The sequence below is a fragment of the Paraliobacillus sp. PM-2 genome (genome assembly GCF_001368815.1).
GTDB lineage: Bacteria > Bacillota > Bacilli > Bacillales > Amphibacillaceae > Paraliobacillus.
Window position 1 is genome coordinate 865,069 of sequence record NZ_CTEI01000001.1, and the last position, 57,671, is coordinate 922,739.

At 33.9% G+C, this 57,671-nt stretch carries 58 protein-coding genes (1 of these 58 running past the window's edge); 22 read left to right on the top strand and 36 right to left on the bottom strand.

Going from position 1 to position 57,671, the window contains the following annotated elements; genetic code table 11:
- The 10 genes from BN1058_RS03910 to moaD all read left to right on the top strand — a co-directional run.
- On the top strand, positions 1–2,419 hold the 3' portion of the coding sequence (locus BN1058_RS03910; protein ID WP_090853147.1) for a nitrate reductase subunit alpha. Its footprint begins 1,265 nt before the window's first position; only the last 2,419 of its 3,684 coding nucleotides appear in the window; its start codon lies beyond the left edge, outside the window; it ends in the stop codon at positions 2,417–2,419.
- On the top strand, positions 2,409–3,884 hold the full coding sequence (gene narH, locus BN1058_RS03915) for a nitrate reductase subunit beta (protein ID WP_090853150.1): 1,476 nt from the start codon (positions 2,409–2,411) through the stop codon (positions 3,882–3,884). Before BN1058_RS03910 ends, narH begins: the two co-directional genes overlap by 11 nt.
- A 109-nt stretch (positions 3,885–3,993) precedes the next feature.
- A complete protein-coding gene (gene narJ, locus BN1058_RS03920; RefSeq protein ID WP_176694438.1) occupies positions 3,994–4,611 on the top strand; it encodes a nitrate reductase molybdenum cofactor assembly chaperone in 618 nt (205 codons plus the stop codon).
- 27 nt (positions 4,612–4,638) lie between these two features.
- The gene (narI, locus tag BN1058_RS03925) at positions 4,639–5,331 is read left to right on the top strand and encodes a respiratory nitrate reductase subunit gamma (protein WP_090853156.1); all 693 of its coding nucleotides are present in this window, start codon (positions 4,639–4,641) and stop codon (positions 5,329–5,331) included.
- A gap of 33 nt (positions 5,332–5,364) precedes the next feature.
- Complete coding sequence (locus BN1058_RS03930) at positions 5,365–6,858, top strand: tetratricopeptide repeat protein (RefSeq protein ID WP_090853159.1); 1,494 nt, start codon at positions 5,365–5,367, stop codon at positions 6,856–6,858.
- 37 nt (positions 6,859–6,895) lie between these two features.
- On the top strand, positions 6,896–7,900 hold the full coding sequence (gene moaA, locus BN1058_RS03935) for a GTP 3',8-cyclase MoaA (protein WP_090853161.1): 1,005 nt from the start codon (positions 6,896–6,898) through the stop codon (positions 7,898–7,900).
- Positions 7,901–7,929: 29 nt separating this feature from the next.
- Positions 7,930–8,940 (top strand): MoeB/ThiF family adenylyltransferase, encoded by a 1,011-nt coding sequence (locus BN1058_RS03940; protein WP_090853164.1) that lies wholly within the window; start codon positions 7,930–7,932, stop codon positions 8,938–8,940.
- Between the two features lie 11 nt (positions 8,941–8,951).
- Positions 8,952–10,241, top strand: a complete 1,290-nt coding sequence (gene glp / locus BN1058_RS03945) for a molybdopterin molybdotransferase MoeA (protein WP_090853167.1) — start codon at positions 8,952–8,954, stop codon at positions 10,239–10,241.
- Entirely contained in the window at positions 10,234–10,677 is a 444-nt protein-coding gene (locus tag BN1058_RS03950) for a molybdenum cofactor biosynthesis protein MoaE (protein WP_090853170.1), read from the top strand. Before glp ends, BN1058_RS03950 begins: the two co-directional genes overlap by 8 nt.
- Before the next feature lie 28 nt (positions 10,678–10,705).
- Entirely contained in the window at positions 10,706–10,936 is a 231-nt protein-coding gene (gene moaD, locus BN1058_RS03955) for a molybdopterin converting factor subunit 1 (RefSeq protein WP_090853173.1), read from the top strand.
- A gap of 82 nt (positions 10,937–11,018) precedes the next feature.
- Here moaD and BN1058_RS03960 read toward each other — a convergent pair whose 3' ends face one another.
- On the bottom strand, positions 11,019–12,260 hold the full coding sequence (locus BN1058_RS03960) for a DUF438 domain-containing protein (RefSeq protein ID WP_090853176.1): 1,242 nt from the start codon (positions 12,258–12,260) through the stop codon (positions 11,019–11,021).
- Between the two features lie 156 nt (positions 12,261–12,416).
- Between BN1058_RS03960 and mobB the strand changes: the two genes are divergently transcribed.
- Complete coding sequence (mobB, locus tag BN1058_RS03965) at positions 12,417–12,965, top strand: molybdopterin-guanine dinucleotide biosynthesis protein B (RefSeq protein WP_176694439.1); 549 nt, start codon at positions 12,417–12,419, stop codon at positions 12,963–12,965.
- A gap of 24 nt (positions 12,966–12,989) precedes the next feature.
- Here the strand turns inward: mobB and BN1058_RS03970 are convergent, their stop codons facing one another.
- Positions 12,990–13,706, bottom strand: coding sequence for a Crp/Fnr family transcriptional regulator (locus tag BN1058_RS03970; RefSeq protein WP_090853182.1), 717 nt, complete (start codon positions 13,704–13,706; stop codon positions 12,990–12,992).
- A 126-nt stretch (positions 13,707–13,832) separates the two neighbouring features.
- On the opposite strand from BN1058_RS03970, the gene BN1058_RS03975 reads away from it, so the two are divergent.
- On the top strand, positions 13,833–14,429 hold the full coding sequence (locus tag BN1058_RS03975; protein WP_176694440.1) for a molybdenum cofactor guanylyltransferase: 597 nt from the start codon (positions 13,833–13,835) through the stop codon (positions 14,427–14,429).
- 96 nt (positions 14,430–14,525) lie between these two features.
- Here BN1058_RS03975 and BN1058_RS03980 read toward each other — a convergent pair whose 3' ends face one another.
- Together BN1058_RS03980 and BN1058_RS03985 are read right to left on the bottom strand one after the other, a co-directional pair.
- Positions 14,526–16,037, bottom strand: coding sequence for a nitrate/nitrite transporter (locus BN1058_RS03980; RefSeq protein WP_090853188.1), 1,512 nt, complete (start codon positions 16,035–16,037; stop codon positions 14,526–14,528).
- 155 nt (positions 16,038–16,192) lie between these two features.
- Entirely contained in the window at positions 16,193–16,534 is a 342-nt protein-coding gene (locus BN1058_RS03985) for a cupin domain-containing protein (protein WP_090853191.1), read from the bottom strand.
- A gap of 184 nt (positions 16,535–16,718) precedes the next feature.
- Between BN1058_RS03985 and BN1058_RS03990 the strand changes: the two genes are divergently transcribed.
- The 5 genes from BN1058_RS03990 (at position 16,719) to ltrA (ending at position 20,903) form a co-directional block, all read left to right on the top strand.
- Positions 16,719–17,471, top strand: coding sequence for a class I SAM-dependent methyltransferase (locus BN1058_RS03990; protein WP_090853194.1), 753 nt, complete (start codon positions 16,719–16,721; stop codon positions 17,469–17,471).
- Positions 17,472–17,504: 33 nt separating this feature from the next.
- Positions 17,505–17,957 carry a flavodoxin gene (locus tag BN1058_RS03995; RefSeq protein WP_090853197.1) on the top strand — a complete coding sequence of 151 codons (453 nt, stop codon included), beginning with the start codon at positions 17,505–17,507 and terminating at the stop codon, positions 17,955–17,957.
- A gap of 115 nt (positions 17,958–18,072) precedes the next feature.
- A complete protein-coding gene (locus tag BN1058_RS04000) occupies positions 18,073–18,678 on the top strand; it encodes a hypothetical protein (RefSeq protein WP_090853201.1) in 606 nt (201 codons plus the stop codon).
- A 20-nt stretch (positions 18,679–18,698) separates the two neighbouring features.
- Complete coding sequence (locus BN1058_RS14275; protein ID WP_090853204.1) at positions 18,699–19,043, top strand: hypothetical protein; 345 nt, start codon at positions 18,699–18,701, stop codon at positions 19,041–19,043.
- Between the two features lie 471 nt (positions 19,044–19,514).
- Entirely contained in the window at positions 19,515–20,903 is a 1,389-nt protein-coding gene (ltrA, locus tag BN1058_RS04010; protein ID WP_090853030.1) for a group II intron reverse transcriptase/maturase, read from the top strand.
- A 99-nt stretch (positions 20,904–21,002) separates the two neighbouring features.
- Here ltrA and BN1058_RS04015 read toward each other — a convergent pair whose 3' ends face one another.
- From BN1058_RS04015 to BN1058_RS04065, 11 genes are all read right to left on the bottom strand, one after another.
- Positions 21,003–23,927 (bottom strand): DEAD/DEAH box helicase family protein, encoded by a 2,925-nt coding sequence (locus tag BN1058_RS04015; RefSeq protein ID WP_090853207.1) that lies wholly within the window; start codon positions 23,925–23,927, stop codon positions 21,003–21,005.
- On the bottom strand, positions 23,914–26,601 hold the full coding sequence (locus BN1058_RS04020) for a site-specific DNA-methyltransferase (protein WP_090853210.1): 2,688 nt from the start codon (positions 26,599–26,601) through the stop codon (positions 23,914–23,916). Before BN1058_RS04020 ends, BN1058_RS04015 begins: the two co-directional genes overlap by 14 nt.
- 331 nt (positions 26,602–26,932) lie before the next feature.
- Entirely contained in the window at positions 26,933–28,213 is a 1,281-nt protein-coding gene (locus tag BN1058_RS04025; protein ID WP_090853213.1) for a hypothetical protein, read from the bottom strand.
- Entirely contained in the window at positions 28,210–30,045 is a 1,836-nt protein-coding gene (locus tag BN1058_RS04030) for an AAA family ATPase (protein ID WP_090853215.1), read from the bottom strand. Before BN1058_RS04030 ends, BN1058_RS04025 begins: the two co-directional genes overlap by 4 nt.
- Before the next feature lie 238 nt (positions 30,046–30,283).
- Complete coding sequence (locus tag BN1058_RS04035; protein WP_090853218.1) at positions 30,284–30,601, bottom strand: hypothetical protein; 318 nt, start codon at positions 30,599–30,601, stop codon at positions 30,284–30,286.
- A gap of 104 nt (positions 30,602–30,705) precedes the next feature.
- A complete protein-coding gene (locus tag BN1058_RS04040; protein ID WP_090853221.1) occupies positions 30,706–30,852 on the bottom strand; it encodes a thermonuclease family protein in 147 nt (48 codons plus the stop codon).
- 23 nt (positions 30,853–30,875) lie between these two features.
- Positions 30,876–31,139 (bottom strand): thermonuclease family protein, encoded by a 264-nt coding sequence (locus tag BN1058_RS04045; RefSeq protein WP_090853224.1) that lies wholly within the window; start codon positions 31,137–31,139, stop codon positions 30,876–30,878.
- A gap of 94 nt (positions 31,140–31,233) precedes the next feature.
- Positions 31,234–32,529, bottom strand: a complete 1,296-nt coding sequence (dnaB, locus tag BN1058_RS04050; RefSeq protein ID WP_090853228.1) for a replicative DNA helicase — start codon at positions 32,527–32,529, stop codon at positions 31,234–31,236.
- Positions 32,526–32,849, bottom strand: coding sequence for a hypothetical protein (locus tag BN1058_RS04055; RefSeq protein WP_090853231.1), 324 nt, complete (start codon positions 32,847–32,849; stop codon positions 32,526–32,528). The genes dnaB and BN1058_RS04055 overlap by 4 nt, the downstream gene beginning before the upstream one ends.
- On the bottom strand, positions 32,846–33,595 hold the full coding sequence (locus BN1058_RS04060) for a DnaD domain-containing protein (RefSeq protein ID WP_090853234.1): 750 nt from the start codon (positions 33,593–33,595) through the stop codon (positions 32,846–32,848). Before BN1058_RS04060 ends, BN1058_RS04055 begins: the two co-directional genes overlap by 4 nt.
- 2 nt (positions 33,596–33,597) lie before the next feature.
- On the bottom strand, positions 33,598–33,795 hold the full coding sequence (locus BN1058_RS04065) for a helix-turn-helix domain-containing protein (protein WP_090853237.1): 198 nt from the start codon (positions 33,793–33,795) through the stop codon (positions 33,598–33,600).
- A gap of 273 nt (positions 33,796–34,068) precedes the next feature.
- On the opposite strand from BN1058_RS04065, the gene BN1058_RS04070 reads away from it, so the two are divergent.
- On the top strand, positions 34,069–34,683 hold the full coding sequence (locus BN1058_RS04070) for a restriction endonuclease (protein ID WP_090853240.1): 615 nt from the start codon (positions 34,069–34,071) through the stop codon (positions 34,681–34,683).
- 128 nt (positions 34,684–34,811) lie between these two features.
- Here BN1058_RS04070 and BN1058_RS04075 read toward each other — a convergent pair whose 3' ends face one another.
- The 3 genes from BN1058_RS04075 to BN1058_RS04085 all read right to left on the bottom strand — a co-directional run bounded on the left by BN1058_RS04075 (position 34,812) and on the right by BN1058_RS04085 (position 36,483).
- The gene (locus BN1058_RS04075) at positions 34,812–34,988 is read right to left on the bottom strand and encodes a superinfection immunity protein (RefSeq protein WP_090853243.1); all 177 of its coding nucleotides are present in this window, start codon (positions 34,986–34,988) and stop codon (positions 34,812–34,814) included.
- 226 nt (positions 34,989–35,214) lie between these two features.
- Positions 35,215–35,661: a GIY-YIG nuclease family protein gene (locus BN1058_RS04080; protein ID WP_090853246.1), complete on the bottom strand. Its 447-nt coding sequence runs from the start codon at positions 35,659–35,661 to the stop codon at positions 35,215–35,217.
- 3 nt (positions 35,662–35,664) lie between these two features.
- Positions 35,665–36,483, bottom strand: a complete 819-nt coding sequence (locus BN1058_RS04085) for a hypothetical protein (protein WP_090853249.1) — start codon at positions 36,481–36,483, stop codon at positions 35,665–35,667.
- A 126-nt stretch (positions 36,484–36,609) separates the two neighbouring features.
- Between BN1058_RS04085 and BN1058_RS04090 the strand changes: the two genes are divergently transcribed.
- Complete coding sequence (locus BN1058_RS04090; protein WP_090853252.1) at positions 36,610–37,623, top strand: ParB/RepB/Spo0J family partition protein; 1,014 nt, start codon at positions 36,610–36,612, stop codon at positions 37,621–37,623.
- 478 nt (positions 37,624–38,101) lie between these two features.
- Here the strand turns inward: BN1058_RS04090 and BN1058_RS04095 are convergent, their stop codons facing one another.
- The 5 genes from BN1058_RS04095 to BN1058_RS04105 form a co-directional block, all read right to left on the bottom strand.
- The gene (locus BN1058_RS04095; RefSeq protein WP_090853254.1) at positions 38,102–38,881 is read right to left on the bottom strand and encodes a phospholipase D-like domain-containing protein; all 780 of its coding nucleotides are present in this window, start codon (positions 38,879–38,881) and stop codon (positions 38,102–38,104) included.
- A gap of 241 nt (positions 38,882–39,122) precedes the next feature.
- Entirely contained in the window at positions 39,123–39,455 is a 333-nt protein-coding gene (locus tag BN1058_RS04100) for a hypothetical protein (RefSeq protein ID WP_141652116.1), read from the bottom strand.
- Entirely contained in the window at positions 39,439–39,567 is a 129-nt protein-coding gene (locus tag BN1058_RS14475; protein WP_255306982.1) for a hypothetical protein, read from the bottom strand. Before BN1058_RS14475 ends, BN1058_RS04100 begins: the two co-directional genes overlap by 17 nt.
- A 133-nt stretch (positions 39,568–39,700) precedes the next feature.
- Entirely contained in the window at positions 39,701–39,859 is a 159-nt protein-coding gene (locus BN1058_RS14280) for a hypothetical protein (RefSeq protein ID WP_176694441.1), read from the bottom strand.
- A 201-nt stretch (positions 39,860–40,060) separates the two neighbouring features.
- Positions 40,061–40,309 (bottom strand): hypothetical protein, encoded by a 249-nt coding sequence (locus tag BN1058_RS04105; RefSeq protein WP_090853260.1) that lies wholly within the window; start codon positions 40,307–40,309, stop codon positions 40,061–40,063.
- Between the two features lie 67 nt (positions 40,310–40,376).
- On the opposite strand from BN1058_RS04105, the gene istA reads away from it, so the two are divergent.
- The 3 genes from istA to istB are packed head-to-tail and all read left to right on the top strand — an operon-like array spanning position 40,377 to position 42,687.
- Positions 40,377–41,918 carry an IS21 family transposase gene (gene istA / locus BN1058_RS04110; RefSeq protein WP_141652117.1) on the top strand — a complete coding sequence of 514 codons (1,542 nt, stop codon included), beginning with the start codon at positions 40,377–40,379 and terminating at the stop codon, positions 41,916–41,918.
- A 1-nt stretch (position 41,919) separates the two neighbouring features.
- On the top strand, positions 41,920–42,162 hold the full coding sequence (locus tag BN1058_RS14590; protein WP_369688243.1) for a P-loop NTPase family protein: 243 nt from the start codon (positions 41,920–41,922) through the stop codon (positions 42,160–42,162).
- Between the two features lie 12 nt (positions 42,163–42,174).
- Positions 42,175–42,687 carry an IS21-like element helper ATPase IstB gene (istB, locus tag BN1058_RS04115; RefSeq protein ID WP_369688244.1) on the top strand — a complete coding sequence of 171 codons (513 nt, stop codon included), beginning with the start codon at positions 42,175–42,177 and terminating at the stop codon, positions 42,685–42,687.
- A 178-nt stretch (positions 42,688–42,865) separates the two neighbouring features.
- Here the strand turns inward: istB and BN1058_RS04120 are convergent, their stop codons facing one another.
- From BN1058_RS04120 to BN1058_RS04175, 13 genes are all read right to left on the bottom strand, one after another.
- Complete coding sequence (locus BN1058_RS04120) at positions 42,866–44,116, bottom strand: McrC family protein (protein ID WP_176694442.1); 1,251 nt, start codon at positions 44,114–44,116, stop codon at positions 42,866–42,868.
- 13 nt (positions 44,117–44,129) lie between these two features.
- The gene (locus BN1058_RS04125) at positions 44,130–46,343 is read right to left on the bottom strand and encodes an AAA family ATPase (protein WP_090853266.1); all 2,214 of its coding nucleotides are present in this window, start codon (positions 46,341–46,343) and stop codon (positions 44,130–44,132) included.
- Positions 46,344–46,457: 114 nt separating this feature from the next.
- Positions 46,458–46,589 (bottom strand): DUF4357 domain-containing protein, encoded by a 132-nt coding sequence (locus tag BN1058_RS14480; RefSeq protein WP_255306983.1) that lies wholly within the window; start codon positions 46,587–46,589, stop codon positions 46,458–46,460.
- Between the two features lie 18 nt (positions 46,590–46,607).
- Entirely contained in the window at positions 46,608–47,132 is a 525-nt protein-coding gene (locus tag BN1058_RS14485; RefSeq protein WP_255306984.1) for a GIY-YIG nuclease family protein, read from the bottom strand.
- 252 nt (positions 47,133–47,384) lie between these two features.
- Positions 47,385–47,597 (bottom strand): hypothetical protein, encoded by a 213-nt coding sequence (locus BN1058_RS04135; protein ID WP_090853269.1) that lies wholly within the window; start codon positions 47,595–47,597, stop codon positions 47,385–47,387.
- Positions 47,598–47,679: 82 nt separating this feature from the next.
- A complete protein-coding gene (locus BN1058_RS04140; RefSeq protein WP_090853271.1) occupies positions 47,680–48,291 on the bottom strand; it encodes an HNH endonuclease in 612 nt (203 codons plus the stop codon).
- Positions 48,292–49,093: 802 nt separating this feature from the next.
- The gene (locus BN1058_RS04145) at positions 49,094–49,294 is read right to left on the bottom strand and encodes a hypothetical protein (protein WP_090853274.1); all 201 of its coding nucleotides are present in this window, start codon (positions 49,292–49,294) and stop codon (positions 49,094–49,096) included.
- 88 nt (positions 49,295–49,382) lie between these two features.
- Complete coding sequence (locus tag BN1058_RS04150; RefSeq protein WP_090853277.1) at positions 49,383–52,079, bottom strand: DEAD/DEAH box helicase; 2,697 nt, start codon at positions 52,077–52,079, stop codon at positions 49,383–49,385.
- 46 nt (positions 52,080–52,125) lie between these two features.
- Entirely contained in the window at positions 52,126–53,307 is a 1,182-nt protein-coding gene (locus BN1058_RS04155) for a hypothetical protein (RefSeq protein WP_090853280.1), read from the bottom strand.
- Complete coding sequence (locus tag BN1058_RS04160) at positions 53,300–54,010, bottom strand: OmpA family protein (RefSeq protein ID WP_255306985.1); 711 nt, start codon at positions 54,008–54,010, stop codon at positions 53,300–53,302. Before BN1058_RS04160 ends, BN1058_RS04155 begins: the two co-directional genes overlap by 8 nt.
- Positions 54,011–54,017: 7 nt before the next feature.
- On the bottom strand, positions 54,018–55,907 hold the full coding sequence (gene zorA / locus BN1058_RS04165) for an anti-phage ZorAB system protein ZorA (protein WP_090853284.1): 1,890 nt from the start codon (positions 55,905–55,907) through the stop codon (positions 54,018–54,020).
- Between the two features lie 84 nt (positions 55,908–55,991).
- Positions 55,992–57,110, bottom strand: a complete 1,119-nt coding sequence (locus BN1058_RS04170; protein ID WP_255306986.1) for a DUF4145 domain-containing protein — start codon at positions 57,108–57,110, stop codon at positions 55,992–55,994.
- Between the two features lie 329 nt (positions 57,111–57,439).
- Complete coding sequence (locus BN1058_RS04175) at positions 57,440–57,670, bottom strand: hypothetical protein (protein WP_090853290.1); 231 nt, start codon at positions 57,668–57,670, stop codon at positions 57,440–57,442.
- Between the last annotated feature and the right edge of the window lies 1 nt (position 57,671).

Below are 57,671 nucleotides of genomic sequence, written 5' to 3' on the forward strand. Positions count from 1 at the left end.
TGGTGTTGAAGATGATGTATTAGAAATACAATTACCATATTTTGATGCGGAAAAACGCACAATAATGAATAGAGCTGTGCCTGTAAAAGAAGTTGAATTAAATGGAAGAACAGAGTATGTAACTTCTGTTTATGATTTAATGCTTGCTAATTATGGCATTGATCGAGGTATTGGTGGAGAAGTAGCACATTCTTATGATGATATTGCACCTTTTACGCCAGCATGGCAAGAAAGTATCAGTAATGTAGATCGTCATTTGATTATTAAAATAGCAAAAGAATTTGCTCAAAATGCAATTGATACAAAAGGCCGCTCTATGATTATTATGGGGGCGGGTATTAATCACTGGTTCCATTCCGATACGATCTATCGTGCAGTTATTAACTTAATTTTAATGGTAGGAGCTCAAGGTGTAAACGGTGGTGGTTGGGCCCATTATGTTGGTCAAGAAAAACTCCGGCCAGCAGAAGGATGGAATACAATAGCCACGGCAAAAGATTGGCAAGGACCACCAAAATTACAAAATGGTACATCCTTTTTCTATTTTGCTACGGATCAATGGCGTTATGAAGAAACTTCTGTTAACGAAATAACCGCTGCAACAGTAGATAAAGCAAGATATGATCATCATGGAGATTATAACATCTTGGCTGCTCGATTAGGTTGGTTACCATCTTATCCAACATTTAATGAAAATGGCATCTCTATTTATGAAGAAGCAAAGACAAATGGAAATGAAAGTACAGATGACATTGCCAAATATGTAGCAAAACAGTTGAAAGATAAGAAATTACAATTTTCCATAGAAGATCCAGATAACCCGGTTAACTATCCACGTAATTTATTCGTATGGCGTGCTAACTTAATTTCAAGTTCAGGAAAAGGACATGAATATTTCCTTAAACATTTATTAGGTGCAGACCATGGACTTTTAAATGATGATAAAAATAGTATACGACCAGAAGAGATTAAATGGCGCGAAGAAGCACCAGAAGGGAAATTAGACTTGTTAATTGACCTTGACTTCCGAATGGCAGGAACAGGATTGTATTCTGATATTATTTTACCTGCATCCACTTGGTATGAAAAATATGATTTATCAAGTACAGATATGCATCCATTCGTACATCCATTTAACCCAGCTGTCGCATCACCATGGGAATCTAAATCAGATTGGGATATATTTAAGAAATTAGCAAAGAGTGTTTCTGATTTAGCAGATGAACTTGACATGGATCCAATTAAAGAGGTGGTAGCTACACCGTTACAACATGATACACCACAGGAGATGTCGCAACCATTTGGAGAAATTAAAGATTGGTCGAAGGGTGAATGTGAACCGATACCTGGAAAAACCATGCCAAACATTCATGTTGTTGAAAGGGATTATAAGCAAATTTATAAAAAGATGACTTCTATTGGTCCAAATGTTGCTACAAACCCTTATGGCGGTAAAGGAATTAGTTGGTCAATGGAAAAAGAATATGAACAAGTGAAACACGCTATAGGTACTGTGGAAGAAGAAGGGGTTTCCAAAGGATTACCTAATATTGAACATGCGAAAGATGCTTGTGAAGCAATATTAATCATGTCCTCTACAACAAATGGAAAGATTGCAGTAAAAGCTTGGGAAGCATTAGAACAACAAACCAGCTTGGAATTAAAGGATTTAGCTCAAGAACGTGAAGAAGATTTATTCAATTTAGAACAAATTAATGCACAACCTAAAACAGTGATTACTTCACCAGCCTTTAGTGGTTCAGAAAAAGGTGGTAGAAGATATTCACCATTTACAACAAATATTGAGCGTATGATTCCTTTCCATACCATCACGGGAAGACAGTCCTATTATTTAGACCATGAGATGATGAAAGAGTTTGGCGAGGAAATGGCAACGTATAAACCAATGTTACATCATACGCCATTCCAAAAGGATCGTCCAAAGGTGGAAGGAAAAGAAATCACCTTGAATTACTTAACACCACATAATAAATGGTCGATCCACAGTATGTATTATGATGCCCAACCGATGCTGACATTGTTTAGAGGTGGGCCTACGATTTGGATGAATCATGAAGATGCTAAAGAAGTGGATATTGAAGATAATGATTGGATTGAATGTTTCAACCGAAATGGTGTTGTTGTTGCTCGAGCTGTTGTTTCCCACCGAATACCAAGAAGTGTTGCATTTATGTATCACGCACAAGACAGACATATTCACGTACCAGGAACTAATCTTACAAAAAACCGAGGTGGGACACATAACAGTCCAACAAGAATACATGTGAAGCCTACGCATATGATTGGTGGCTATAGTCAATTGAGCTATGGGTTTAACTATTATGGCCCTACCGGAAATCAAAGAGATTTACATGTTGTAATCAGAAAGATGAAGGAGGTTGAATGGCTTGAAGATTAAAGCACAAATTGGCATGGTAATGAACTTAGATAAGTGTATTGGTTGTCATACATGTAGTGTGACATGTAAAAACACTTGGACAAATCGTCCAGGGGCAGAATATATGTATTTTAATAATGTAGAAACAAAACCCGGAATTGGTTACCCAAAACAATGGGAAGATCAAGAAAAATATAAAGGCGGATGGGAATTAGATAAAAAAGGCGAACTAAAGCTTAAATCTGGTTCAAAAGTAAATCGGTTATTCAATTTATTTTATAATCCAAACCAACCCGAGATAGATGATTATTATGAGCCTTGGGACTACGATTATGAAACATTAACGAATAGCCCTGAAAGAAAACATCAACCTGTAGCAAGAGCAAAGTCAACCATAACTGGAGAATTTATGGACTTGGATTGGGGACCAAACTGGGAAGATGACCTTGCTGGTGGTCATATTACAGGTTTACGTGATCCAAATGTTGTGCAAATGGAAGAATCAATAAAAACTGAATTTGAAGATGTATTTATGATGTATTTACCACGTATTTGTGAACACTGTATTAATGCACCTTGTGTTTCATCTTGTCCATCAGGTGCAATGTATAAACGTGATGAAGATGGTATTGTGCTTGTTGATCAGAATGCTTGTCGTGCGTGGAGACACTGCGTTACTTCTTGTCCGTATAAAAAAGTATATTTCAATTGGAAAACGAATAAAGCAGAAAAGTGTACGATGTGTTACCCAAGAATCGAGAATGGTCAACCAACAATCTGCTCAGAAACGTGTGTTGGTAGGATTCGATACATTGGTGTGATGCTTTATGATGCAGATAGAGTATTGGAAGCTTGTTCTGTTGAAGATGAAAAAGACTTGTATCATGAACAATTAGGTATCTTTTTAGATCCAAATGATCCAGAGGTGATTAAGGAAGCGAAAAAAGAAGGGATTCCTATGGACTGGATTGAAGCGGCGCAACAATCTCCATTGTATAAAATGATTATTGATTGGAAAATTGCATTGCCATTGCATCCAGAGTATCGTACGATGCCAATGGTTTGGTATATTCCACCACTTAGTCCGATTATGAATATGATTGAAGGAAAAGGAAGTCAAGCGGATACAGATGATATCTTCCCAGCTATTGATGAAATGCGCATACCGATTGAGTATCTTGCCAATCTGTTAACAGCAGGTGATACCAATCATATTCGGACTGTATTGAAAAAGATGGCAGTAATGCGCAGTTATATGCGTGCAGAACAAACAGGAAAAGACTTTGATGTTTCGGTTATTGAGGAATTAGGGCTTAAAGAAACGGATATTAAAAAAATGTATCGATTATTAGCTATCGCAAAATATAATGATCGTTTTGTTATTCCAAAAAGCCATAAAGAAGATGCTGAAGACTTGTATTATGATCAAGGCGCTTGTGGATTGGATTTTGCCGGCGGACCAGGAAGTTGCGGCGTGTTATCTTAATTACTATCTTTTGTTAATTTATTTTAAAAATTAGAGATACAGAGCAAGCAAATATTTGTTAATTGCTCTGTATCTTAACTGGATGAACCTAATAAAGAGGATGAAGAAAATGAAACAAACAGATATCTATCAACTGCTTGCTTTTTTATTAAACTATCCGAATGAAGACATGAAACATACCCTACCAGAAATAAAGGAATTGTTACAGTCCGTTGAAGATGAGGAAATACGACAAAAGCTAGATACGTTTGTCAGTGAAATAGATAAATTAAGCCTAGATGAATGGATTCATAGTTATGTAGAACAGTTTGATTTTGGCAAAAAAACGAATTTGTATGTAACCTATTTAAAAATGGGAGAACAAAAAGAACGTGGTTTAGAGCTATTAAAATTAAAGAAATTTTATCAAGCTGCTGGGTTTAGTGTTACGGATAAAGAACTACCAGATTATGTTCCATTAATGCTAGAGTTTTCTGCCAATGTATCTACTGAAATAAGAAAAGAACTATGGAAAGTACATGAGCGGGCAATATGGGAAATTAGAGATAAGTTGCTATCTATAAACAGTTTCTATATTCCAGTTTTTGATGTGATTATTCAATTGCTTAAAAAAGATGGAGTGGAACATCAGGCATTAGCAGAAAAACAACCTCCTACACCAAATCTGGAAGATCAGGCAATTCTTGCATCGATGCGAGATCAATTAATTAAGAACCAATTAGGTTAATGATTTTAAGAAAAGGGGCGAAAGCTTATGGGCTCTCTGGCATTATTACTTTGGGGTGTTTTCCCTTATATCGTCTTAACAATTTTTATTGGCGGTTTGATTTATCGTTATCAAAAGGACCAATTTGGTTGGACAACAAAATCTAGTGAATTACTAGAAAAGAAACGTTTACGTATTGGATCGCTAATGTTTCACTGGGGATTAATCTTTGTTTTAGGCGGTCATTTTGCCGGGTTAATTGTTCCGGTTCAATTTTACAATGCATTAGGCGTTTCGGAACATTTCTATCATAATATTGCACTTATTTTTGGTTTACCTGCTGGGATAGTAGCATTTATTGGAATTGTTTTGTTGGCTTATCGAAGAATTAGCGTGAAACGTATAAAAGCAACCACATCAATGGGTGATTGGATATCACTGTTCTTAGTTATTCTTGTAATAGCTACAGGGTTATTGGCGACAAGTATGAATATTGACTCTCATGGATTTGATTATCGTACAACCATTGCTCCTTGGTTAAGAGGATTATTTGTCTTTCATATTCAGCCTGAGTTAATGGCTGATGTACCAATTTGGTTTAAAATTCATATTTACTCAACTTTCGCATTATATGTTGCTTGGCCATTTACTCGATTGGTGCACGCGTTTAGTTTCCCGATACGCTATTTAAGTAGAAATTATGTTATCTATAAAAGAAGAATACGTCACCGAGCTTCATAAAAATTGTAAACTCTAAATAAGGTTGGGATTGTAATGAATCAAAAAGAAATCCATTCATTGCGAAAAGAATTAAAAAAAGCACTATACGAAAATAATATGCAACAAGCAAAGCCCATCGCAGAACAGTTGGAAGCACAATACGATGGTAAGGCAACAGGAGATAACGAATCAACTCAAGTGATTATTGCCGCTACGTTAGCAAAATATTATCAAAAAATGAAAAACTATGATAAATCAGCACATTATAGTCGTCAGGCGATTCATATAGCAAATATAGAAAAGATGGCATTAACTAGTACACTAATAGAAGTTCACTTAAATTATGCCAAATTAGAAAAAGAATATAAACAATATACGAATGCTAGAAAATTATTAGCAACACTTTTACAAAAACTAGAGAAAAGCAAGTGGGAAGATAACTTTGCTTATGGTCTTACCTACCGTCTATTGGCAAAGGTTGGGTTCGAAGATATGACATTTGATGCAGTAGTCAACCAGCTTAATCAGGCGCTAGGTTATTTTAGGAAGGATGTAGACGAAGATCATCCAATTATCTATCAGACAATTGACGATTTAACAGAGACGCATATTCGGATGGAAAGCTACCAAGAGGCATTAGAAATGCAAGAGTATTTATTACAGGTTTACCAAGAAACAGATGATCTACTGCTACCGGCAACTATTTTATTACGAATTGGGGAAATTTATTTTTATATTGATTTAAAAAAGGCAAGGAAAACAGTTACGCAAGCACTAGATTTACTACAATCACTTGAAAAAACTGCATTACTCTATGAATCAAAGGGAAATTTGTTATTAGCAGAATTGGATGAAAACCTTGCTAATTATCCACGAGCAATCACTTACTATAAGCGTAGTCTTGATCAATTAAGGCAAGTACATGAAACAGAACATTTTATGATCGTTTATGCCTATTCAAAAATCGGTACGTTGCACATGAAAGTAAATCAACTAAAAGAAGCAAAACAATATTTAGAAGAAGGTATAAAGTTAACAGAAAATCATCCAAGAATTAGAATGCAATTTTTATATGCATTAGGGAAAATTTATTCAAATGAAAAATCGTACGATCACGCGTTGGCGATGTATCATGCATTTTTAGATCAATTAGAACAAGAGGATAAAAAACTTTCTAAAGCTTATGCAGATACGCTACAATCGATTGCATTTAACTTTATCCAACAAGATAATGTAGATCAAGCATTTGAATACTATCAAGCAGCAATTTCTATTTATCAAAAAGTAAAACCAATTAGTAATGAAGAATTGGGGTTCGCAAGTATTCGTCTAGCTTACTGTTATGAAAATAAAGCTATAAAAGAAATCGAAAAAGCGAACGAATGGTATGAATATGGTGTTGGAAAAGTTGAAAAGGTTAGAGATAAATCACTTACAGAGGAAGCACTTGCATCAATTATTGACTTTTATCAACGACATGATTTTCCAAAAAAGCAACCGCTGTATGAAAATAAGTTAGTTAAATTGCAATTGGCTAAGAGCAAATGATTAAATAATTTACTACCAATATAGAGGGGAATGTGTCATGCTACAGGATAAACTCGGTCGTCCACTACAAGATTTGCGTATTTCGGTTATTGATCGTTGTAACTTTCGTTGCACATACTGTATGCCGAAGGAAATTTTCGGCAAGGATTTTTCCTTTCTCCCAAAAGATCAATTGTTAAGTTTTGAAGAGATCGAGAGACTTGCAAAGCTTTTTGTTCAATTAGGTGTTAAGAAAATTCGTTTAACAGGCGGAGAACCATTATTGAGAAAAGACGTAACTACACTCATTGATAGATTAACGAATATTGAGGGGTTAGAAGATATAGGTCTTACAACCAATGGTGTTTTGTTAGGGAAAAAGGCACAGGCATTAAAAGATGCAGGGTTACACCGAGTAAATGTTAGCTTAGATGCATTAGATGATGACGTCTTTCAATCTATTAATGATAGTGGTGTGTCGACAAAAAAAGTCTTGGATTCAATTGAACAAGCGCAGCAAGCAGGCTTAGTTGTAAAAGTAAACATGGTTGTGAAAAAAGGAATGAATGATGATCAAGTGATCCCTATGGCTACGTATTTTAAAGAAAAAGGAATCACTTTAAGATATATTGAATTTATGGATGTTGGACAATCAAATGGATGGAATTTTGATCAAGTTGTAACTAAAAAAGAGCTATTTGAACAATTGACTAACCATTTCGAGCTAGAACCAGTTGATCCGGCATATATAGGAGAAGTCGCTCAACGTTATCGTTATATTGACATGGACACAGAAGTTGGCTTTATCACCTCTGTATCAGAATCTTTCTGTTCTACTTGTACCCGTGCAAGATTAGCAGCAGACGGAAGATTTTATACGTGTTTATTTGCTAGTGAAGGATTAGATCTAAGAAACTTGTTGCGTTCTAACTTAGATGATCAAGCGATACTGGAGTCGATTGTCCCCACTTGGAAAAATAGAAAAGACCGTTACTCTGATGAAAGAACAGAAGAAACAGCGAAGAATAGAAAGAAAATTGAAATGTCCTATATCGGTGGATAAACAGGAGAAAAAGAAGAGGAGCTTAAATGATGGATGATCGTTATTCTAGACAAATACGTTTTCAACCAATCGGTGAAGTCGGTCAAGAAAAGATTAACAGTAAGCATGTTCTAATTGTTGGGTGTGGTGCTTTAGGATCTGCAAATGCTGAATCACTGGTAAGAGCGGGAATTGGAAAGTTAACGATTGTTGATCGAGACTATGTCGAAGAAAGTAATCTACAAAGACAACAGCTATTCACGGAAAAAGATGTGGAAGAAAAAATTCCAAAGGCGATTGCTGCAAAAAAACATTTAATGAAAATAAATCACCACGTTACTATCCATGCACATGTGATGGATGTAACAAGTTTAACGCTTTCTGAATTGTTACATGATGTTGATCTTGTAATTGATGCTACGGATAATTTCGATACACGTTTTATTTTAAATGATACCTTGCAGCAACAACGAATTCCTTGGATTTTTGGCTCCTGTGCAGGTAGTACGGGAATGAGTTTTACAATTATACCAAATGAAACACCATGTTTAAGGTGCTTGCTTCAATCGATGCCAATTAATGGATCCACTTGTGATGCAGCTGGTATTATTGGACCAGCAGTTCAAATGGTCGTTGCTCATCAAACAACAGAAGCTTTGAAGTTATTGACACATGCAACAAATAAGCTAAGAGCAAATTATTTAACCTTTGATCTTTGGAACAATCTTTTTCAAACGATTGATATGGGCAGAGCAAAAAATCATGACTGTCCTACTTGCGGTGTCAATCCAACCTATCCGGCATTAGATTATCAAAATCAATTGAAAACAGAAGTACTATGCGGAAGAGATACAGTACAATTACGTAGAGGAACGAATCTGTCCTTATTAGATTTAGCTAAACGGTTTGAATCATTTACTTCGGTAAAACAAAATGATTTCTTACTATCTATTGAATATCTTAACTATCGAATTGTTTTCTTTCATGATGGCAGAACCTTTATTCATGGTACCAATTCAATCACAGCAGCTAAAAAGATCTATTATCAGTTAGTTGGTTAGGAGGAAAAAAGATGGTTGAACGGAGAAAGCCAATTAAAGTAGTAGAAGCAATAAACCAAGTGATGCAATATCAAAAAATGGGTAGCTTAGAGCATATCTCACTTGAATCAAGCCTAGATCGAACATTAGCTGAAGATATAAAAGCAGACCATGATGTTCCTCCATTTGATCGGTCACCTTATGATGGCTATGCTATTCGTTCGATAGATACGCTTGAGGCATCTAGACAACATCCAATTACTCTCTCTGTTGTTGGCCATATCGGTGCAGGAGAAGTTTTTAAGGATAAAGTAAAAGAAAATCAAGTTGTCCGGATTATGACAGGAGCACCAATTCCTCCAGGATGTGACGCAGTGATCATGCTTGAACTAGTAGAACAACTTGATACTGCTGCTATTAAAATTAAGCGTCAAATAAAACCAAATGACAATATCTCTTTTCAAGGAGAAGATACAGCTAAAGACACAGTAATAGTAAAAAAAGGAACAAAAATTAATCCCGGCATTGTAGCCTTGCTTGCTACGTTTGGTTATAAAAAAGTTCCGGTAGTAAAAAAACCAACGGTAGGGATAATTGCTACTGGTAGTGAATTACTTGAGGTCGATCAACCTTTAGAACCCGGAAAAATCAGAAATAGTAATGCCTATATGATACAAGCACAACTAGAGCGAGTAGGAGCAAAAGCTGTCTACTTTGGTCAGTTTACCGATGACTTAGAAGTTTGTTATAACCAAGTGAAAAATGCTTTGGATCAAGTGGACTTCTTCATTACTACAGGTGGTGTATCAGTAGGGGATTTTGATTATTTACCTGAAATTTATCGTAAGTTAGGAGCTCATGTTTTATTTAATAAAGTGGGAATGCGACCAGGAAGTGTAACAACTGTTGCTGTATTAGATGGGAAACTTTTATTTGGTTTGTCAGGTAATCCATCTGCATGTTATGTAGGTTTTGAATTATTTGCAAGACCAACCATACAGTCTTACTTACTTAATGAAAAACCATACTGTAAAGCAATAAAAGCGATGATGGGAACTGACTTTCCAAAACCGAATCCATTTGATCGATTTGTTCGTGGCAAGCTCTCTTATGATAAGGATAAACTAGTGGTTTCACCAGTTGGTTTAGATAAATCAAATGTTGTTACATCATTAGGGCAAGCTAACGTGTTGATTGTGTTACCAGGAGGAACGAGAGGATACCAAAAGGGAAGTTATGTGACCGCATTAATGTTAGAACAACTAGAAGGCGATGCAGTATTCTTAAATAACTATCAGTTAAAGGAGAAACGTCATGAGTAATGATTTGTTTACCATTGTTGAGCAGCCGATTGCAATTAATGAGTTAATTGATAAAGTAACAAGACCTGAAGCGGGTGCGATTACGACATTTATTGGTACAGTGAGAGAGTGGACAAAAGGAAAACGAACAGTATTTTTACAGTATCAAGCGTATGTGCCGATGGCAATTAAAATGTTTGAACAAATTGGCAAAGAAATAGATGAAATATGGCCGAATACAAAAGTGGCGATTTCTCATCGAATTGGTCGACTGGAAATCTCAGATGTTGCTGTAGCCATAGCGGTTTCATCGCCACATCGAGAAGCAGCATATCAAGCGAATCAATATGCAATTGAACGAATTAAACAAATGGTTCCGATCTGGAAGAAAGAACATTGGGAAAATGGTGAAACATGGATTGGTGATCAATTGGAGCAAATATCTTATCAGAAATAAAAATAAGAAAAATAGGGAGGCAATAAATATGAAAGTGCTTTTGTTTGCCCATCTGCAGGAACAATTGGGTGTGTCTGAATTAGAGCTCAATTGGGAATCACAAACTGTTGAATCATTTAAGAAATCTTTTCAACATACGTATCCTATTGCTCAACTAGACAATGTGATGGTAGCGATAAACGAAGCTTTTGCATTAGAGCAAGACTTGATTCAAAAGGATGATACAGTTGCTTTCATACCCCCCGTGAGTGGAGGATAAAGCGTAAAGAAGATCTTTTAAATAATAATGCTTATAGCTGACAGAGATAGGACTGTCAGCTATAAGCATTATTTTTTAACCGTTATAAATCAGAAAGTAATCTTTTCTCTCCATCAATTGCTTGTATCGGTGCAATATTTTGTGTGAACTCTAGTGTTCCTAAATAATTATTATCTTTATCTCGAATAGCAAAATAACGAATAAGTACATATTTATCTTTTAATTGTATCCAAAAATCTTCTACATCTTTTGCTCCTGATTTAAAATCTTCCAATAGTTTCTCTACTACGTGCATACTTTTTGGAGGATGACAATTTTGAACGGTACGACCAATTACTGACTTTGTTCTAGTAAAAATACGTTCTTTTCCGTGTGAAAAGTATCGTACGATATCATTATGATCAATAAATGTTAAATCCACAGGAAGATGATTGAAAATATGTTCAATCTGTTGGATGGATAGTGTACCTGTTGGTAAGGAAACATATCCTTCTTCTTCTTTTAGAGCATCAGTTATTTTATGTCGTTCTGGCTTCCAAATGGACGCTGGTTTTGTTAAACAATATCCAATTTCATTACTTTGTTTTGCAATATGAAGCCATTCATCCTCTGTCAAATTTCGAAGTGCCATTGGCAACAGAATATTCTCTTCTTTATAAATCATTTCAGAACCTTCTTTGATCACAAAGCGAATATTTTCTATTATTTTATCACTACCATTTTCACTTTGTAGCCCATTTAAAGCATCTTTGATTGCTTGGCGAATAAAATCATCTACTGCCCACATCACATTAGTAGGTCCATTGATTCCGTATTTTTCTAAATAAGGAAATAGGAGATTTTCTTTACGACTATAATGTTTGTCAATCTCCCATAACTTAGTTAAATCATCTATTAACAATTGTCGGCTTTCTTCATTAGCCTCTTTTTCAAAACGATCAACATGCAAAGAAAGCGTAAAGTTTAACAAATAATCAATTTCTTTATTTTCTATTATAAAAGTGTGGACAGGGTGACCGCTTTGTTGCGCGGGCTCTTTTTGTTGTCCATGTATTTCTTCAATGGAACCTTTAAAGACGGCAGTATGCACTGAACATAATCGTTGCACCTCTTCTGGTTGAATTCCCTCATCTTCCATTAGATTTTGTTCAAGTGCAGATATTTCTTCCACTGAAATAGTACCAACTGCATCTTGAAAATCTTGTTTGACTGCTTCTACACTTTTTCCTTCATGTAATGCAATAATAATTTGCTTTAATTGCTCTTGACGCTGTTTATTTTGTTCGGAAGAATTATTTTCACGATTATTAATTATTTCACTCATCGTACGAAAACTCCTTTATTGAAAAATATTCTCAATACAAGCATAATCTTTTAACTAATATGTTGTAGTGATATGTATCACTACTCTGTGATAAAAGTCATAACAAACAAAAAAATCGTTCTATATACTAAAACTAATAAGAAAAGGATGAGACAAATGCTACATTGTATGCAAGTTGTGGGTTATAAAAATCGAGGAAAAACAACTTTAATAGAATATCTAGTTGCTTATTTTTGTGAAAGAAATCAGAAAGTAGCGTGTCTTAAGCACCATGGACATGGCGGGGTTCCACTTGGGTGGGAGGCCACAGATAATGCTAGGCACTTAAAAGCTGGGGCAAGCTTTGCAGGTGTTGAAGGTGAATCTATGTTGCAGATTACTACAAACCAGGAGTGGAACTTAGAAACATTAATGAAGATATATGCTTTATTAGATATAGAGATTTTGTTTGTTGAAGGGTTTAAGAAAGCAAATCAAGAGAAAATTGTAATGATTACACAGGAAGAAGATCTTGTATTATTAGAACAAGTATCTAATATCAAAGCCGTTGTAACAACGTTGGAACTGAATGAAAATATGTCTATTCCAGCATTTTATCCCAAGCAATGGAAACTATTAGCTCAATGGCTTGAGAAACAATGGTGTCTTTCACCTGATCAGAAGGAAACTTCTACAAAAGATGATAAAAAAAGAAACAATAGTTGATTGTTTCTTTTGATCACATGTATTTTAATCAATGTTGCACATTTCAATAGGACAATATTCACAGCCAATTGCTTGCCGTAAATATTCCATTTGATGAATGGTGATTTTTCCTTGTTGATCGATAGAAATAATATGTTTTTTTCGGAGTTCTCCTAGCATGCGATTAACACTTTCTCTTGTAGTTGCACAAAAGCTCCCTAATTCTTGATTGGTTAATGTCATATCTATCAAAATACCATCTTCTTTTGTAACACCGTAACTATTGGATAATCGAATTAATGTAGAATATAGTGCACCTTTTTTTCCATTTAATAATAAGTCTCGTAGTTTTGATTGGAATTTTCGCATATGGTCACTTACCCAACGCATGAATTCAAAGGTAAGTGCACTGTTAGACATCAATTCTTTTTCGAGTAAACTTTTTTTGATGACATAAACTTCGCCATCTTCAAGTACTTTACAGCTTAATAAAAATTTGGGATCATCCGCAAATAAAGTTAACTCTCCAACAATGTCATCTTGTTTACATAATCGCAATAATAACTCTTTACCTTCTGTAGTAAGTTTGCTTATTTGTACTAATCCTGATTGAAGTAAGTATATCTCGTGTGCTTCTTCTCCCTCGTGAAAAAGATATTGATCTTTAAATATGTTTTTTTTCGTGCCGATTGACATAAGTAAGTTACGTAATTCAGGTGAAATCATTTCTTCCTTAGGTTTTACTCTTGTCGGAATCTGCATAGAAAGAAGCCTCCTTATGAGGATGTTTCTTCTATGATAGCATATAATTAGCTTACTTTGATCATAAAAACATTACAATATAATGAATTTTTTAATATAAAAAGTATATAAAAAGGAGGGGCACTGTTGCGACAGTCTATTGTCGGTGTACTATTAGCAGGAGGGGAATCGCGTCGGTTTGGTAGGCCAAAAATGTTTGAAATGCATAAAGGAAAGCAATTTTATCGTTGTAGTTTAGATGCGATCAAGCCTTATGTTAATCATGTTTATATCGTTACCCAACCGCATTATGTTGATCGATTTGCAAATTTAGGTAATAATGTTGCTGTTATCACTGATTTACCATCTGTAAAAGGAAAAGGTCCACTTGCAGGGGTATTGACAGTGATGAACGCGGAACAAGCCACATGGTATCTAGTCATACCAACAGACGTCCCATTTGTGGAACAACCCACCATACAAACAATTCTTAAACAATTACATGTAGGGTATCAAGCAGTTATTCCTACTTCGAACGGGAAAACACAACCATTGTTTGGGATTTATCATTATACTGTAAAATCTATTATTCACAAGATGCTAAAGGAAGGAAGCAATGCAGCATATCAGTTATTAAATCAACTAAAGGTAAAAACAGTTAATATGGTTGATGAACAGTCCTTTATAAATATTAACGCACAACAAGACTATCATTATTTTATTAATAATAACTCGAAAGAATAAATACGCACGTGACTTGTTTAGGCATCGATAAAAGCACTACTTAATCATTAAGTAGTGCTTTTACTAGTATATTTTTATTTTAAATGCAAATAATAATTAAATTTTTGCGTGCTCTTTTGCTACGGATAAATCATTAAATATACCAACGTAATATTTTACTTCACCTACATTGTTTTTTATTGCACTAATGGTCAACCATTGTAAATAAACATTTCCGTCTTTTCTTTTATTCCATATTTCGCCTTCCCAGAAATCATATTTATCTATCGATTCCCACATTGCATGATAAAAAGTGTTATCATGCTTGCCAGATTGTAAAATAACTGGGGTACTTCCAATCGCTTCATCTGGTTCAAAACCAGTAATCCTTGAAAATGCTGGATTCACACGTTGAATCACACGTTTTTTGTCTGTTAACATAATTGCCTCTGCTGTATTTTCTATAATTTGTTTTTCAATATTTTTTTCATCTTGATAATACATCCAAACAACAATGACAAAACTAACTAATGCAAATTGTGATAATGCCATGAACCCAATAGAGTAATGACCAGTTATTTGTTCCACTGCGGTTAAGAGTAATGGTGGGAAAAATCCCCCCAATCCACCTATAGCCGATACAATACCATTAACAATGCCTGCTTGTTTAGAAAAATGTAACGGAACAAGTTTAAATACCGTACCATTTCCAATCCCTGCTGTTACAGCAACAGATAATGTACCTATTGTGTATAACGTTAATGTTGGTGAAAAAGATAAAATCACACCCGAAATGGTAATCCCGATAAACGTAAACATCAGAATAATATAAGGATTAAACTTATCTGCAAGCCAGCCACCTAATGGTCGTAAGAAAGTCGCTATTGCAATGAACCCAGCTGTTCTAATTCCTGCATCAACTGCACTTAGTTCAAAATGAACAGATAAAAAATTTGGTAAATACACTGTGAAAGCAACGAAGGAACCAAATGTAATGAAATAGAATAAACTTAAACACCATAGTGTAGCATTTTTATATACAGATTTGATTTGATCAGATAAAGAAACATGTACTCGCTTCTCGGTTTTATCGCCAAAAGCAATATTTAATCCAATGAATAAAAGTAGCAATAGTAAATAAGCTTGCACTGTACTAGACCAACCAATCATTGCTGCGATGACTGGTGCCCCGAACGAGGTAATGGCAGTCCCGATATTACCTACTCCATAAATACCATTAACAAAACCATGTTTCTCCTTAGGGTAATACTTTGGTAAGGAAGTAACACCTACAGAGAAAACAGCCCCACCAACTCCAAGGAACAATCCGCCAATAACTAAATCTAGAAAGGAGTTAGCCACACTAATAAAGTAAACAGGAAATAAAAGAATGAAGAAGCTAATAATAAATAGTATCCTTGAACCATATCGATTCGTATAAAATCCAATTGGAACACGCAGAATTGAGCCCAGGATTACTGGTAGTGCAGTAATTAATGATACCTGTGCAGCGGTTAACTGAATAGAATCTCGAATACTGGGCATTAAAGAGGATAGTAAAACCCATACCATGAACCCGATAATAAGACTAAATGTTTGTAAATTTAATTGTATTGTTTGTTTTTGCATATGCCGATATCCTTTCTAAAACGTTCCTTATTCATTTCTTATTTATAACAATAAAAAAAAAGATGCTGCTACAGTGTGACTTACTTCACACCATAACAGCAAATAATTATCTTTTTTCTTTTATGCATCGAAATAGATAGGAACAGATAGGAACCTTAAATATCTTTAGCATAAGCCTCGTTAGGAATTTTAGTTAAGACGACATATAGGCTCGTTAATTGTTCACCAGTATTAGCAAAAGCTAGTTCTTCATCCTCTTCAACAGCAAGAAGATCGTTTTCTTCTACTTTTACTGTTTGATTATCTATAGTGAATTCGCCTGAACCTGTAAGGACTTGCAAATAAACCGTACTACCAGGGTGTTTATGAGCAGGTAAGGTTTGACCGGGTTGAAAGTTTAATACAAAAGCTGTGCTTGATTGATCTTTAAATACGATTCTTTTTGTGAATTGATTGGAATCGTAGGTGATGTATGATTTAAGATTTGCTTTTTCCATGATGGATGCCTCCTGTATTGAATTATTTTTATTATACTATTAGTATAACACTTTTTAAGTTTTACATGATTGATCTCACATTAAATAAGGTAGTAATCATATTATAATTGACATTGAGAATCATTGTCAATTATAATATTTATTATTAGCGAAATAAAATGTAGATGTTCAGGGGGAGTAAGAGATGAGAAAAAGAGAGGTAGGACATACTTTTTTGGCTCGTATAGGTAAAAAAAGACTTCGGCCAGGAGGAAAAAAGGCTACAGAGTGGCTGATATCTCAAGGGAATTTTTCATCGGATACAAACGTACTTGAAGTTGCCTGCAATATGGGGACGACAATGATTGATTTAGTTAAAAGATACGACTGTCGAGTAACTGGTGTTGACGTGGATAAGCATGCGTTAGCTAAGGCTAAAAAGAATATAGAAAAACATCATTTAGAGGAAAAAGTAACCGTTGTTCAAGCGAATGCAATGAAACTTCCCTTTCCTGATCATTCCTTCGATGTAGTTATAAATGAAGCGATGCTTACGATGCTACCAAATGAAGCCAAAGAAAAGGCAATGAAAGAGTATTATCGTGTACTGAAAAAAGGTGGCAAATTGTTAACACATGATGTTATGCTAACAAAGTCAGATGAAGTAGTCGTTGATCAATTACGTCAAGCAATTAATGTGCGTGTTCAACCACTTACACAACAAGATTGGCAACAAAGATTAGAAGCATCTTTTCAACATACATCGGTAATTTCTGGACCAATGACACTTTTATCACCAATTGGTATGATAAGGGATGAAGGAATCATTGGTGCTGTACGTATTATAAAAAATGCGTTAAAAAAAGAAAATAGACCAATGTTTTTACAAATGTTTCGGTTGTTTCGTTCAAAAAAAGATGTGTTGCATTTCATAGCAATTTGTAGTGAGAAAAAGTAACTAAATAGTAATATTACAAGGAGGTGACTCAATATGGAAAGCATAACAATTCTATACGCAAGCATGACTGGAAACACAGAAGAAATAGCTGAAATCATTGAGTCATATATTGAAAAGCAAGGAATAAAGGTAGAACGGTTTCAAATTGGATTTGATGGATTTGAGGTAGAACAGTTATTTGAAACGGACGGTGTCTTAATCGGTACATATACAGATGGGGATGGAGATCTTCCGTTTGAAGCTGAAGATTTATATGATGAATTAGAAGAACTTGATCTAACTGGAATACCATTCGGTCTATTTGGTTCATGTGACTCGATGTATACATTTTACGGCGGTGCAATTGACTCATTTGAAACATTAGTGAAAGAATGTGGTGCTAACATAGTGGTTCCAACGTTAAAAATCGAACTTTCTCCAGAAATAGAAGATATAAAAACGTGTGAATCGTTTGCTGCAACATTTATTGAAAAAAGTCAGAAATAAAAAAGAAACAGGCCCTTTAAACAGCCTGTTTCTTTAATACATTCGTTAATTTTTCCCAAATTGGCTTGAATTACCTCGTCGTTTTTGTTAATTTAAGGTAAAAGGAGGAGGGAATATGATGAAAAGAAGAGTGCGTTCGATTTTAGTTATCTTAGGTTTGTTTTCTTTAGGACTTACATTACCTTTAGTGGTTCATGCAGCTACAGCAGACGATGTAGTAAATATGAGTTATGACAGTAGTGTTGATCGTTACTATGCATATGGTTATGGAAACGATATGGATTCAAGATTCTTGCTTAATCCTACAACGGATTTAGGATATGACCGAAACATGTATCTTAATTTACGAAGTACGATGAAAGATAGTGTTTATCCATATTTTCAGATTGCATATGATCCAAGCTATGTTAGATATAATTGGTTTGCAGTAAACATGGGACAAACATATCAAGATAACACTCCAGTTATAACTATTGCTCAAAAAGACTCGTCAACAGAACTTCTAACAGTTGATTACGGCTCCACATATAAAATCTATGACTCTGGTGATATAGCAAGTGTCACTGTAGCTATGGAAAGTCTAAAATCCTCATCTGAAGTTTATTATTGGAATGAAGAAAACTACAATGGTTATACTCTTGAGGCGGGATGGGATGATAACAATGTTACTGTTTATAAATCTGCCCAAGTAGCTACTGATGATTATATGAGAATAAATTAAATTCTAAGGAGGGATTAGTTATGAAGAAGGGGTTAGTGTCGAAATTCACAGCATTAATTTTAGGTCTTTCTATTAGCATCACAGGTATTAGTGTAACTGCCGAACAAGACTCTAATAAATTAGAAAATGAAAAAATTAATGCAGAATTCAAAGAAATGAAAGAAATGAATAAAAAAATTAAGAGTGGAAATTTAGAGCCGATTCCAGATGCTACCGTTATTTTGAAAGATAGTAAGGGAAATGAATTGTGGAAAGGTACAGCTAAAGAATACAAAAAGAATACAAAAGAAATAAGAGAAAAAGCGTTTGGTAAACAAAATAAAGAAAAAATAAAAAAAGAACAAAAAACTGATCTTCCCAAATAAAAAGTAGGAAGCAATTTTAAAATTGCTTCCTACTTTTTTAATGTGCGCCCGGCATGGGTTATAACTTGGTGGTGAAAGTCCACTACAGGCTTGGCAGTAGGAACTGTTAGCCAATGGCAAGGGTGTCTATCGTGAGATAGAATCTGAAGGAAGTCGGAGGCAAAATCCCGAACTGACGAACAGAAATTGCATATAAGGCTGGCTTGGAACGGACGAGTTTGCATTACATAACGAAGTCCAATACTGCACGAATTCCATACAGTAAATGCAGCAGTTACATGGGAGGAAGGTTATAGCCCTTACCCGGGGAGGTCTTACAAGGGTCCCCGACAAGAGGAAAGGAACTTTCCACAGGGACAATCATGGCAGTGATGTTGTGATGAATTGTAAGAAGTCAGCAGAAGCCATAGTAGTCCTAAATGGATGAAGGGCTGAACAATAGTAATCTTGGAAACAGTGGAGGTGTGAGAAATGCAAAAACCACAGACAACGTTTAAAGACGGCTGCCCACAAGAGAATAGGATGGAATCCAAAGGTATAGTGGAAGTGTGCAGTATTTCTTGCGGTGAAACTGATAGAAGAGATGGTGTGTACAATCTTATTCATAAAATCGTTGGTCAAAATAATCTAAATAGAGCTTACAAGAAAGTAAAAGCCAACAAAGGTTCAGCAGGTGTTGATGGAATGGAAGTTGAAGAATTATACTCTTACTTAGTCCTAAATAAGGAGTTACTCATTTCCCGAATTACTAATGGCTCATACGAGCCACAACCTGTTAAACGTGTGGAGATAGACAAAGATGATGGTTCTAAAAGGAAATTAGGTATACCAACGGTTATTGACCGTTTTGTCCAACAAGCAATCCTCCAAGTTATAGAAGTAGATATTGACCCATCGTTCTCAGAATCTAGCTTCGGTTTTAGACCAAATCGTAGTGCACACGATGCAATGAAACAGGCAAAGCAACTCTACGAAAATGGCTACCGCACTGTAGTGGATATTGATATGAAACAATACTTCGACACCGTCAATCACGATAAACTTATGTATCACGTTGAAGAACATATCAAGGACTCAAAAGTCCTCCGGCTCATCAGAAAATTCTTGATGAGTGGAGTCTCCATCAATGGAGAAGTTTACCCAACGGAAGTGGGATGCCCTCAAGGTGGAAACCTTTCACCAATTTTGAGTAACATCTACCTTGACCAGCTGGATAAAGAACTAGAGAAGCGAGGGCACAGATTCATTCGTTATGCGGATGATTGTAATATCTATGTAAAAACGAGGAAGGCAGGAAATCGAGTGATGAATAGTATCACAAATTTCCTTGAAAATAGCCTAAAGCTGGTAGTGAACCGACAGAAGAGTGAAGTGGGAAGTCCAACGAAACGGAAGTTCCTGGGGTTTTGCATACATTCAACAAAAGCAGGTGTAGGCTTCCGACCACATCATAAATCTAAGAATAAATTTAAGAAGAAACTTAAACAATTAACCAAACGAAACCGTAGTGGTAGTATTCGTCAAATCATTAAAGAAATTAATGAAGTAACCACTGGATGGATTAACTACTATGGTATCAGCTATATGAAAGGCTATATCCAAAGCATCAATAAATGGATTAAGCGAAGAATTAGACAAATCATATGGAAGCGATGGAAGAAAGTTAGGACACGATACAAAAGTCTTATCAAATTAAAAATTCCCAAACAGAAAGCTTGGGAATGGGCTAACACACGAAAGGGATACTGGCACATAGCTTGTAGCCATATCCTACACAGAGCTATCAAGAATGAAATTCTCGAGAAAGTTGGCTTGAAAGACCTTAACCAACTCCTCGAGAAAACACACTCAAACTATTGAACCGCCGTGTACGGAACCGTACGCACGGTGGTGTGAGAGGTCGGATAATCAACTAATGATTATCCTCCTACTCGATTAATACAAAACTTGTTGTATTCCTTAAGAGAATATCCTTTCTATATCATAAAAACAATGATCATCAATTAATTTATCTCCACTATCTGTTTGATTATAATAAAGTAACTCAACAAATTTATCATTATCGTTATGCTTAAATACATCATTGAACCCTTTTATTTTATCCCTAGGATTTCTCTCGTGTGTGAGACCTTTCGGATCAATAAACATAATTTTGTATTTACCCTTCTTCTTAATCCAAAAGATAAAATCCGGAAAAAAATCCCTAAAAAGTTGTTGTTGTGAGTCATAATAGGGTATTGATAGGCCATCTAATCCCTCATCAAGTTTAGAGAAATACCACCAATCAATATCATAATTTAATAAAATTTCATTTCTCTTTATAAATTCCTCAAGCTTTTCTAAAAAATGGACCTCACTTCTCTCTTTAATTGCATTTTTAAGGTGACGCTTTTTTGAAATAATGATTGGCGAGTAATAATGGTTTTGAATCCTTTTAAGTTCGATACCTACCCGTTCTTTTGTATTTTCTAATTTTGAATCTAATTTCACTTTTTTAATATCTATGCCACTATTAACAGCAAATTTTTCCATAGTTTCATTAACTTGTCCATTTAAAGATTTAATTGTATCTACTATTTCTTGTTGTTCTTTTGTATAATTAACTCCTGTCTTATTAATTTTCCCCGATATATACTGTTCAAGTATTTCCAAATCTTCTGATTCGGCATCTGTCTGTATCTGACGATAATGGCTTATGTCTACATATTCAGTTTCCTCTCTAAATCCAATTAACTTCTTACTTTTCAAATTCATATGCGATTCAATTTTTCTTATTATTTCAAGTTCAGTTAAATTGAGTGATTTAATATCTTTAGTATTAATTTTTTCTTTTGAGATAATATTCTTGATCGTTTCGTAACTGATATTATCTCTTACTATCAATAATTTATAAGAGTTATTATCTATATAAGTTTTCACTTTTTCGTAATCGTCTTTACTTAAAACGTAACTATGAGGATTATCAGAAACTTTCTCGTAAACTGGAACAAATAATTCTTCTTTTATTTTCGCCTTTTTTATTCCTCTTAATTTACTCCACTTTTCAGTTTCTTTTTCAATTCCTTCGATTATATTTTTGATTGCTTGTTTATTAGTAGCAAAGACAAAAAGAGTCTCTAACAACTCTGTATATTCTCTTATATTTTCTCTTTTAATTTTGTCAAATAAAGTAAAGCTTTCTTTAGTATGATTGAACCTTTTCCGAATTCCATTTAAAGGCTCTATCCTGATGCCTCTTCCTATAGTTTGAAGAATCATTTTAACATTTTCATCACTAATCCCCATGTTAATAAAGTTTATTATATTGGGTCTATTACTGTCCCAACCTTCAACAAATTGCCTAGATCCCATCAGAATGTTTATATCATTTCTTTTATTTTTAACATCCTTAAATCTACTATCTTCTGTAACAACGTCATTAAAAAAAGAATAGTCTTCTAATATATCTTTCTTCCAACTTTTAACATCAGATGCTTTGATTAAAGCAAATGGTTCATTTGTTGATTGCTTTAACCTAAATGATAATTCATCATTATTAGACCCAATTTCATATACTTCAATCTCTCCAGGGGAATTTGACTTAAAAACATGTTTAAGTATCTTTTCATAACTTACATTATAAATTGCATCTTTGAATCTATCAGATAATACTTCTTCTCCTATTAAATACGTTAGGTTATCTCCAAGATTATTTATGATTTCTTCCTTAACTTGTTCTATTTCTTCAGCGTTAATTTGCTTTGAAGCAATATGAGCTAAATACTTAAAATAAAGCTTCATATCAGCATCTTTTGTTTTAATCTCATTCGTTATTGTAAGCATAAGGGGATTATGATAGAGTTCGTTATCAATTAGTCTTAATCTACTTGCCCCTTCTTTAATGGCAGTAAATACTATTAAAGACTTTAGTATAATCTTCTTCTTTTCACTCTCATCCAAGTTTTCATTTTTATCAGCTTTATTTCTTGCTTTAAAATTCTTATATTCCTCATCTAGAACTTTGATATTTTTCCCATAACCCTTTGTTATAAATTTTCTGAGATCAAAATTATAAATAGTAGAAATAACATCAATGTCATCAGTGAAAGTTGCTGAAAAATTAAATAGAAATCCATTTTTTGCAAGTATGTTTATATAATGTTTTCTAATACTTGTTTCAGCCTCACCTTTGTGCGCTTCATCTAGAATAATATACCAACCATCTTCTTCTTGAACTGAACGGTAGTCAAAAATATTTTCACTGTTTTCATCTGAGAAGTGCGTGGTTTTTGTATAATAAACTGTTAATGAATTTGGCTGTAATGGATTAATACCTGCAAACTCAAGACGCTCATATTCTTTTATTGATTTAAGGGTGATTTTTTTGTCAGTATAACTAGCTTTATTGAAATAATTAATATGCTTCACAAACTGATCAAATATGTCATTATTAGGCATTACAACTAATATCTTTTTTGTTGGCACTAGTTTTGACAAAATAAGTTGATATAACAATTCGATAAGCTTAACTATTATAAATGTTTTCCCTGCACCCGTAGCCATCCAAAATGAAGCTCTATTTATGAAATTTTTATAATCTATTACTCCATTAGTCTCAGTGAAATGTTCTTTAATTAAATTAAAGTGTCTATTTGAAGGCTTAATATTAATATTTTCCCTATCAAGTTCACTTAATTCTTCATTATAAAAATCAATTAGATCATGCTTTCCATCATTAAAGTAATTCAATAATAGTCGAGCAATACTTCCTAAGGCTTGTGACTGGTAATCAAAAAGATCAAAATCATCATTAAATTTTTCAAAATTATAATCAAATGAATCTAGTTCAAGATTCTCAAGGTAATTTTCAACATAAAGGTTGAGTAGGTTTTTATTTTTCTTCATTTTTGTCACCCCACCAGATTAGAGGTTTAAGGTATTTATGCTTTACCCACATAATGTTATCAAGATTAATTCTACTATCATTTTCAAATGTTACAAAACTGTTATCAAATTTCTTAATCTTATGGCCTGTTAAATTTGAAATAGTTTCAGCAACGTCAACATCATTATAAATTTCTTCAAAATTAATTTTGACATTTTCATTTTCTATCTGTATTGATTCTAAGAGTTTTTCACTATCATAAAATACGGTAAATAAGTCTTCATTATCTTTTATATATTTAGCTTTTCTTAGAGTATCTTCATATTGTTCCAACTCATAATATTTAAAGAAACCTCCTCCAGACCACTTAACATCTTCAGAAATGCCCGCTTTATCGCCTGCCAAGACTTTTTTCATTCTTGGAATATTAATAGTATTAAAATGTTCTCCCATTTCAACTCCTATCCACTTTCTACCGAGTTTATGAGCAGTAGCAATTGTTGTACCTGAACCGCTAAAGAAATCCATTACCCAGGAATTTGGATTAGAAGCATTTTGGATAATACGCATCATAAGCTCTTCAGGCTTTTGTGTTTCGAAGTTTAACCCTTCTAGTGCCATAGGATTAACATGAAAAATATCGTTCCAAAGGTTGTTCATAGGAATACCTTTTAGCTCATCCATATATTGTTTAACATCTGGATACCTTGCATTTTCTCCCCACCTTATCATTCCTTGTTTTTCTAACTCATCGTACTTCTTTGAAGAATAGGTTTTCATGGGTGACCATCTGTACTTTCTGCCATCATTATCTGAATATTTAAACCGATCTAAATAATCCTCACCATATTCTCTGTACAATCTATTGAAAATAAAGTCATTTGTATTTTTATAAAAATAAATTGTATCAGTATCATTACTAAACTTTTTTGCAAGCGCCTTACTGCTACCTGTATTATTTGTTCTTTGCCATATAATCTCATTAACTAATTTATTTTTGTCAAAGATCTTATTTAATAATAGTCTTCCTAAATAATTAGAATTGGTGTCCAGATGCACAAAGATACTTGCATTTTTTGATAGAAAATTTTTAATTAATTCAAGCCTATTTTCCATTATAGTTAACCATGTGCTGTCCTGGAACTTATCCTTATAATCAAAAGAGTTACCTGTATTAAAAGGTGGATCAATATAAATTAAATCTACCTTTTCTTTATACTTTTGATTTATTGTATTTAATGCTTGGAAGTTATCACTTTTAATTAGAATTCCATTGATATTTTCATCAATATTATCAAAGCTACTTAAGATTTCGCTCTTTAAATTTGGAAAAAATTTAGTGTCAATAGGTAAATGTAGATAATCTTGATTTATTTTTTTATTGCCATCAATATCAATTAGTAATTCTGATTGATCTAGATTGCTTACAAAACTAAATTCTTTCCATTCCTTTTTGATTACATTTCCCTCATCATCATACTGAGTCGAGTGCAATGTATTCCAATCATCAATTTGATCATTAAAACCTTCAGAAGATAAAATTTTCTCTACCAATTCTATATCTTCACTAAGTTTATCGAGTGTAAAAACATAGTTTGAATTTTTTACAAACTTAGGCTTCAACCAAATATCTCTTAATTCATTCTCAAACTTACTAATTAATGAGATTATAAAAAATCCAATCTTCTTTATTTTTTGTATGTCTTGCAATCTTTCCGTTTCCCAAATATTGTCTACACTTGTTTCATTAAATAAGTAATTATAGATATAAATATTAAATTGCTCTTTGAGAAATTTTTCAGCATTCTTGTGAATAAAATAATCTACTTCATTTTGTTTTTGATATGAAAAGATTGCTTTCTTTATAGTTTCCACACTTATATCAAGATTTTCCTTCGCTATATACTTCTCAACCTCTTCAATCTTAGTCAACGATAAATCAACAATCACCGTTCCAACAACGTCATTTGTATTAATAATATTTACAAGTGGTCTAAAACTAGTTTTAGATGAAAAACTCTCCAAATTTAGTTTGTTTTTATTTATTACAATTTTGGGGTGATCAATCTGATTCAGGTTATTGTAAATATCATCTCTAACAGAGTCAGGGTTCTTTTTATTAAGGTATTTTTTTATTAAATCAAATTTACTAGTAGAATTATCCTTATACCTGATATCAAAACGTACAAGAGAATCACTAATCTCTACTAAGTGATATGCAATTTCTTTCTTTTCATTATTCTTCTGATGTTCTAAATTCTTTGCATTAAACTCAATATTCACACCATCTATGTTCATTTCCACAGTCGTATATGTTGCTTCACTTTTCACATAAAATAGCTTCTCGGTTTTCCAAAATAAATTTACATCCTCCTTATCACTGTACACCTTTTCGTATAAATTTTTATGTAACTGTGTTTTATAATAAAAGGGGGTTCCAGTTTCATTTAAATAACTTTCAAAAAATGTAAATAACTTATTATATAAATCATCTTGAGCACTAAAAGAATCACCAAATTCTTCATCTATTTTAGTTGATATGATTGGCTTTATTTGTTTAAAGTAATGATTCCTAAATTTCATTAAATTTATATACCCTGAATCACCTTCTAGTTTTTCACCAACTTCTCCGACAAAAATATTTGATAAAGCACTAAAAAAGCGAAGTTTCGCTTTACTTTCTCCCTTATTCATTATTAAACCTCCAACTCATAGATCATATTTAACTTATAAAAGTTATTATAATGGCTTCATACATTATAATACTAACAAATATAATTAATTTGTGGAAATTCAAATTAAACCGTTTGGTTATGAAAAGAAAAAAAACACCCAGTTAATGAGTGTTTACTTTTCAAGTTCTATTATTTTTACAACTGATTTAATAATTTCATAAATATGCTCTTGTTCATTAGAACAGAAGGAATCACCTCATGAAATATAACATTTAAAACCTTCACATAAAATCCCCAATAACACTGAAAGAGTTCTAATGCATTTAGAGAGCGGGGTACGTTAAATGAATCTAAACACCTACCAAACAGTTACGTCGACTCAAAACTCGCACTAACTCCGATTCATTTACTTGATTAAATTTCACATCATCTAAACATAATATACCTTGAACGGTAATAGGGCCATCTAATAAATAATCTGCTTTACGATCTTTCACTAAATAAATATAATCAAGTAATTCTTCTAGTCCAGTAATCGCATACTTTAAATCTGAGGTGTTTTTGACTTCTCCAATAATCATTTTAACCAACTTATTGGTTTCTTTTTCACGGACTTCTAAAAGGAAATCTGGGCGTCCTCGCCAAAATAAATTAGCCTGACTTCTATCAAAAAAGTCCTTTACTAAATTGTTAGCAACAGTAAATGATTGATATTTCCTTTTCAAATATGGATTATTACTTTCTGATACTTCACTAGCAGATACACTAAATGAAACATCATTTGATCCTGTTGAATCATGGTAGAGTTTATACAGATAAGACTCTTTCTCCCAAGAAGCCACCATATTTTGTGTACTATCCATTAAATATAGTTTGCTATTATTTGTATTCTGTTTAATAATTTGCACAATCCAGTATAGCTCGAACAATACATCTTCATTTTCAGGTGCAATAAATGTCTCTTGTAGCAGCTTTTTGATATCCTCTACACTATAATTACCTTTAATTAACATGCGATAAGATACTAGTAATTTAGCTGCATCACGATACAGCTTATTTCTATGATTTAGCGTTTTTTGAATGACACGATCAGAAACACTTACTTGATCAACACGTTGTATGTAAATATTTCTTTTGTAAGCATGCCCGATATTTTGCTTTAATTGTTGCCATTCAGCAAACCACGCTGCTTTTTCAAAACCTTTTGTATAAGGGTCTTCATAAAGAATAGAATATAAAACTCCAAGTAGTTCCTTAAGGACTTGATTTTCAGTAATATTGTAGGAACGCACACTCTCATTTATAGAGAATATAGTATTATCTTTGTGGTTCCTTGCTAAGCGTTCTTTTGTTGTTTTTCCCCAATCAATTTGACCTCTTACTTCTCCAATATGCATTTCATTTTTAGCAATTGTTGTTGTTTTGATTCGCTTCAACAGCTTAGGTAATATTCTAGCAAATTCCATTGTTTCTTCTTTTAATAAGAAACGAATGGTTAGTAACTGCTCTATATTAGATATATTAACGTTCATTTTTGAGAAGAAAGATTGCATCTTTACTGTTCCTGACTTTAAATAACCGTGAAGATACCCTGAAATTTCATCGAGTACCTCTTCTGTCTTTACACTCATTCTAATCCACCTGCATCAAAGAAATCTATTGCAAAATCATTCAAATAATTTACGTCTATAATAACATCTGTTTGATCTGCAACCTGTTTAATAAATTCTAGTATACGATTAATTGGTAAACCTTCAAATTGTGGTAGTACATACAAGATAATTGCTGAAGTAAAATCTTCGTTTTCTTGTGTGTGTTTTGCAATATCTTCTATAATTGCTGGACCAATTTTTCTGTAATTATTAATTAGTTTCCAGATAATCGTTAGCATTTCCACGCTAGGATAGGTGCTCATATTCCATACATCTAAATATTGTTGAGTTAGCTCATTGTTAATATCCTTTGGTATACCCACGGGAATAAAAGCAAAACGACGCATAAATGCATAGCTCATTTCATACAAAGAGGCCTTATCAATTGTATTCATCGTTGCAATGATTCTCCAATCATTTGGAATGACATAGGTATAATCATTTGGTTCATAATTAGTCGTTAGTCCTTGAGGTTTCATTATAATTGATTTTCCGCTTTTTGATTGAAAAGGAAGTGTTACTTCATCTCCAGTCAAAACAGAAAACAATGAACCAAAAGCCTTGTCAATATCTGCACGGTTAATTTCGTCGATAATTAGCCATTTATTTTCAGGTTTGTTTGTAACCTTGTTTTTAAGACAGCTTAAAAAGATTCCCTCATCAAAATACAAATTACTTTCACTATCTGGACGGTATCCACCTATTGTTTCATATGTTGACCAGTTAGAAGAAGCAGTTACTAATTTTGCTTGCACATTGTACATATCACAAATCATACTAGCTAATTTTGATTTACCTGTGCCTGGGGGTCCTGTTAAAATAATGTGCTTTCCATTGCTAATCGCTGTCATCACTTGATTTAATAGTAATTCCAAGCTTTCAAATACTAAACCATCTTGGAATGGTTTAACATTATTAAAGTTAACAGCAGGTATACTGTTATTAACAGGAGAAGGTCCATCTGCCTTTGCAAGTTTCTTAGCGTTAGAATGAGTAGATTGTTCAGATTTTCGCCATCTTTTAGCAACACTAGGTGTCTCGTAAAAATCAATTGGGTTATCCGCATTATCTTCTTCTAGCTTTTCTCGTATTATAAGAAGCTTCTCATCAAGATCTGAAACTGAGGGATCTGTAATTAATTCTGAGAATGCTTTCGTTATCTTTTCTTTATTGCCACTACTTGCAATACGTTCAAATTTTTGAGGCAATATTAAATGAAGAAAAATATGCTGTGACTGTACCCTTTTACCAACTTTTTTTCTTACATCTTCAGTTAAATTTTTTAGTTTAATTCGATCGTTTAAGATTTCTTTACGTTCTTCTAATGGTTTCTTTTTTAGATAGTCAACAATTAAGAACAAAAATGAAATTTCATAATATTTGCTCGTATTAAAGAATGTTCCGGTAGCTCCTAACCCTTGATTGATACCTTGAAATATAGGTAGTGAAGTGTCTAATTTAATACCCTTCCATGAAGCAATTAATTCTAGCTTTTTAATCTTCGTATCAAAGCTAGTGGACCCCTTATAAGGAAAGATATAATAAATAAACATTAACTCAATTGCAAATTTATATACACCCTCCGATTCATTTTCCAACTGCTTTTGAAACTTACTATCAAAACTATTACCAGACTCATCAGGATTTTCAACAAAAATAGCTCTGAATCTATCCATATTTGTCCGATTCCAAAAAGACTCTCCGTCCCAAATTAGAGATCTATCGTTAAGTAAACATTCATTTTTCCATTTTTCTGCTGCATCATATATTGCCTTTCTATCATCGATTTCTTGTTCATAGTAAATAGCCAATTAATAATCCTCCTCTACTGGATTCTTCATATAATTAATGATACTACAAAAAATGTAAATTGTGTTAGCATACTCAAAATTTATTAATGCGTAATAGGACATCCTCACACACCCATAAGATAATAGAAATGGAGGTGTGTTACTAAAATGGATGATTTGGTTAGTGGCGATATTAGCGAAGCTGACTCATTGGATAATTATGAGAAAGATATTTTAGCAGATTTTTCTTACAAAGCACTTACTGAGATAAACAGTAAAAAGGGAACAGCCATAAATACTCGGGTCTTCTTTGTGAAAAGTAATACGGATGCGTTTCTATAAAATCTAACGCTTTTGAATCACTTAACACTTCCGTAGTCCTGTCTTCAAACCGTTCGTTTTCCTTACCATCAAAGAATTTGCCTGTCGTAATTTTCGTTACCTCAATACTTCCCCAAGATACACTCATTTCTGTCTGATGACTATTACTTCCATACCCACTGTAAGGTTGGTACGTATGACTTATTCCATCAAATTCCCCTGTCTTAAGGGCCGTTAATACTTCATTCCTTTTCATTTGAGCCTTCCTTTCTGCCGCCAATACGGCTAAAAACAATGATGAACACGCAACTTTCTTCAGTGCTTTTTACAGTATATGAATGCTACCAGAATAGTAGGCCATTAAAAAACTTCCTCTGCCCAGATCCCCTTCCTGCTAATCTTTGCTCGTATCTGTGCATGTATACACCGTTGATAATGTTTATATGGCGGATGATAGGCATAGGCTACATAGGCGAATCCTTCTTCCAACAACAACTCATTTAACATGACACCATCCACCCATAAATAAGCTAGCAATCTACAAAATGATCATACCGTGGGTCATATTCCAACTGCACCTGTTTACCGATCAGTATCTGTCTCGATCTAGCAACCGCCTCTGCACCAAGGGGCTCGTCTGGAATATCTGGGTGGACGGTTTCAGGGGCATTAATTAACAGTAACCGCACATCAACAATGTTTCCGTTTAAAAACACTTCGATCGTGTCCGCATCAATGACTCGTTTTACCATTGCTGTATCTAATGCAGCTGCGCTTTGTATCGTTCGTTCCAATTCAATTGCCAGCTGTTTGCTTGCCCCCTTCTCTTTCTTCCCTATCTATCATGTCCCTTCCTCGTTTACCAACCAGCAGCTATCATTAAACTTTCTATACCTCTTCATATTTTTCACGCATTCCCCTATTTTTCAAATTTTGAAATTTACCAAATTCCTTGAAAAAGGCTAGATTCACGACTCCGGTTGGACCATTCCGCTGTTTTGCCAGAATAATTTCCAAGCTGTTTTTATTTTCTGCCTCCCTATCGTAATAATCATCTCGATAAAGAAAGGCAATAACATCGGCATCCTGTTCAATGTTGCCTGATTCTCTTAGGTCGGACATGAGTGGTCGTTTATCTGGGCGCTGTTCTACACCTCTAGATAACTGCGACAGTAGCACGATAGGAATATTTAACTCCATCGCTAGTAGTTTTAATTCCCTCGTTATTTCTCCTATTTCCAGATCACGACGTTGCCTTTTACTACTCGGTGTGATTAGTTGTAAATAATCAATAATGGCTAGATGCTTTTCATCTGGGTATTCATGAGCAGTTTTTCTTAAAGATGCACGAATATCACTGATCGTTCGGTTCTGCTCTTGAATGGAAAGCTTCCAGTTAGAAATCTCACCGACTGCTTGGATTGCAGTAGCATAGTCCTGTTCACTGAACATCAAGCTACGCCACTTTTGATTATAGATCGTGCCCTCCGCTGATATTAGGCGCTGGAGCAGTTGCTTTTTTCCCATTTCTAAGCTAAAAAATGAACTCATTCCTTGGTTGCGGCAATGTCCTGCTGCGATGTTTAAGGCAAATGCTGTTTTTCCAACGGATGGACGAGCCGCAATAATAATTAATTCACCTGGCTGCAGGCCACCGGTCATGTTATCGAAATCGGTATAGGACGTTGGAAAGCCGGCAGATGCGCCTTCTCCTGTGAAGATCATGTTTGCGATTTCTTTGAGACAATCTGTGTTATCTGTTTCTTGATTTACCATGCCTAGTTCCTGATACGTCTGCAATGACGCCATCAGTTTTTTTAATCCTTCGTCGCTTGGTTTGGTGGCATAGTTGACTGCTAGTTCACGAGATTTACGGTGGCGATATGCTTCGAACAGCAGTCGCTCGTAGTGAGCCAGACTTTCTGTGCTAGGGACTGACTCAGCAAGTTTTAACAGATACGTGGCACCACCTATTTGCTTAATAGTGTCCTTTAGATTCGTGGTTACTGTAACTAAATCAATCGTTTGCTGCTTTCGTGCTGCTTGTTGCATCGCCCTAAAAATAAGCTTGTGTTTGTGAGATGCAAACTGTTCTTCGGTTACCGTTAAATGGCTAAACAGTGTTCCTTCCAACAAGAGAGAGCCTAATATCGATGCTTCGGCTTCATAGTTTACAAGATTCATTGACTCATCCCCTTGAAAAGTGTGTCTAGTTGCTGTTTAAACTGCTGCTTCGTCTCTTCAGGGACCTGGGCTGATTCCTTCTTCCATTGCCGCATCTGTTCTAGATAGATATTGGTTGTAGGTGGATAAGCAGCAATTTCTGAAAGGGTCGGTGGATACGGATGCGCTGCTGCATAGGCAGATAACTTTTTTAGCACGTTGGTGTAGTCCATCTGCTTTAACTGTGGCAGAAGAATGTCTACTTTTCTTTTCGTTATCACATACTTTGGATACAGCTCTGCAATCGTATCTAGCACGTCAAATGCTTGATTCGCATTCATGACTGCATCTCCCTGCGTATTTTATCCAACACTTCTCGATTCTTGCTTTTATCTTTGACAAGAAGCGGTGTCGATCTAGCTCCCTTTTTCTGTAGTTGATAGTTTCTCGCTTGTTCTAAGGGGGTTATACCTGCTTGTACCCATTCTTTTAAAATTGCTTCAAGGTAACTGTATGTTCTGCCACCTTTTTTTACAGCAAGTTGGATAGCCTCAATCACCATTGCATCACCTAGATCGTCACACCAGGCAAGCAACGACTCGCGTACAATTGGTTTGATCATGCCAAAGTTGTGTTCATAAACGGTATAAGCATTCTGTTCCTTTCCTCCTCCTCTTCTTCTTTGTTTAGCTATTTCTTTTTCTTTATGTATGTCCCGGGTTTCGTTACCGAATGGCTCCGCGTTTGGTTCCGTATTTCGCATCTGAAATTGTCCGCCTGAAGCTTGTGATAAGTTTTCAAAATAAGAAACCAATGATTTCATTTGATACGATGCTGCTTTGCCTTTCACACCTGGTTCGTAATGAATTAATTCGTTTTCTACCAGTACTTTTCTCGATTCAGCTATTCTTTGGCTCGATAACCCCGATAAATTTCCGATGATTGAATTAGGAGCATTAAATGTTTCCATCCACCTCGCAGTATTGTTCAGCACCATCAGCGTATGCCACAATAGGACAGCGTTTGGTGGAATTTCATGAAAAGACATCCATTCTTTAAACGCATTTAGTTCTTTAATATAGTTCACCTTTATTCACCGCCTTTTCTTACTACAGACGTACTTGCTTTTTCACGAACCCATTCATCAATCGCTTCTTTTGAAAAAAGGATTTTCCGTCCAAACCGAATATGTGGCAAGGTCCCTTCACGAACCAAATCATAAATCGTATCCGTATGCACCCCTAAATATTTCGCTACATCTTTTACTGTAATCGTACACGTTTCCATTGTTTCATCCTCCTTTAAATTTATCTTTCATGAATATAATTGTTAGAAGGCAGATGTTAGGTGTCTACGTCCGATCAAATTGGTGGGAGGTTGAAAAAATGCTTGTGGTCAGTCTAAATGGAGGGAACAAAAAGAAAAATGTCAAGTACCGCTTGTGGACATCTGTCCGAACACGGTACCTGACACTGAAAATGGAGTCTATCTTTGATCTCTTTTTAAGTAGCAAGTTTATCTAGCTAAATTTATGAAAATACTACGAATGAGGTGATAAAAATGATATTTTTTCAGATTGGAACAGCCCTAGTTTTAATCATTGCTGCTTATCATTTATGGGTTCGTAATAATAAAGATAAAAAAACAATATACATGATTACGAATGTCATAAAATCAAATGATGATGTAAGACGAACGTTAGCAATGGGCTTGTATCATCGATTTAAAAGAGTAAGTAATGATAAAGAAGAAAGAGTATTCGAGGAAACGTTTAGTGAGTTATTTTTAAGAAATGATCCATATGAATTTGAACACTTCGTAGCAGAGATATACCAAAAGCTATTAGGCGGAACTACTTACGTAACTTCAAGATCTAATGATTACGGTGTAGATATTGAACATCATGTAGATGGTAAACTGTTTTATATTCAAGTAAAATGTGAAAAAGAAAATTTATCATTTGATGCAATCGCAAAAGTCCACTCTAATATGATAAAACATGGTGCTGATGGTGGAATGGTCGTAAATATATCGGACTTTTCGAAAAATGCACGTCATTATGCTGAAGGAATCAACATTGAGCTTGTAAATGGTGTTGAATTAGTTGATATGTGGATGAAAAGTTTGAATATAAAAACAGATGAGATTAAGGAGCTTAGTCCTGTACCAATATAGAATAAAAGACTGAGGGTCAGGTGCTTCATTATGAATAAGTGACCACGACGATGGACTGACCCTTAATTCAAATACAATTTACACTAATATATATATACTTGTATATAATAACTTTTTAAGAACATATGTTAAGCTACACGCTGTTCTTTTGTAAGAGACCAAATAAAAGCTACAACCCAACCTATTATTGTCCATCCTGCTAACAAATTTAAGAAGAAAATTGCTACAGTATTTTTCTTCTTACGAAATAATGAAACAAGAAAAGGGATAAAATACCCAATCACTAATAAAATTAATAATTCCACACTAATTGCTCCTTTCAAATTTTATTAATTAACTTGTCCAAAAATGTTCTTATTATTAATATGAATTTTGTATCATTCACAAAGTATTGATAGTTCCAAAACACTTCCTGTATAGCAGACAAATATGAGATCTTATTCTCACTTACTTTAACTAATACTATTGTAACCAAAATAAACTAATATATATATTTTGATGCAGCTAGTGCAAAGAATATAAATTCGATTTTTAATACCCCTTTATCGAATCCTCAATCTCTCTTGGGTAGTCTTCTCTTTGAATCCAACTTAAATCGTTCTCAGTTAAATCAAACCATTCGCCTTTAATTCGTTTATTCCGAAAATGACAATGAAAGAAATTTTCCGTTTTATACGGTGCTTTAGTTTTGATAAGGTGTACAATTTCATGTATGTGCGATGATCCGGTGCTTAGCTCTTTTTTTCGTTGATCTGGATCATCTGCTTTTCCAATTTTAATATGACCCATGCCAGATTCTTTTATGAAATAAACATAACTCGTATCAATTTCATTTGATTCAAAGCGTTGACTTATCGGATCTAAATGATGCCACTCTTTTACGGATGAATTTTTAGTATTACTTTTTACAAATCCTTTATATGCTTGATACACGAAGAAAACAATAAAAGCAATACTAACTAAATACAATACCTCCAAAGCTTACCCCTCCTTGGGATGCAAGAGCTGTGGTGAATAAACTTTTTTTAATGGATAAAACCCGCTTCTCTTTTTAAACATAACCATTTGTCGATGCCTTTCTATCGTACGCATTGGACATCTATTTTGTTGATGATTATTTCGTTCTATCACTGCTGACAAAATAGGTTGAGGATTATCTGCAGAACCAATTGCTCCGTTAATAAATACCGTGTCACAAGGCAACACAGCAAACAAGTCATTAACTATTTTGTTTAAGCAGCTATATACATGGTGTTGATATAACTCATAGCGCTTTGTTTTAGGCATGTCATGATAGCGAAGTTTTCCTTTTTTTGTGGTTTTTTCTATTTTAAATGGAATAATGTCTGATAGATCATGCAAATAAATATCGCATTCTACTGTTTTCGAATCTTGTACATGCAAACAATACGCTCTTGCAATAGCACTATTTTGATGAAAATTCGCATAATTTCTGACACATTCTCTCCAAGAATTCAATTCACCTTCAACAATATTTTTAACAAATGGATATCTTTCTTCCCATTTTTGATATGCTAGCTCATCCATTTTTTTAGCTTTATTTTTCTTAAACCGATAGTAAGTTAATAAAAGCTTATTAATGCCAACGATGCTAGAAAAAAAGGTTGATTTAAATTGTGTTTCTTTTTGGTTCCAGCTTTTTTCATTAGGCCCAGTATCTCGCTTAGAAAATGGTTCTTCTAGCTGTTTTTTCCAGTCAATTGATGGGCGTTCATTATAATGAAATGCTTTTAATTCATCTAGCACTGCCTGTTGTCTAGTTGTTATTTTATATGTCATGTTTAATTCACCCGTAATAGTATTTACTTAATGGTGAAAAAATATGAAATTAATGTTCATTTTACTGTTATGAGACAACCCTTAGTAAACATAATGTAAAACTAACAACTAGAACGGGAGGTATATATGGGTACAATTGAAGTTCGATTGGAGCAAATTGTATTGGATTTAGAAAGTAGAATTAACTCTGATACCGAAGGGTTAAAGAAAAGCATTCAAAAATATGGACTTATTACTCCATTAACTGTATTTGGTCCTGACAAAAACAATAACTATTATTTGATTAAAGGTTATCGAAGGTATGATGTACTAAAAGAGTTATCAGTCTCTAATCATGAGTACAAAGAAGTTCCGGTTAACATAATCAGTAAAAAAATTGATACAAAACTTGAAAGACAGACACTACGTTTTCATCTAAATAACACATCTAAAAAAACTAATGGTGCAGAAGAACAATCGGCAATAGATTATATACAAAATACAGGAAATTATTCTGACGAGGAACTAATAGAAATAGCTCAGCCAAAACCTGCTCGTGTGAAACGTATGAAGAAGAGTCGTGAGATTGATAAGAACTTACGACATGAGATTGCAAAGAAAAGAGGAAGTCAACACGCACTTGAGGTTATCGTTAATATGCCCATACCTAAAAAGCAATTCTCCAGACTTTACAATTTATTACTTAATCGTAAGATAACCGGAATAGATGCAGATGCATTAAAGAAACTTGACAAGGATGAACTTTTTGACGATTTATCTGATCAGCAAAAATCCAGTGCAATAAAAAAAGTATTAGCTCAATCACGTTTTACAGATAGAGAAGCTAGATTAATTATTTTAGCTGAACTAATGAAAGATAAATCAACCGACTATTCCGAGAATTCATTTGAATTGATAAACTACCTTGCACGTTCACTTGGAGATCTCACAGAAATGATCCACCCAGATATTCGATCGGATGCAACTGACATACAAAGAGAACAGTTACGATCAGGGATTTCAGGGTTAACGAATTCACTATCGTGGACTTGGAAGCAGGAATACAAAGAAAATGATTCGAATCAACAGTTTTACCGAACACAGATCGATGAATTAACTAGTGAAGAGACCACAAAAGGATATAGGTTTCGATTACATTAATAGAGACGCTTGGGAGTAATCCAAGCGTCTCTATTTTTATAAAACCTAAATGTCATATAACTTTTTACATATAGAAGGAATAAAATAAGCGTGAGAACCTCAATATGGACAAGTATCCACGATGAGGGTCTGATCCCTTTATATATGGTCCAACATAAAAGAGGATGGGCGCATCCTTGTAGATATTTTCAACGGTTCCAGGTTAATACATGGGATAACTTCTCACTTATACAGAACTGGAAATTCATAGTCAGCACCGTATTTTTAACTTTTAAAAATTATAGGTTACATTTGGCAAACTTTCTACCTATTCCCAAATTACGAAAAGCTTTTATGCAAGAGTAATTGATCGATTTGGCACCTGGAAGAAAACATATTAAAGGAATATGCTAAGCTTAAGAATGAGAAAAACAAAAAACTGCCCCCATTACTCCTCTTAGCCAATCCAGCACAATTTTACATATGCGTGTAACCAATCTTACCTTTCTTTAACGAGGTTCTTAAATTCCTTAGCAAACTGTTGTGCCAATCCAGGATTATTTTCTTTTATTTCTATATTTTCATTATTATATTTAGCTCTTTTGGACCAATTATAGGCTCCATTTATCACAATTCTATTGTCTATGATACAAAATTTATTGTGCATGATATTTTTATGCTGACCTCGAGGTGCTAATCTTATTGTTTCAAAATGATCTTCAAATTGAAATCCTGCATTAGTTTTATCATCATTTACGATTAGACGTACATTGACACCTTCATTACTCTTTTTTATTAGCTCATTAAGAATTTTCTTGTCTGTAAACCACGCAACAGCTATCCAAATAGTATACTCAGCTTCTCTTATTTTTTCTATTATTTTATTTTGTATGGCTGAAAAATACACCTCGGTTGTTCCGCCACCAATGATGTTTCCACCTGAAACAATGTACTTTCCATTCTCTTTTTTAATTTCATAACCTTCCACACTTAACGTACGGTTTAAGCATTTAAGAAAATCAACTATTTCATTATCTTTTTCTAACTTATGCATTGAATACAAAATAAACTCTTCGATTAAAATTACCAACTTTTGTGTCCCATTTATTTCATTTAGTCTCTCTAACACATAATTTCCTCTACTCTTGTCTAAGTCTTTATCTATTCCAATTTCTTTGAATAATTCTACAATTTCATTTCCTGTTAAATATGGTGAATCTCCCTCTTTTGCTGCTATATGAGATTTAATTGCACTTAAAGTAGCTCGTTTTACTTTCATTTAATCGCTCCTAACCAATTTTAAACTTATATAAATTGTATTAGAATTGTCTAATGGATAGAACGACCATTTCTATAACGATTTCAACTCTATAATAATTTCCTCTTTTCTTTTCCTATCTCTAATCCTTCTCAAATATTAAGCAAATTCGCAAATTCATGTCCTTTTCTTTGTGCTCTCATTGTTTCAGCAATTGCATTACCCAAACTATTTTTGTCATCATCTATTACAATTACTTTTCTTAGCATACAATTTTCCCTCCATTTCTATTGACCTGCTTAATTAGAGAAGTTTCGTTATATTTCCTTTCATTTCCTTTTCGACTAATCTTTCGTAATACACTTCTTAACTCTTTACCATTATTACATACTACTTTCACTAATCTAGCTGTTTGATAGCTTGCTGTAACATCGAGCACTTCCTCATCTCTATACTCATTTCTATACCCAGCTAATAGGTTTACGCTTTCTATGCCATGCGCTACCCAAACTCTAGTGTCACCACTACCACCTGACGTTGTCTTCCACCCATTTAGACCTTCAGCAGTTGCAATATTTTCAAAAAAATGCATCATACCGCGGATCACAAAATGGAATATACCCTACACATGAAGTGACAATATCTCCTTTGCCACGTCGATCAATAACGATAGCTGCATCAATTCCCCAGAAGAAATAGTCATCCACTTATTGTGAGCCAACTAATCTACATTCCTATTCAACAGTGAAAATGAATTTAACTTTTCCACTAAAAGGTGCATTAGAAAGATGTTGTGATAGATGAAGTAATATCTTAACACCTGCACGGTCATCTTCTATTTTATATTCTATCCTTATTTTTTAATACTTTTTTGTAAAGTGCTTCATATACTGCGATTAGGTTAGAAAAGTTCCCAACGTCGTCAGATTCTTTATCATCTTGCAACTCTTCTTCTTCTAAACCGAGTAATACCTCAATCGATTTGTTGACTATTTGCATAGTGATACCTGCTTTCCATTATTAATAAATAGCCTAAACCTTGATATGGAGGGTTGGTTGTCCATGAAGAGGGGGTGTATAATAAAAGGCGTAGACAGAAATCCCCATCTAAAATGAGAGATGGGGATTTCTAAATGCAGCTGTTTCTCGAGAATTCAATTGTCCTTATGAATAACAAATACCTAAATTTAAAAGTATAAATCAACTTTTTTCGCCAATTACAGTATTATTAAGTACTTTCTTGACATCAAGTAATACCTCAATTAACTCTTTAGGATCAAGATATATTTCTTCTTGAGAATGCGCTATATTATTACGGAGTTTCTCAATTTTCTTGAAAAATTCACCACATTTACTTTTTGATACAAATCCTAGTTTATCTAATAAAATATCCGAACCTTTAACAATAGTGCCTGTATATGGTAACTTAAAAGTGAACCACCATGACAATTAAAAATTGAACCACTCTGATAGAAAATAACCCTAATATTTCATTTAAATATTGGGGGTTCTGGGAGTGATTACACTGAAAAAGAAACAAAAAGTCCTTAAAAGACATTTGAACGGAGAAAGCCAACGAAGTATTGCAAGAACAACGAAAGTTTCTAGAAATACAGTGAGAAAATATATTGCAGAGTTTGAGAATAGTAAGCAAAAGGATGTTCGACAGTTACCAATCCCTGAAAGCATTGTGAGTAAGCCTACTTACAAGCCAAGAGTCAGTAAAAAACGTGTACTTACAGAGGAAATACAAAAAAGATTACAACAATTCATTGCCGAGAACCAATGGAAACAACAGCATTATATGGCAAAGCAAAAAATGAAAATGATAGATATGTATGAGACGTTACGAGATGAAGGGTATAACATCAGTTATACTACTGTCAGAAATTATGTGAACAAAGAGAATGAAAAACAGAAAGAAGTATTTATACGCAAGTATTGTGAACCAGGTGCAGAAATTGAATTTGATTGGGGCGAAGTGAAATTAGAAATTGACGGAAGATTAAAGAGTTACTCATTAGCTGTTTTCACGCTACCTTTTAGTAATTATCGTTTTGCAAGATTGTATGAATCTGAAACACAAGTATGCGTATTGGATGTCCACACAAAAATGATTAACCATTTAGGTTTTATACCGACGGTATTCACTTATGACAACATGAGAACTGTAGTTAGATCATTTATTGGCAATGAAAAAACGATCACAGAACCTATGGAGCAACTTTCTAATTATTATCAATTTCGTATTCGATTATGCGAGGCGAAAAAAGGAAATGAGAAGGGTCATGTCGAGCGAAGTGTAGAATTTATTCGACGAAAAGTTTTTGCATCTATGTATAAGTTTGATCGTTTAGTAGAGGCGAATCAACACCTAATAAAAGGTATTCATAAGTTAAACCATCGCTTACACCATGAGCATAAGGAAAAACATATTGACTTAATGAAGAAGGAAAAAGAAGTAGCAGGCGTTACGGAAATTCATCCGTTTGATAGCGCTGATCTAATAGAATGTCGAGTAGATAAATATAGCACTGTAGTCATTAAACACAACCATTATTCTGTCCCCGAGGGACATGTAGGGAAATATATCCGCGCCAAGGTAGGTGCAGAGAACATTCGATTGTTTATTGATGGAGAGCATGTAGCTACACATCCTCGCAATTGGGGAATCCATCAATGGGAGATGGATATCTATCATTACTTAGCAACGTTCGAAAAGAAAAAAGGTGCCCTTATTCAAAGCCAAAGTTTGAAACAGGCACCAACACATATAAAAAATATCTATCATACGTATTATATCGGAAAAGAGAAAGAATTCATAGCATTACTCCATTATATTAAGGAAAATGATAATCTTCATGATGTGTTAGCAGCTATTCAACAATTGAAAAATATTCGATCAGATTATATTTCTACGGAGCGCATACAGTTTATATGTGAACAAGATAAAGCTGTCCATATGATTGTTGAAGATGATGATATAGCAAAACAGGCCCAATCGAATCTACGCGCTTATCATGAACTATTTTATAAGATGGAAAAAGGAGTAATGTGATATGGATCAACAAACCCAACTTATTCAGTTATGTAAAGATTTACGATTACCAAGCATCAGAAAAATGGTACAAGACACTAGTAATTTCAATCATCCTAACCAAGCTTATGAAGTGTTACTACAAGTATTAAAACAAGAAAAAGCAGATCGCTTTATTCGAGCGAAACAAAATCGAATAAGAGCTGCAAATTTCCCGCAGAAGAAGTTGTTAGATGAGTTAGTAGAAGAAGCCTTACCAGAATAAGCAAGACAAAAGTTGCCACAATTAAAGACGTTATCTTTTATCGAAGAGGGTCAAAATGTCATTCTGACAGGCCCTCCTGGAACTGGTAAGTCACACTTAGCTATAGGCTTAGGAATGGAAGCGTGTTTAGCAGGTTACCGCGTTTTCTTCGCAACTGTACCATCTTTTATTAATCAATTAAAAGAGCACCGCTCTGAACGTACCTTACGCTCTTTTGAATTAAAATTTGAAAAATATGATCTAGTGATCTTGGATGAGTTAGGATATATTTCGTTTGATAAAGAAGGAGCTGAATTATTATTCTCCCATTTATCGTTAAGAGCTGACCGCAAGTCCACTATTATAACTAGTAATTTATCTTTTGTGCAATGGCAGGAGATTTTCCATGACGCTGTACTAACAGCCGCTTTAACAGATCGATTAACACATAAATCACACGTTTTAAACATGAATGGTGCTTCATATCGAATGAGAGAGACAGAGGAATGGATTAAAAGTAATGAGAAGCAGGTGGTTCAAAATTAAATTGCGATGTGGTTCAATTTTCACTCGCGAAATACATACACCTAATACTAGATCTTCTGAATTAATTAAAAACAAATCCTTTTTTGGTTTATTCATAGTAAATCCTCCTTAAGAAATTTCGTTCTTATACTATAAATAAACTGCATAACTCGAAAACACACAAAGAACTGACTAGCTTTTATAATATTCCGCTAATATGCTCTTCTATAAGTCTGCGATTATCTGTTTTATCCGCCAAGCAGCTTGATAAATAACTCAAATTCAATGGGTTTAACACTACCGACCCCATGTACTCATCAGAGGTTGGATTATTAATGTTGATTTCTTGTGTAACAGCAACGTCGTTTAATGAAGGATAGATAATCGTTGCTTTTTTGTTTCCCTCACTACTCAAGGCATACACGGATAACTGATATAACATATCACGAGGTAATGCGTTCTCCCATAGATCCTTATATTTTGCATCAAGTAACTTTATCACCTTACCATTTTTCTCGATAGCAAAGTCTGGTCTTGGGGTAGATGACCTTCTATTTTTTGGATTATGATTAGATGCATAGGTAAACATATCATGTAGAAGAAATTGCTCCCTAACAGCATAATTTGGAACATAATCCTGAAGTAATCTACCCACCAACGATTCAAAGAAGTGATTCATGTCAAAGAAGAAACCTTGCAACTTCAATTCCTGATTATTCCCCTCAAGTTCTATCCCTTGATTTTCTTGCAAGATGGATATGATTTCGAGTAATGGCCGGTACCGCTCCGTTAGCCTGTTGATATTGTTTTTTGCCTTTTTAATTACTTGTTTAGTTAGAACAATATTGGAAATATATTCTTCAAAATATGAGTAGAGACGGCGTAAATGTACGATTAAGTTTGGGTCACTGGCTAATGAAATACACAGCTTTATGCCCGCGAGTAATACTTGATTAAGTAAATTATCTTCATTTCGTTCATAGTATCTACTTGGCAATGTCGCTTTTTTCAAGTAATGATTTTCAGCGATTTTATTAAAGTCTAACCTACCTTTTGGTGACGCTAACTCTTCTTCTTTTCTTATATATCCTCTATGAAATCCCTTAATAAATAAATCCTCCGTATGGACGTATAACTGGTAAATTAATATATCCATGAATGTAAATGATCGCAGGTTAAAACCTGCATGCTGCATGATTGTTAAATCCTTTAACTGGTACACATAATTCATTAAGGTAAGTAAATCCATTCCCTTTATTTTTGGCATGATATTTAAATGTATATCACCTAAATAAACTGAACCGACAAATGAATTAGTACTAATGCTTAAGCCGTCTTTTAATTCTATAATTTTCACTATTTCTTTATCGGATAACAGTCTTGCAAGTTCCTTTTCATGCTTTGTTTCCAATTCAATATCAGGGAATATTTCACTTTGCCATTCTCTCATATTTATTCTCATATTAATCAGCCATACTTTCCTCTGTTTCTTCTGCTCCATCATCTTCTATATGATCATCGTTTGCGGTAAGTGTAAATAATTCTGGAGTAGGATCCAACAATGCATTGAGAAGTGTTTCTATATTCTCATCCTCAAATAAATCCTCTTTTATAGTTTTATTTTTCAAATCGACAATACCACTGCCTAATATTTCTGAAATTAATGCGTAGTCACCATAACAATACTCCTCAATCAACGGAATAATATCCTCTTCAATTACCTGTTTGAATTTGTTAGGTGATACAATTGGCTTTTCACCTTCTAAAAAATACGAATGCCCAATTTGTAAGTTTCTTGCATCTTGTCCTAATTTTTTTATGATCCGTAAATTTAGTTCCTTTAACCATTCACCTAATGGTAAGTTCTTTATAGAGATATCTTCCAATAAGTGATAGTCCGTAAGAAGTTCTATAAAGCCAAATCTTCTTCTTAATGCTACATCTAATAGAGCTATTGATCTATCTGCAGTATTCATCGTCCCGATGATATACACGTTTTCAGGAACTGTAAATACTTGATTTGACAATGGCAAGAGTACTTCTTTTCCTCTTTTATTCCACTCAATACTAGTTATTAACTCCCCAAAAATTCTTGAGATATCTCCTCTGTTGATTTCATCAATTAGTAAATAATAATTTTTACCTGGATTGTTAGTCGCATCTGTACAAACAGATTTGAAAATTCCATCTCTTAACTCAAATAAAGTAGCTTGGTTGACCACCTGTGGCTTTATCCCTTCTAAAAAATCTTCATACCCATAAGAAGGATGAAAGGTACACATTCTTACTGTTCCTCGCTTTTGTGCAGTTCCAGTTATTGTTTGTCTTTCTTGTTGCGTAAGTTGATCAAAACGCTTGTTATAAAGCTGTCTTGCCGATAATTCATAGCTTGTTTTCTCTGCATGATATGTTTTCCCTGTTCCAGGTGGCCCATAAAGTATTACTTGTTTTTTGCGTTTTAATATTTTTTCTATTTTACTTGCAACGCCAGTTAAGCTATCTAACTTTTCTGGTGGATTTGGCCTTATTGGTTGTTGATCTTGATTAGATAACCATTTTTCAATTTCCAACAGATTCTCTACATTCTTCATCGTATAGACAGTGGTTTGCAACCCCTCACTACTATTAGGTAATTTCTGTCTTGGAGTTTGCAGCCATTCTGTTTCAATTGTATGTGGAAAATCTTTTTCTTCCCTATATTGATAGTTTCCTGTGATCTTTCCTATACCTAATACTTGCCCTCCATCTGCAGCAATAACAATTGTTCCTTTTTTTAATCTAGTTAAAAACGCTGTTACTTGCGATGTCCACCTGCCAATTACCTGGGGTGTTTGAGTATAATGTTCTTCATATATCTTCTTAATCTCTGCTTTCATTTCCGTTATTTTCGTGTCTTCGAATCGGTTTAAATCACCCAATTCTGGCCAACCAATAGATACATAGCCCTCTGCATACATTTCTTCCCAATAACTTTTTGAACCTGCTGTTGTACCTATTCGAATGTAGTGATGCGGGGCTCCATAGATTTCATTAATAGATTGGGTCAGTTGATTTATATGAATTCCTAACTCATCAGACAGTAAGATAAGTTGTCCAGATAATGAGTATAGGCCTTCAGGAGTTACAGGCTTGACTTGCAACTTAATTAAGGCATTTTTTTGCCAGTCTTTATTATGAAAATTATCTATTTTGTCTGGATAAATCATATGATAATACTTATGCACCCAGCCTAAACTGTTCATATTGAAATCTAAATTATTGTCAAACTCTGTTTGCAACTGAATGTATTCAGACTCAGCCACATCTTCTTTATTTACTAGGCTCTCTAATATTTCAGACCCTCTCACTAGATTATCTCGTACACTTCTAGCTTTCGTTATCGCTTCTTCCTCTGTTAATTCTTCCGGCTTCTGACTGCTCCCTGTCATCCAAACCCCATCACTATTGCGTTTAAAAATAATAAATTTGTATGCACTATCACCTGAAATACTACCGTATGTAGTCGTTTGAAAATCATCATGATTTTTAAATTCTAACCAGTAAACCAAACTATCACGATTACCGAGGTTAAAAAGAGTATCTAGTAGCAATTTGCCGTCTAATGTTTTTAGCTTTTCAGGACTAAATTTCTCTTTAAATAATCGGTATCCCGTATTCAATTGCTCTTCTGTAGGCATTTTCTTGTATCTAATAGTTTATCGCGTAACATATCGAATTCTCCCTCTACTTATTTACTTTATACCTTGTATCTATCCTCTGCTTAAAAACGAATTATCCACCCATTTTCCCTATTATTTTCTCTTCAATTCATTCAATGTCCTACCTTCTTCGTCTTTCCATTCTCGCCATCCGTTTGCTCTCCTTCCAAGTACTGCTGCGTCTGCGGCACTTGGAGAGTTAAATATGTAATCAGAGTCGAACACATAAACATTACCTGTTATTTACAATATCCCACTATTCAGTAACTTCTGGCGCATATTAATAATCCAATTTCCTGCTGTCCTTGTTTCGTCTATGTTAGCTAGCGACCCCTTATAAACCACTAACCCTTCATCGGTATATGCACCTGTTGCATCAGCAAGTTTTCCTTTACAGATAAGTTTTTCTTCATCACTTTTCACTGCATGTACTTCTTCAAACAATGGATAACCAAGGGTAGAAATCAATGTCCTCATTGTGTCAAAATCATCCATTAGATCAGCATGCATTGGTTCTGTAATAAACGGTTTTGTCGGGACTGTGTCGTTTTCAACTTCAAATCTGTTCACTTCTTTAGCTTTGAAATAACAATGATGCTCTAAGTATTTAACGTGAGCTTTGGTAAAAGTGTTCGTTTTTGATACTACAACTAAAGCTACGTTCCAAAACTCTTTCCTCGCATTATGTTGCTTTAACCTTTTATAGCAGTCTTCCGCTTCACCAATATAAACAATATCTTTTGCTTTCTGATCGAATTGTCCAAACAAAAAGTATAAGCCTACGTTCTTTAATTCCTCGCGAGAACTAGCATCATCCAACTTATTTCTAGGAATAAGAATTATCTTACTGATTATACTTGTGATCTCGGCTATTCTAATACTTCTAGGCGATCCATCTGGTAAGAAAATTTAGATTGTTTTTGGAGTCATCTAATAGCACCTCTCTAGGTTAATCTTTACTTAGCTGGTATTTGTTATCCTCTCTATTATCTGCTCGCGAACAACATTCTTTTCCTCAACCTATGGTGCACTATGATACAATGCACCATTGCATTCTATCCCGATAATGTATTTCTCTGGAGATGTTGGATGATTGATTGCTAAATCAATTCTGTAACCTGACATTCCTACTTGTTTATCCACTTTGTATACTGCATTTGTTAACTGTTCATAAACTTCAGTTTCAAAAGGCGAATCAAATGTCAGACCATGATCCTGACGTTTGGTATTCATATCCTCATTAAGGGTATTAAAAACACATTCTATTGTTTCTCTCGACACCTTGTTGACCAAGCGTTCCAAAATCAACGTTAAATCATACAATTTTCCTTAAGAATACATTATCCCTATGCCATTTAATATATTGTTGTTGTATGTTATTCATTTGGATCTTCAATTTATTGTCAATATCCAAAAAAACCTTGGATACTTCATCTAAATCATCTGAAATCGAAATCTCCGCATTATTCTTGAAACTAATATATCCTTTATCAAACAAAACATCATGGTTAGGACAAAGGAGAAAGCCATTGTTAACGTCAAGCCTTTCCCTATATTCTGATTTGCTCCATGGTTTATTATGACTTGCAATAAGAAAACTTTCACTTGAAACCCCGCATAATTTGCACTTCTTTTCAACATGAAGTAATGCTTTCTTAAAAAACATTTGTCCTATCCTCGCTTTGATGACTTGATCTCTTTCTGTTTCTGATATTTCACTAGATTCCGTCAAGCTATTAATTGATGATTCTAATTCTTTATATATTTCAGCGCTAGTAATGTTCTCATTTTTAATACTGGTCTCTGCGTGTTTCTTTATATTATCTTCAAATTCACCATCATAAAGATTTAGATCATCATGATTTTCCGCTGCCATCTCCAAAAAGTAACTATTTATGTTGTTTATAAAATCTATAATGTTTGGCATTATTTGATCAACACATTTTTCTATAGATGATGTTTCAATACCTTTAAATCGTACAAATTGAAAAGACCCATACGCCGATGTTTACCAATTTTCAACCATTTCATATAGTCTTCTTGAAAAATATTAGCATCATCTTTTTTCAAAACAGGTGAATCAAACAGTTGTTCCAGGTATCCTTGTTTCTGTCTCATTTCACTCATTAAAATCGAACGGCGTTCAGAATTTTTTTGATCTATATCTAAAACATAACAAATTCTAATTCCATCTGGAACTTTTGATGAAAAATCAATTAAGTATCCATTATTTTCATTCAGAGGTACATGAACCCTAAACTTCTTTTCCGATGGCCTTTTGTCATAAAAAGCCTACATATATTTCATACGTTCAGATAACTCTTTCATTACATCAATTTGTTTTGCCTTATCCATAATATTCCCTCCTGCTTGTTAATCCATTGAGAATCTTCAGCTTTTGTCATCTTTTTATACCAACCATAACAATTTCAATTCCTTTTACACCCTAAGTATTAATTTGAGTTATCCATACAAGGTCAAACATTTTTCAATTGATTATTTACAGCTGAAGTAAAGCTCTTTTGAAGTTCTTTTATTTGTTCATTAGTCATTACTTCTAAATCGATGGTTGCCCCTTTTCCAATTCTCCGTTTAGCTTTAGGATACCTTGGGAAAACCTGTATTTTACCATTTTCTTTATATACCCTAATGACATTTTTCTTAGTTTCTATAACAATAGGAGTTTCTTCTTCAATGTATTTAATAAAGCGGTTACATAATTGTTCACCTTATAAATTAGGAACATCATACACACCTATGTTTATAGGATCAATTCTTTCTTTGATGAATATCTTTAAACCTAGGATGCTAATATTTTCTATCTCATCTTCGTAATAGATATATGTAAAATTCTCTTGGTGATCATGGACTTTAATTATACGTTTATTTAACTCTGTATCGATTTCCGTACTTATCATCTCATATCTCATAGTTGTCACCTCCTCTAAATTTTAAGTAATCGTAAAGTTCTCTTGCTCAATAGGTACCTGTTATTTTTAAAATAACAGGTACCTTTATTTAATTTACCACTTGCCCCAAAACTTCTTTCTCGATATCAATATCTTTACTTGGAACAATAACGTTTTCAGCCAATTCTTTTTTCTTAGACAACAATTTATCTACTACCTCTTCAACTGATGTACCACCCTCATCACTCGTGACAATTGGATAGTACACGTGTACATCTTTTTCTTGACCAATTCTATAAACTCGATCAGTTGCTTGATTTTCTACCGCTGGATTCCACCATCTTGTATAATGAATAACATGGTTCGCACTTGTTATTGTTAAACCTGTGCCAGCAGCTTTAGGTGCAAGAATTAAGATATCGAAACCATCCTTTTGATTAAATTGATCAACAACGTGTTGACGGCGGTCTGTTGTACCATTGATGATAGCTGGATTTAAATCGAACTTATTTAAAATTGCTTGCTTTAATATTACTTGCATTTCGCGATACTCTGTAAATATGATCGCTTTTTCACCTTTATTTTTGATATCATTTAGCAGCTCTAGTGTTTTTACTAGTTTCGGTACATTTTTAATGTTAGTTCCCTTATAAGAACTATCTACTAGCCCTGGATGAGAAGAGAGCATTTTTAATCTCATAATGCCTTGAATAGGTGGCATATCTTTGTCTTCTACTTGCTTTAATATATTCTTATACACGGCTTTTTGTTGTTTCCCCATTGGAACAGGGAATTTATACTCTGTCTTAGATGGTAGCTGATCTTTCAACTCCCCAGCCTTTGTCCGTCTTTTATATATAAAATGGATTTTGCTTTCAATATCTTGTTGAATAGAATCATAAGCTGACTCGTCAGTAAGTCTAGGTTCATAGCTATTTCTAAATTCTTTTAAACTACCTAAGATACCCGGTTGCACAAAATCAACAATAGACCAAAGTTCTGTTAAATTATTCTCAACTGGTGTTCCCGTTAACGCAATACGTCCTCTATTTTTTAAAGCTTTAACTACTACAGATGCACCAGTTGATGGATTTTTAATAGCTTGTGCTTCATCACAAATCACCATTTGCCAGTCTACTCTTCCCATCACTAACTGATCTCTTATCAGTGTTTGGTATGTTGTTAAAACAATATCAAACTTAGAAATAATAGTTGGATCTTTTATACGATTACTTCCAAGGTGGACATAAACATTCCCAGATAACATCGGGGCAAACTTATCCATTTCTTTTATCCAATTATCAATTAGCGATTTTGGTAGTACTAATAATGTCGGAGTTAAACGACTCATTTCCTTTAAATAAGACAAATATGCAATAACTTGAATAGTCTTACCTAACCCCATATCATCTGCAAGTAAACCGCCATACCCTGTAAAACGCAGTGATTTCATCCAGACAAAACCATCTTGTTGAAATGACTTTAAAGTTGCAGTAAACCCTTGGGGAGGCTGATTATTAAGTACTTGTTCGTCATTTAATGTTTCCCGAACTTCTTGAATAGGTTGGTTAAACTCTATATTATTTATATTCTCAAATATCTCTAAAATATAATTAGATGGTATTACTTGTGAAGATGGATTCTGTTTTGCCTCTTCTTTAATTTTTGTTGCCAGATGATTAAAATCTTCTGCATGAGCAGGAGCTGCAACAAATGTATCCTCATCCAATTGTTTAAAGTCACCGCTATTATCTTCAGAGAAAAAATCATCTAATTCTTTAGAAATAGAATTCCCTTGATCATCTCGCACCTGATATCCAGTTTCATACTCAAACCATCCATTCTCAGATTTATTAGCATGTATAAAAGGTTGTGCTTTATAAACACGAATGCCTAAATTTTTTACTCTTTCTCCAAAGTCTTCTAATGAGATATCAATGTCTTCAGGGATAAACGCACTAGGATTTTGTACAAATTTAGGTATATCTTGACCTTGAATTGATTCAATTTGTTGTACTTTAGCTGCTTTTTCTCTTGTATTTTGATCAACAAAAACTCTCGTCGTCCCTAATTTCGTATAGCCGCTTCTTGTTTTGTTTAGTTCAGTCAAATCCTCTTCCGCTAGTTCATCGTGCTTGTAGGAGGAAGAAAAGGTAATACTATTATGTGATCTTTCCAAATCAATACTAACTTCATCAATAAACTCATATTCCTCACGCTCGATATGCTCACTTACTCGAACGCCTAATGCTTTTGCTTGTTTTTTTATTTTTGCAATATAAAGAAATAGTTCATCTCGATCACGAGGATCAGGTGCATTCGCAATATTCTCAAGTAAAGAATAGTACTCAGGTTCAATTAGAATGTTTTCTTTTGTGGGGAGTTCAAATATTGCGCCTTTTCTTGTTCCAACTCTATGTAAATTAGGATAACCTTCAGTGTGTATCCGTGGAATAAATTTAAAATTCTTTGAACCTACAAAACTCTCATTCTCTATCTTTATATCAACAGCTGTTGTCTGTTCAGGGAGAGTGAGTATCGCTCTTTCTTCACTTTCCAACTTATATAACATTTCATATGAAAGAAAATAACTATATTTCTCCACTTCCTGTATTTTCTCATCCAACCATAAGTCTTCAACCAACTGTAATTGATCCAAGTTAGTTAAGCCTTTCATTTCTGACACAGTAAGCCTAATAGGGAGGGAAAGTGGCTTTTCATCCTGTTGAATAGAAAAAATAACACCCTTTGATTCTATATTTTTATTAAGAATAATGTTAACGGTATTTCTTTTAAATAAAGCCATGACTATAACCTCCACCAATTAAGCTCTATACTGCTTAAAATTTTTATTAATAGTGTCCTTGTAAATAATGTGACATGTAATCATCAAAACGTGAATGCCAACTATTGTGTGTATGTGATAATTTATGAATATAAAAGGATGCATATATATTTTTTAAAGAAGACACCGAAACATGGGGCTTTAACTTAGGTGCTAAGTGTTTCTTGAAGCCTTCTGTTTCATAAAAATAAGCTGCATTACCAATTTTACCAAACTCCAACACAACAAAGTCATCAAAATACATTGCTGCTACGGGCGGTTCTTCAATCACTTTTAGGTCTGTCATTTTTCGAAGGTATTTCTTCCAATACCCAAAACGTTCATAGTCAAGAAATTCAAATAATTCATTTTTGAACAGCCATTTCCTGACATTTTGAACAGCTAATTGCGAAAGACCTTCCCATCTCGATAGATTTTTTCTTGGATCAAGTAGCCTGGAAATCACTTGATTTAACAGATCATCATGAAATGCATTAAAATCAAATGCTGCTAGATATTGATTGATAATCTGCTTGTAATCTTTAAGAGGCATATTCTCTAATTTGTTCTCAATTATAGTTGAGCCTTGAGTATCTACAAACCATTTCTCTTGTATAAATACAAGCAGAATATTTCTCCACAGTTCAGCTGCTAATCTACTATCTTTAGCTACTTTCCATTCTTTGAAACTTTCTTCTAATGGTTTTCTTTCTTTTCCAATCTCTGAAGCAAGATTAGACAGAATACTATTAGAATTAAAAATCGTTTTATAAGCCTGACGAATGTATCCCCGTAAACCTAAAAAGTTATTACTTTCAACAAAAAAGCAATGATTTAATACTTTACTGATTTCTTCATCAAAAGGTAATTGTTGAAAATGCAACCAAAACCGACGTCCAACAATTTTATTATATCTTTCCATTAGAATGAGTACGATTTTTCTAATTGTGTTTTTGTTCACTTGTTCGTAAGGATATTCTGTTGCAAGAATGTTAATATCAATTGGTTTAAGTTTTTCAGCAAATTTCTTTATTACTGAATCATTATTAGGTAAAGCACGAATTTGCTCTAGTAACTTAGGAAGTTTTATTGCTGTTAACTGTTCAGACACTTTATCAGCATTTTTATATTTTTTTGAAATTCTCTCCGCTTCTTGATGAAGTTCTTTTGGATAGAAATGAAACGTTGGATATACATCTGAACTATTCATTATCGTTCACCAGCTCTTGTATATTTTTAATCATTTCTTCATCTTTTAAACGAAACTTAAATTCAACACGCCTCGATTTCTCACTATCTACTTCTCCACTTTCATTATACATTGGTACTGTAAAAGAGCGTCCATTTGACGTTATTAATTGTCTCAGTTCCTTCTTGGCTTCAAAATCAGGGAAATCATCTTCATAAATCTCTTTTACTACTGCAAAAGATCTATCTTGTGATAGCTCCATATTGTATAAATAAGTACCTTCTTGGTCTGTGTGTCCCTCAACAATAATTTGAGATATATGCTCTCTAAATTCATCTGAAAGTAAAATACTAATATATTTTGGAACGAATGATTTTAAGTTCTCACTACCCGCTTCACTAACTTTAGCACTATCGTAACTAAAGAAAACACCACTAGAGAATCGAATAGCACCTGTTTGTGGGTCAATTTCCATTTCGAGATTTGAATCACTAAACGATTCACTTAACTCTTCAATTAACCGCGTTTTTACGCCTAATACTTCTTCTATCATTTGGTCTTTTGCTTCCATTTCAGTTTGGTTACCAAAAATATTAACCATTAGCAATAAAGCAAATATTAGTAACAATGCGCTCATTAAATCAGAAAAAGACATCCAATAGTGGTTGCTTCCTTCTTCAAACCTTTTGACTTGTCTGGACCTTTCTAAACGTTTTCTAGCCATTATCATTTCACCCTTGCTTCTCTACGCCAGCTGCAATTTGCTCTAGCGATTGGTTAAACCTCGATATTTGACCATTTACACTATCAATATCTTGTTCCATCGACTCCACAACTTGATTAATGCCACCAACACCTCTTGCAAGATATTCGACAGCCGTCTTCAACTCTTTATCAAATTGTTCAAATGTTCGTTGAACACCACGTTGCATATGATCGGCGAAATCATTCATGGACTGATCTAATCTATTATTGAGCGCCTCAAATTGTTCTCTGTTACCCACCAAGGCCTCACTGTTCTGGGTCCAATAATACTTAAGTTCTTGCACATTCCTTTGTAGAAGATCCATATGTTCCTGTTTCGTATTATCTAGAGTTTCTCTTTCTTCTGTTATTCTTTCAAAAAGCTGTTTCATATTTGTATGCATCGATTCATTGATTTCAGAGTTTTCTACTAAATCTTCAAGTAATGATTGTGTCTTCACACTCCATTGATTGGAAATCTCGTGTTGATCTACCAATGAATCAGTTAGTTTAGTATTATTTATGATACTTTGATCAATAGATTCATTAGCGTAAGATAATGATTCAATTGTTGTTTTTGTTTCCTCTTGCATGTCATTCATTACTGCACCAAGTTCAGTAATACGTTTCATCGTATGATTCATCTGATCTAGACGATTAGCAAAGTTATCCTCAGATTCCTTATGACGATCATTCATTTCATGAGATAATGACCTCATTTGCTCCAATAAACTTGTATTTTGTTCTGTGATAGAACTTAACTCTTGGGTTGAAGTAATTAATTTTCCTTGATAATCAGATAACGTCTCTGTGTATTCATTCATTTGTTCACTTAAATCTGTTGTATTTTTTGCCATTTCTGATTGTTTTTCAGCAACATTAGACAATTCTTCTACTAATGCGCTCATTTCTCCGTGAACTTTTTCTTGCCACTCTACAGTCTTATTAAGTGCCTCACCTAAATCCTTCATATGATCTCCTGTTACTTCATTTAGAGATTCAACAAAATAGTTGACCATTTCATTCAATTTTTCACCTTGTGCTTCGGTTGTGTTTTGTACGACAGTCTCCATTATTTCATTACTACGTTCTAAGTGCGGATTAAGAGACTGTTGAACAGTTTCAGATATTCCGGTTGTTAATTTTGTGACAAATTCATCAGCAAAGAATGTTTTAAGGTCGTTCATTTGCTCTTGTTGCGTCTTGACCATTTCTTCTAATAAACTTCCCTCTGTTTTAATCGGGAATGCCTTGTCTAAATCAGACATTAGTAGATCAAAATTCTTAGAAATCATCCTATAAAAGAATATACGATCACACAATTGATAGATTAACGATATAACAATACCAGCAATAGAAGAGTAGAAAGCAAATTCCATTCCAGAGAGCAAAGTATTTATACCACCTTGCAGTTCATCAACCCCTGCATTAGAATTAATACCAGTAATCCCTGAAGTAATCCCCCAAAACGTACCTAAAATACCTAGTGAAACGAAAACAGCAGGAAGCGTTTCAACTAGTTTTCTTCGCCCGTATTTATAGACTATTTGATCTTCTTTAAATGATTCATAAACATCAGGTATATAATGTTCTTCGGTAGAACTGTATTCCCAATAAAACTTCTTCCAAGACTTTTCAAGTATCCCTGGCAACCATTTTGATTTAGAAGACTTGAACCATTCATTGATAAGAACTATCCGTTTATCAATCCCGCCCTCTTGATTTGAGACTTCATTTAACTTCTTGCTAAAAGAATTCATTCCAATCTTAATCCATAAATAAAATGCCAATGTGACAAAGAATATAACAACTGCTGCTATAGTTAAAATTCGAATATAAAAATCATTTGATATTACCTCATATATACTAGCAAACATACGCGCCCTCCAAAAAAACTGTTTAATATATTACTTGTTTTTTTCTATCTTTTAGTAAAAGCATGAATAGCAAACTTAAAACTTCTATGAATCTTGTTTTTGTAATGAAACCATTTGTTCAAACAGTTTTTCAACAGTGTTAATCCCGACTCGGTCATATTTAGCTAGTATTACTAGCTCTTGAGGGAGTTGGCTAACACTATGTTTCCCATCCTCTTGTAATTGACGCAAGAAATTAGGAAATCCTTTAAAATAATCATTTGTTAATGGGGTCTTGGCCAACTTGTCTGTCACAATCAGATAATTTGATTGAAAGAAGATAAATAATTCTCCAGGTCTATTTTTCATAATACTTCGACGTTCTTTTTCCTCTTCTATGAAACTCGCTAAGTCTTCAAATAATAACGCTTCATGTGTCTCGTTATAACGCTTCACTCTACTTGATAAACCTTCTAAATCAGGTGGTAATTCACTCATAATTCGCGCTTGCTCCACACCACCAAGTGCGATCATAAACCTTTCTGATTTCAGAAATCTTTGTGGTAACAAAAATGAATCTCGTAAGAAATAGGGGACATCTACTACATTATCTTGGTAAGTGATAGTTCTAACTTTAGTATCTCCAGGTACATCAACACTTTGGTCATATGTCACTTCTTCTTTTACTGTAGAAGCACTATCCATCTGACCAGCAATCTCTGTTACTTTTGATAGAACAGCATTCTGCCACTGACTCAAGCGTAACTCTACTTCTTCTATATCATAGTTATTCGCATGTTCTATTTGTGGTTCTTGATATCTTGGCATTTCAAATGATAACGGCCCATAGACCTCCATGTACCATCTGACCAAAAGATATAAAGCTTCCCAACTCTTTAGCGCTTCTGAATAGCGAAACACCCTTGTATTGTGTGAAGCATCGTTTCCTGCTTTTCTTACTATATGTATGGCATCCTGAATATCTTGTGGTACTATTCCCTGTGACTGAAGTAATTGAATTCTATCCATTAGTGTTGAACAGCCAATATCTGATATTCCTTCTGTATTAAGTACACGATGAACTATATCTTCAACAAATGTTCTGGAATTAGTTAACATCATTCTCGGACTTGTAAAAACGCTATATTCTAGTTCTCTTGCAAGTGACGCTAATTCAACAGAAATAGCTCTTAGAAATTGATAATAATACTCATTTTTTTTCAAAACCAGCGCTTCCTCTCTATTTAAATTCGGACAGACTCTATTTTTTTCGATAAAATGTTGGAATATTTACAGGACAAAATTTAAATCAATTAATATTGAATTCTATTACTTCTATATTAGTTCATTTGTCATAACTTTTAAATGAAATTAGCGAAATTTGTTAATATTTTGTAGCTGCCTAGTTATTGAATGGTCAAATCTAGTAGCTATTCGTCTGCTGATTGGAAATCTACTATTAATCTCTTATTTTCAAAAAAGATTCAACATTTCAGTGATCTAAAAAGAAAAAGCAACATATCCCTTGGGAATATATTGCCTGAAAATAATAATTAATCTACTTTAAAATCAATACTTGAAACATCACTTCTAATAGAACCAATATCTAATTCGAGATTACTTAAGTTTGAATCAATAGTATTCACATCCATTTTTATTGAATGCACGTCTAAGTCCATTGCTCCTACATCTCTTTCAATACTACTTAAACGATCGTTCATACCACTTACCTCAACCAATAAATCCTTTAACACATCATATGTATAATAAAATTCTATAAACATT

Bases quoted from the DNA above. Each gene is read 5' to 3' on its own strand.
- narJ (WP_176694438.1), top strand. From the start codon at position 3,994: ATGAAACAAACAGATATCTATCAACTGCTTGCTTTTTTATTAAACTAT.
- narI (WP_090853156.1), top strand. From the start codon at position 4,639: ATGGGCTCTCTGGCATTATTACTTTGGGGTGTTTTCCCTTATATCGTC.
- BN1058_RS03930 (WP_090853159.1), top strand. From the start codon at position 5,365: ATGAATCAAAAAGAAATCCATTCATTGCGAAAAGAATTAAAAAAAGCA.
- moaA (WP_090853161.1), top strand. From the start codon at position 6,896: ATGCTACAGGATAAACTCGGTCGTCCACTACAAGATTTGCGTATTTCG.
- BN1058_RS03940 (WP_090853164.1), top strand. From the start codon at position 7,930: ATGGATGATCGTTATTCTAGACAAATACGTTTTCAACCAATCGGTGAA.
- glp (WP_090853167.1), top strand. From the start codon at position 8,952: ATGGTTGAACGGAGAAAGCCAATTAAAGTAGTAGAAGCAATAAACCAA.
- BN1058_RS03950 (WP_090853170.1), top strand. From the start codon at position 10,234: ATGAGTAATGATTTGTTTACCATTGTTGAGCAGCCGATTGCAATTAAT.
- moaD (WP_090853173.1), top strand. From the start codon at position 10,706: ATGAAAGTGCTTTTGTTTGCCCATCTGCAGGAACAATTGGGTGTGTCT.
- BN1058_RS03960 (WP_090853176.1), bottom strand. From the start codon at position 12,260: ATGAGTGAAATAATTAATAATCGTGAAAATAATTCTTCCGAACAAAAT.
- mobB (WP_176694439.1), top strand. From the start codon at position 12,417: ATGCTACATTGTATGCAAGTTGTGGGTTATAAAAATCGAGGAAAAACA.
- BN1058_RS03970 (WP_090853182.1), bottom strand. From the start codon at position 13,706: ATGCAGATTCCGACAAGAGTAAAACCTAAGGAAGAAATGATTTCACCT.
- BN1058_RS03980 (WP_090853188.1), bottom strand. From the start codon at position 16,037: ATGCAAAAACAAACAATACAATTAAATTTACAAACATTTAGTCTTATT.
- BN1058_RS03985 (WP_090853191.1), bottom strand. From the start codon at position 16,534: ATGGAAAAAGCAAATCTTAAATCATACATCACCTACGATTCCAATCAA.
- BN1058_RS03990 (WP_090853194.1), top strand. From the start codon at position 16,719: ATGAGAAAAAGAGAGGTAGGACATACTTTTTTGGCTCGTATAGGTAAA.
- BN1058_RS03995 (WP_090853197.1), top strand. From the start codon at position 17,505: ATGGAAAGCATAACAATTCTATACGCAAGCATGACTGGAAACACAGAA.
- BN1058_RS04000 (WP_090853201.1), top strand. From the start codon at position 18,073: ATGATGAAAAGAAGAGTGCGTTCGATTTTAGTTATCTTAGGTTTGTTT.
- BN1058_RS14275 (WP_090853204.1), top strand. From the start codon at position 18,699: ATGAAGAAGGGGTTAGTGTCGAAATTCACAGCATTAATTTTAGGTCTT.
- ltrA (WP_090853030.1), top strand. From the start codon at position 19,515: ATGCAAAAACCACAGACAACGTTTAAAGACGGCTGCCCACAAGAGAAT.
- BN1058_RS04015 (WP_090853207.1), bottom strand. From the start codon at position 23,927: ATGAAGAAAAATAAAAACCTACTCAACCTTTATGTTGAAAATTACCTT.
- BN1058_RS04020 (WP_090853210.1), bottom strand. From the start codon at position 26,601: ATGAATAAGGGAGAAAGTAAAGCGAAACTTCGCTTTTTTAGTGCTTTA.
- BN1058_RS04025 (WP_090853213.1), bottom strand. From the start codon at position 28,213: ATGAGTGTAAAGACAGAAGAGGTACTCGATGAAATTTCAGGGTATCTT.
- BN1058_RS04035 (WP_090853218.1), bottom strand. From the start codon at position 30,601: ATGAAAAGGAATGAAGTATTAACGGCCCTTAAGACAGGGGAATTTGAT.
- BN1058_RS04040 (WP_090853221.1), bottom strand. From the start codon at position 30,852: ATGTTAAATGAGTTGTTGTTGGAAGAAGGATTCGCCTATGTAGCCTAT.
- dnaB (WP_090853228.1), bottom strand. From the start codon at position 32,529: ATGAATCTTGTAAACTATGAAGCCGAAGCATCGATATTAGGCTCTCTC.
- BN1058_RS04055 (WP_090853231.1), bottom strand. From the start codon at position 32,849: ATGAATGCGAATCAAGCATTTGACGTGCTAGATACGATTGCAGAGCTG.
- BN1058_RS04065 (WP_090853237.1), bottom strand. From the start codon at position 33,795: ATGGAAACGTGTACGATTACAGTAAAAGATGTAGCGAAATATTTAGGG.
- BN1058_RS04070 (WP_090853240.1), top strand. From the start codon at position 34,069: ATGATATTTTTTCAGATTGGAACAGCCCTAGTTTTAATCATTGCTGCT.
- BN1058_RS04085 (WP_090853249.1), bottom strand. From the start codon at position 36,483: ATGACATATAAAATAACAACTAGACAACAGGCAGTGCTAGATGAATTA.
- BN1058_RS04090 (WP_090853252.1), top strand. From the start codon at position 36,610: ATGGGTACAATTGAAGTTCGATTGGAGCAAATTGTATTGGATTTAGAA.
- BN1058_RS04095 (WP_090853254.1), bottom strand. From the start codon at position 38,881: ATGAAAGTAAAACGAGCTACTTTAAGTGCAATTAAATCTCATATAGCA.
- BN1058_RS04100 (WP_141652116.1), bottom strand. From the start codon at position 39,455: ATGATGCATTTTTTTGAAAATATTGCAACTGCTGAAGGTCTAAATGGG.
- BN1058_RS14280 (WP_176694441.1), bottom strand. From the start codon at position 39,859: ATGCAAATAGTCAACAAATCGATTGAGGTATTACTCGGTTTAGAAGAA.
- BN1058_RS14590 (WP_369688243.1), top strand. From the start codon at position 41,920: ATGGATCAACAAACCCAACTTATTCAGTTATGTAAAGATTTACGATTA.
- BN1058_RS04120 (WP_176694442.1), bottom strand. From the start codon at position 44,116: ATGAGAGAATGGCAAAGTGAAATATTCCCTGATATTGAATTGGAAACA.
- BN1058_RS04125 (WP_090853266.1), bottom strand. From the start codon at position 46,343: ATGCCTACAGAAGAGCAATTGAATACGGGATACCGATTATTTAAAGAG.
- BN1058_RS04135 (WP_090853269.1), bottom strand. From the start codon at position 47,597: ATGAATACCAAACGTCAGGATCATGGTCTGACATTTGATTCGCCTTTT.
- BN1058_RS04140 (WP_090853271.1), bottom strand. From the start codon at position 48,291: ATGCCAAACATTATAGATTTTATAAACAACATAAATAGTTACTTTTTG.
- BN1058_RS04145 (WP_090853274.1), bottom strand. From the start codon at position 49,294: ATGAGATATGAGATGATAAGTACGGAAATCGATACAGAGTTAAATAAA.
- BN1058_RS04150 (WP_090853277.1), bottom strand. From the start codon at position 52,079: ATGGCTTTATTTAAAAGAAATACCGTTAACATTATTCTTAATAAAAAT.
- BN1058_RS04155 (WP_090853280.1), bottom strand. From the start codon at position 53,307: ATGAATAGTTCAGATGTATATCCAACGTTTCATTTCTATCCAAAAGAA.
- BN1058_RS04160 (WP_255306985.1), bottom strand. From the start codon at position 54,010: ATGGCTAGAAAACGTTTAGAAAGGTCCAGACAAGTCAAAAGGTTTGAA.
- zorA (WP_090853284.1), bottom strand. From the start codon at position 55,907: ATGTTTGCTAGTATATATGAGGTAATATCAAATGATTTTTATATTCGA.
- BN1058_RS04175 (WP_090853290.1), bottom strand. From the start codon at position 57,670: ATGTTTATAGAATTTTATTATACATATGATGTGTTAAAGGATTTATTG.